We start from the raw sequence: 43366 nt of genomic DNA, 5'->3' as shown, positions 1-43366 counted from the left end.
TAAAGGTTCTCCCGAGTTGCCGTAATATATCAGTGTGTAACGTGCCATGGTCACCGACTCCGAGGAAGTTGTTATTCTCTCGCCATTTACGAGAATAACAATATTGCCTTCTACACTCCTGAGTGCATCGGCCTTCCCAACTAACGCGAAATTTCGAAGCTCAATCCCTTCAACCTAACGGCTTACGGCCCATTACCTAGCTGTCTACGCTTAAAAGCAGAGTGTTACCACCTGCCCTCCAAGACTCGCTACGAGTGAATGGCTAATTCTTTCTCGACGGGAATCCCACCCGCTATATATTACGACCTATGCTCGGTCGCTCCAGGAGTCTTCGTGCCTTCCACTCCAATCAACGTGTTAAATATCAACAATGTACTTTAACACAGCCTAATTTTTTAATATGATTTAGAATGCTGCTCAATCTTCTCTTCCATAAACCTTAATAAGTCGTCGCGGAGGTCCGGCCGTTGTAAAGCAAATTCAATCGTTGTCTCGATAAAGCCTTGCTTCTCCCCGACATCATATCTTTTCCCTTCGAATTCATAGGCAAAGACCCGCTGGATTTTGTTTAGCTTTTGAATCGCGTCGGTTAGTTGAATTTCGTTTCCGGCACCAATTTCCTGTTTTTCTAAAAACATGAAGATTTCTGGGTTCAGGATATACCGACCAATGATGGCCAGATTAGATGGAGCTGTTCCAGGATCAGGCTTTTCAATAAAGTTCTTCACCTGATAAATCCGATTCTCTGCTTCAATCGGGTCAATGATTCCGTACCGGTGGGTTTCGGTATCTGGTACTCTTTTCACCGCGAGGACAGAAGAAAATCGTTTATTGTACTCTTCCATTAACTGCGCGAGGCATGGTTTCTCCGCTTGAACGATATCGTCCCCTAAAAGTACGGCAAAGGGCTCATCTCCAATGAACTTCCGCGCACATAAAATCGCATGTCCTAACCCTTTTGGTTCCTTTTGGCGAATATAATGGATATCAATCATATTTGATATGCTTTGAATTGTCTCAAGCATCTCGTATTTCTGCTTTTCCATCAAATTGTTTTCCAGCTCGGTGGCATGGTCGAAGTGGTCTTCGATCGCACGCTTCCCTTTTCCGGTTACAATGATAATGTCTTCAATCCCTGAGGCAATTGCTTCTTCAACAATATATTGAATGGTCGGCTTATCAACGATTGGAAGCATTTCCTTTGGCATCGCCTTCGTCGCAGGCAGGAACCTTGTCCCTAAACCAGCTGCCGGTATAATCGCTTTCCTTACCTTATTCATCTTCACTTCCCCTTTGCATAAAATATAGAAAGATGTATGTACGTAGGATTAGTGTCTATTTGTTTATTTTACCAAAATCTTCATCTAAAAAGATAGCCCGTTCGTCTAGATGGATGAGCAACATCTTTGACTTAAACTTTTGTATTCATAAAAATAAAGGGTAAAGGAGGTTCGTATGGGAATTTTCGATTTTTTTCTTAGCAAATGTGAGATTTGCAATAGAAAAGTGAAGCCGCTGAGAACCTACATCAATGACCATGGTAAGGAGATAAAAGTCTGCATTCCATGTTCAGAATATGCTGAACGTAGAGCCTACAAGATCAAAAGAAAGTAGAGCTTCTAAACGCCAGCCCGTAGTTTTAATAGACTGGCCCCTCGTTATCTGCTTACTCTCTCCCCACCTGATTGTACCCCTACTAGTTTCGTGAAAAGAAACGAACAAATAAGTCCAGTTACGATCCCCATCGCATCAAAACCAACATCAAAGAGACGGCCTCCTCTTGAAAAAAAGATTTGAAGAACCTCTGTTATGATCGCCAGTAGCATACTGAATATAAATGCTTGGCTAAGTGACTGATAGGCCTTCGTACAAAGTATAACCAATACGAAGAACACCATGATATGCCCTATTTTTTGAATGACAAATCCATTCGTTAGTATAGGGATCGGATCAAAGAACTCTAATAAGTTAGGATCGGGAGTCCATTCAAAAAAACTTTTGTTGCTATTCACTAGTCCTGATGGGTTCTTCACACAGGTCATGATAAAAATTGAGATCATCCAAAAATATAGGAATAGCTTCGAGCTCATCCTCCATTCACCATCCTCATCACAAGTATGGTCCGATTTTTTATTGGTTAACCGATTTAAGTTTGTCGGTTTTTGTTGATGGTTTGTAAATTCTAAATTTTCTATTAATATGGTAAAATATAGGTAGTCTACTTAATTTAGGAGGAAAAGAGCATGCCTCTCGTACATATGAAGGAAATCTTCACTCCACTTAGATTCTTCGGAATTAAAATTTTTCGCTCAAAGGAAGGACAGTTCTTTTTTAAGTTCGGCAATAAACCGAGGAAGCGTATTTTTGGTAGAAAGAATGATTTGTCTATTTAATAGATAGGAATAGGAAGTTCCTATAATCTCGAGTAAGGCTAAATTAAACTAGCAAAAAATAGAACATAACAAAGGTGCCTCCCCAAAAATTAAGGGGCAGGCACCTTTGTTTATTTTTATTCGTCGTAACCGTTTGGATGGGCTTGATGCCAGTTCCAAGCGTCCTTAATAATTTGATGAACCGAAGTCCGCTGCGGTTTCCAGCCCAGAACTTCACCGGCTTTTGCAGAGGACGCGATGAGCCTGCTTGGGTCTCCCGCTCGGCGTTCGACCGTTTGTGAGGGAATTGGATGCCCCGTTACTTCTCTTGCAGCCTCAATGATTTCTCTTACCGAGAAGCCCTGGCTAGAGCCGAGGTTGAAAACATTGCTTTCTCCGCCCTTTTGCAAATAATCTAATGCTAGGATATGGGCATCAATGAGGTCTTCAACATGAATATAGTCCCGAATGCAGGTACCATCCTCCGTATCGTAATCATCACCAAAGATGGAAATGTACTCTCGATGACCAAGGGCAACCTGGAGAACGACTGGAATAAGATGAGTCTCCGGATTGTGATCCTCGCCAATTTCACCTGTTGACCTTGCCCCTGCTACATTAAAATAACGAAGGGAAACGAATTTAGTTCCATAGGCGCTGTCACACCATTTCATCATCTTTTCCATCGTTAACTTCGTCTCACCATAAGCATTGGTCGGGAAGGTCGCCATCTCTTCGGTAATTGGCATAACCTCCTGTTCCCCATATGTTGCAGCCGTGGAAGAAAAAACGATATTTTTAATTCCAAACTCACTCATCACATCGAGCAGCACTTGCGTTCCATAAACATTATTATCGAAATACATGATCGGGTTTGTCATTGACTCGCCCACTAAGGAACTTGCCGCAAAATGAATGACACCGTCTATCTCTTCAGTTTTAAAGACCATTTGGAGGAAGGATTTGTCGCGAATGTCCCCTTTGTAGAATTTTGCTTTTGGGTGGATTGCTTGCTCGTGACCCGTTAGCAAATTATCGACGACAACCACATCATATTGGCGATCAATCAATTGATGAACAGCATGGGAGCCAATATACCCTGCTCCTCCTAGGACTAGTATGCTCATTCTAATACCTCCGTATTGTTTTTTATTTTTACTATATAATACTCGCCCTTTAGTTAATTAATTTTACACACGAATCTATTTTCAACCTTATCCCCTGATTTGACAAGGTCATAGGAATGTATTTTTAACACTTCCCTTAATTTACTAGGTGAATAGACCTAATCATAGGTCTAAACCATTTTAATCCACTAAGAAAAACTTCCCCTACCAACAAGACCCTAGCCCTGTTTTTCTCTGTTTTAACTCCTCTTCTTCGACAACACTTAAACGTCCAGCTAAATATACTATTTAAAATATTTATAATTTTAACACCCTCATGCATTTACTAATAATCTATTGATTTTATCGATAAGCGGTCTATTTCAATCGGAAAACACGAACGTTACACTTGTACATCGTTTTTTTGTTCGATAAAATTTTAAATTGGTAATATTTATGACATAAAAAAAGTGACCTTTTTTTGTAAATTTGTGTAGAATTTTAGGAGATTAACAGATAGAATTACTATTGTAATATTAAAACTTAACAAATCTATGAGAATGCTTTGAAAACACGAACTTTTCATAGAAAAAGTGAGGGATCAGATGGGAAAATTGTTTCAGCAACATCTTTTTTAATCTTTTGATAGGCATTAAGTCACGTACATGAGAAACGTCATGCTCTTTCAGTTGGCATGTTTTATCGGAGGTTCCCCCCATAAACACCAACTAACCAAACCAGGAAATACCTAGAGGAGGAAAAGATTTGAAGATATTCAAGAAACAATGGTTTATCCTAACAATTATTTTCACAATGCTTGTTGGATATGCCGCACCAGTTGCACAGGTTGCAAGTGCTGAGGATGGTTTCATCACTGTTGAAGAAGCGATTGCTAATAACAGTGGAGTGGCAATTGTAAAGGGGTATATTGTTGGTACAACAATCTCAAAAACGAACTTTGATCTAGAAGCTCCGTTTACTACTAACACAAATATAGCCATTGCCGATAATCCAAACGAAACGGACATTTCTAAACTACTTCCAGTTCAACTTCCAACAGGGGCTGTTCGGAATGGCTTAAACTTAATGGATAACCAAGATCTTTTAGGTAAAGTAGTTTACCTTACTGGATCCCTGGAAGCATACTTTACCATCCCTGGTTTAAAAAACGTATCTGAATACAGCTTCGATGGGGTTCCTGAAAAGCCACCAATCGAAGGTTTAGAAGGACTAAAAATCAATCAAATCCAAGGCGAAGGTCATAACTCTATTTATGATCGCGAAAATGTTATAGGTATCGAAGGGATCGTAACTTATGTAGATGATGCAAGCAACTTCTATATCCAAGATCCTGAACCAGATAATAATCCTAAAACTTCTGAAGGTATTCTTGTCTACAAGAAGAACCATGGTGTCAGTGTTGGCGACCATGTAAGTGTAGACGGTCTTGTTAAAGAATGGATCATTGCTGGATATGATGACAAGTTAAAAACTGATTTGGCGACGACTGAAATCGACGCAAACAACGGAACGGTTACAGTTTTAGATAGCAACCAAGTAGTTCCGGAACCACTTGTTATTGGCAAAGACATCTTCCCTCCAACACAGGTTGTTGATAACGACCAATTCTCTGCGTTCGATCCTGAAGAAGATGCAATTGATTTCTACGAAAGCATCGAAGGTATGCTTGTAGCAGTTGAAAATCCAATTGCAGTAGGTCCACAGAAGTATGGCGAAATTCCTGTAATCACTCAAAAAGATGAAAAGAAAACTTATACAATTGCTGGTGGTCTTCCACTACAAGCAAATAATACAAACCCAGAAAGATTACACTTATTATATGATGATAGAAATTATGTTGTAAAAACAGGTGATAGTTTTAATGGAACAGTAACTGGAGTGGTATCATACACCTTCCAAAACTTCAAGATTCTTACTAAAGAACTACCTAAAAAGGTTGAAGGTGACTTCCAACCTACAGCAACTGAACTTGTTAAGGATGATTCAAAGTTAACGGTTGCGAACTACAACATGGAAAACTTTGTTGGAACAGAAACAGAAAAGAAAAATAAAATTGCAAAGTCAATTGTTGAAAAACTAAACTCTCCGGATATTATTGGACTTGTTGAGGTTCAAGACAATAATGGGACCGGCACTGGTGTAACGGCCGCAGATCAAAACTATGAAGCACTTATTGCGGCGATTAAAGCTCACGGCGGACCAACTTACGCTTGGACTGATATTGCTCCAGAAGAGAACAAAGATGGTGGTGCACCTAACGGAAATATCCGTGTTGGATTCATCTATAACATCGATCGCGTCTCTCTTGCTGAAGGTAATAAGGGCAGCGCTACAGAGGCTGTTGGCTATGAAAATGGGTCGCTAACACTTAACCCTGGCCGTATTGACCCAACAAATACTGCGTTTAACTCAAGCCGTAAACCACTTGCTGCTCAATTTGAGTTTAATGGCGAAGATGTAATCGTTATCAATAACCATTTTAACTCTAAGGGCGGCGACCAACCAATTTTCGGTAAAAACCAACCACCAGTTCTTGGTAGTGAGGCACAACGTGTTAAAATTGCCGGTATCGTCAACAATTTCGTAAAAGAAGTGCAGAATGAAAACGCTGATGCTAATGTAGTCGTTATGGGTGACCTAAATGACTTTGAATTCTCTAACCCTATTCAAACATTAAAAGGCAGCGAATTAACAAACCTTATTGAATCGGTTCCTGCTGCAGAAAGATTCACTTATAACTATCAAGGGAACTCACAAGTACTTGATCATATTCTTGTAACAAATAACCTTGCAGCTGGCGCTGAAGTAGATGTTGTACATATCAACTCTTCATTCATGGAAGCTCATGGCCGTGCGAGTGACCATGATCCAGTTATAGCTCAACTAGATCTAGGTACTAATGTGGAGAACAATTTTAATTTAACGGTTCTTCATACAAATGATACCCACGGTTCCTTAGACAATATGCCTAAGACCGTAACGGCTGTTAAAGAAGAGAGAGTTAAGGATCCAAACGCGCTTCTTCTTCACGCAGGAGATGCTTTCTCTGGAACGTTATATTTTAATGAATTCCAAGGAAAAGCTGACCTAGACTTAATGAACTTAATGGGCTTTGATGCCATGACATTTGGTAACCATGAATTTGATCTTGGTTCTTCTGCTGATGGACATGCGAAATTAGTAGAATTTATTCAAGGTGCTCAATTCCCATTTGTTAGTTCAAATGTTAATTTCTCACAAGATGATAAATTTAACGGTCTATTTAATAACCTAGTTACGAATGATGCTCAAAATGGTCAAATCTATGATGCAATTATTAAAGAAGTAAACGGTGAAAAAGTAGGGATTTTCGGTTTAACTACGGAAGAAACAGCCGATATTTCTAGCCCAGGATCGGTTGCATTTGAAAACTACCTTGAAGAGGCTGAAAAGGCTGTCGAGGCTCTAGAAGCACAAGGCGTTAATAAGATTATTGCATTAACTCACATTGGTTATGATGATAACGCCGCAATTGATAACGACTTAACTCTTGCAAAAGAGGTAGAAGGCATCGATATTATTGTTGGTGGACATAGCCATACAGCGCTAACTGAACCTACTATAGTAGCTGAAGATGCAACACCAACTGTAATTGTACAAACCGGAAGTGGAAATAGTAATCTAGGATTACTGAATGTGGAATTCGATGAAACTGGTGTAGTAGTCGCACAGGCAGGTAAATTAATCAAGATTGATAGTCAAACAGCTGACCAAGAAGCTGTAGAGATTCTAGCACCATACAAAACCAAGGTAGCTGAAATCGAGCAGCAGGAAATTGGTGTCGTAGCTGAAGTCGCTTTGGAAAACCCACGTACGAATGGAGATAATACAAAATCAAGTGTACGTAGAAATGAAACAATCCTCGGAAACTTAATTACCGATGGAATGCTTGCAAAAGCAAAATCATTCACTGGTAAAGATGTGATTATGGCCTTACAAAACGGTGGTGGAATCCGTTCAGCTATCGATGCTGGCCCAATCACTGTTGGTGAAGTAATTAAGGTTCTTCCATTTGGAAATACACTAGCAACCATGGAGTTAACAGGCGCTGAGCTTAAGGAAGCATTTGAAATCAGTGTCAGTCAATACCCAGGGGAAAATGGTGGATTCTTACATGTAGCTGGTGGAAAAGTGGAATTCGATGCTAGAAAACCAGCTGGAGAGCGTGTCGAATCTGTGAAATATCTAGATCAAAATGGTGCATATGTTGAAGTTCAAGATGATGTAACATACACGGTCGCAACAAACGCTTTCACAGCTAAAGGCGGAGACGGTTACGGTGTCTTTGCGAAAGCATATGAAGAAGGACGTGTAACAGACTTAGGTTTATCAGATTGGGAGAATTTCAGAGATCATCTAGTAAGCTTAGAAACAATCCCAACAAGCATTGAAGGTCGAATTGTTTTAGCTAACTTTGACTTAACGGTCCTTCATACAAACGATACACACGGTTCCTTAGACAATATGCCTAAGACCGTTACGGCGGTAAAAGATGAAAGAGCGAAAGATCCAAATGCCCTTCTTTTACATGCAGGAGATGCATTCTCTGGAACGTTATATTTTAATGAATTCAAAGGAAAAGCTGATTTAGACTTAATGAACTTAATGGGCTTTGATGCCATGACCTTTGGTAACCATGAATTCGATCTAGGCTCTTCTTCTGAAGGGCATGGAAAATTAGTAGAATTTATTCAAGGTGCTCAATTCCCATTTGTTAGTTCAAATGTTGATTTCTCACAAGATGATAAATTTAACGGTTTATTTAATGACCTAGTTACAAATGAAGCTCAAAATGGTCAAATTTATGACGCAATTATCAAAGAAGTAAACGGTGAAAAAGTTGGGATCTTCGGTTTAACTACAGAAGAAACTGCTTCTATCTCTAGTCCTGGTTCAATTGCGTTTGAAAACTATCTTTTAGAAGCTGAAAAGGCTGTCGAGGCTCTTGAAGCACAAGGTGTTAACAAAATTATTGCTCTAACTCATATTGGGTACGATGACAATGCAGCCATTGATAACGACCTAACTCTTGCGAAAGAAGTAGAAGGTATCGACATTATTGTTGGTGGACATAGCCATACTGCGCTAACTGAACCAACAGTAGTAGCTGTAGATGCAACGCCAACCGTTATTGTTCAAACCGGAAGTGGAAATAGCAATCTAGGCTTTCTGAACGTGGAATTCGATGAAATTGGCGTAGTAGTGGCCAATTCAGGAAAATTAATCAAGATTGGTAGTCAAATAGCTGACCAAGATGCTGTAGAGATTCTAGCACCATACAAAACGAAGGTAGTTGAAATCGAACAGCAAGAAATTGGTGTAGTAGCTGAAGTCGCATTGGAAAATCCACGTACGAATGGCGATAATACACAGTCAAGTGTACGTAGAAACGAAACTATTCTCGGAAACTTAATTACCGATGGAATGCTTGCAAAAGCAAAATCATTCACGGATAAAGATGTGATTATGGCGTTACAAAACGGCGGTGGTATCCGTTCAGCCATCGATGCTGGCCCAATCACTGTTGGTGAAGTAATTAAAGTTCTTCCATTTGGTAATACACTTGCAACGATGGAGTTAACAGGCGCTGAGCTAAAGAGAGCATTTGAAATCAGTGTCAGCCAATATCCAGGAGAAAATGGTGGATTCTTACATGTGGCTGGTGGAAAAGTGGAGTTTGATTCTACTAAACCAGCAGGCGAACGTGTCGTATCTGTGAAATATTTAGTTCAAAATGGTGCATATGTTGAAGTTCAAGATAATGTAACATACACGGTCGCAACAAACGCTTTCACAGCTAAAGGAGGAGACGGTTATGATGTCTTTGCGAAAGCATACGAAGAAGGACGTGTAACAGACTTAGGATTATCTGACTGGGAGAACTTCAGGGATCATCTAGTGAGCTTAACTACAATCCCAACACAAGTTGAAGGACGAATTGTTGATGTAAGTAAAGAACCAGGTGATAACCCTGGTGAAGAACCAGGCGAAAATCCTGGTGAGGATCCAGGCGAAAATCCTGGTGAAGAACCAGGCGAAAATCCTGGTACAAATCCTGGACAGAACCCAGGTACAAACCCTGGTGCTAATCCTGGTCAGAACCCAGGTACAAACCCTGGTGCTAATCCTGGACAAAGTCCAGATGCGAACCCTGGTAAAAATCCAAGTGTTATCGTAAAGCCTAAAACAACTGTAAATGCTACAAATAAGACAATGACTGTAAACGTAGTATTAACAGATGTTAAAAAAGCGAAGGCCAACGAGGTTGTTATTATTCAACCTAAAAATGCGAAAGAACAAGTTGAGTTAAAAGTGGAGTTAGACAAAGCTGCTTTAAATTCATTGATAGAAAAAAATAATGAATTAAAGATTGAAAAGGGAGACTCTAGCCTTATTATCCCAGTTTCAATTTTAGAACAAATCGCAGCTATTGCTGGTGATCAACCAGTGGTAATTAAGATGGTAAAACAACAGGCTGCAAATGCTCTTGGTGCGGTGTATGATTTTACCATCACAGCTGGATCAACGGTTATAAGTGACTTTAATGGACAAGAAGTAACCTTTACATTAGAGGTGAATCCTGATTTAGTTGCTGATCTGGATCCATCACTGGTTAAAGCATTTTATTACAACGAAGAAACGAAAGAATGGGAAGTTATCGAAGACAGTGTATATGACCCTGCTACCGGCTTGGTAACAGCGACAACAACTCATTTTAGTACGTATGGTGTCTTTAAAGATGATTCAAGCGAGACTAAAGGTACACCATCCGTTGCTTCTACTGGAACTAATGGTAACATCCTACCTAATACTGCTACAAATCAATTTAACCTATTAGCATTGGGCTTACTATTAGTCGCTATGGGTGCTGTAGTAATCGTTAGTAGAAGAAGAACAAATATGAATTCATAAAGAAATGAAAAAATCCCTTCTGCTTAGTTGCAGGAGGGATTTTTCCTTTTACAATAATAGAGTTATTACAGAGCTAAGTTCACTCTTTCTTTACGGTACTCTCTCACCCCTTACATACCTGCACCTTAAATTCCTGGTCTGTAGGATGTCAGTGGGATATTGTCGTAATCATCTGGGTCAAGCTCATTTACTGATCCATCTGTGACGCCGTTAATAATACCATACAGGCCAGTTTCAACTGCCTTTACCAGCTGTCCTTTTTTCTTTTGACCTAATGAATGGGATTGTCCTCTTACCTCAAATAAAATAGTTCCACTGCCGTTTAAACCAAAGCTTCCTAATGCTGTACCTGGAAGGTCAAGATTTTGGCTATACAGTGTAATGTTGTTGAACGGTGAATTATTGCCTAGAGATTGCAAGGCATTGTATGCGGCCAAGTTCAACTGCTTCGAGAAATCAAAGTTATAGGTATCTGCGTATTCAGCATATTTTTCACCTTCTGGTGTGTTTGGATCAGGTACGAAGTCTGCTGAAAGTGACATTGTTACAAGGTCATCTGTGCCTTCTACATAGTACTGCCCTTGGTGATGGATGTCGACGAAGACATCTACTTTTCCGAATTCAGCTTGTAGAGATTTGTATACATCTCTTACTGTTTGGGATTCAGGGGTGATGTACCAGCCAGGTAAGCTTGAATTGCCTGGAAAATCCCCTGCCTTTGGTACGTAATTTAAGTCTGGATTGAAGTCACGGTTGACGTCGAAGCCAGGGTTCTGTGAGTAGTCCCTTTGTTGCATATTTGGTGAAGTATAGTAATTCCAAGTTGGACCAACATCAGCTAATTGCGGGAATGCTGCCTGGACTTCTGCCCATGACATATCATTTCCACGGCGATCCAGTTCAGATGCGTCTGGGTTCATTTTAGGTAAAGCAACTAGAGTCACCTCTTCACGTATTTGCTTCGCCTCAGGGGAGTTGCTAGAACCAAGATATTGAAGAATATTTAGGATGGCTTCTGTACCGGTCTTCTCGTTTCCGTGAATTTCACTTTCGATTAGGATGACCTTATCTCCATTTCCTACCCTTGCTTGATAGATGTCTCTTCCTTGGTTGGACTCACCCACCACATCTAGAGCTACTCTCCCCTGGCTGTTATTTTCGATTTGCTTTAGGCGGTCTACCATTTGTGAATAATCGGTAAAACCTTTTACAGAATAGACTTGATTAGGATTGGTTAGATTCCCATTTGGTGAATTACTTGCCAATGTTGGAGCTGCTATACTAGCACAAAGTGCAAGGGCACTTACCCCAGCTAATAGTTTTTTCCCTTTCATAATCACTCACTCCATCTCTAAAATATGTATTTCTTTTAGTATAGGGAAATCAGTCTTTAGCTTCTTGATTATTTTTAACTATTTTAATATTCAAATTATATATGCCTGATTTACTACTTCCTATTAATCTCTTAGGACTTTTGGGTATATTTTAAAAGTAAACTATATTATTTCTGATTTGGATTGTGTGTGCGTAAATGCAATCAATTAATACTACTCTAGTAGTTGGGAACAATGGCGATTGCCTCTGTTTCTAGTTCTAAGAAAGCTTTCACCCTAGTAATCCCCGATAAAAAACATATGAACAGACATCAATCTACATTTCCCGGGAAAATCCTTCAAATAACTGGACTAAAATCCTATTCTAAAAATGTAGAGGTTTGTAGAGATTTGCTTGTAATTGTAGAAGCAAGGATTCAAAAGAGGTATAAATAACTATAAAAACATGAGAAATGATTTCTTTCTCTTTCAATAAGAATCTCCTGTTATGACTTAAATGGAACCTAATACCTAGAGTGTGCCTCATGTTATTTATGTACAGGGACATAAATTCCTTATTTATTCTGTTTATGTCAGATTTTAATAGATTGTGAGGAAATGATTTTATTGAGTCTGTTGTCTGAATATTGCATTATTTATTCAATACTAGGGAGGAGTGATCATTGTTGAAAAAGACTGTTCTTGCAATAACACTAGGAGCCTCATTGATTTTTACCGGCTCAGTAGGATTGGCTGCCCCACCAGCTGGAGGGAAAGGTGTAACGCAAAAAGCGCAAAATCAGAATACGATTCCTTATTATGTTGATGAATCAAAACTGCCGTTTGAAAGCCCAAAAGGAATAGAGACGGATCGGTATTGGGGCGTACATAAAGGGGCGGGATATCGTATTGAGGTTCCGAAGAATTGGAATGGTGAGCTAGTTTTATATGCTCATGGTTTTAGAGGGACAGGCCTTGAGTTGACAGTGAGTAATCCAAGAATAAGGGGAAATCTTTTAGAACAAGGATACGCATGGGCAGCATCAAGTTACAGTACGAATGGGTATGATGTTGCACAAGGGGTTAAAGATACTCACGCACTTGGGTCGCTTTTTAATGGGAAGGTCGGAAAACCATCTCGAACTTATATAACTGGCCATTCAATGGGTGGACATATTACAGCAGTGCTAGCGGAGCAGTACAGTAATTCCTATGATGGGGCGTTGCCTATGTGCGGGGTAACCGGGGATACTGAGTTGTTTGATTTCTTTACGGATTATAATGTTGTGGCCCAGTCTCTCTCGGGAATAGCGAAGGAGGATCAGCAAACGATTCTTGATGCTGAATACGTGGGAGGTACAGTACCTCTAATTAAAGATAAGCTCGGTTTAGACGGAAATTTAAATGACGAAGGTCAAAAATTGAAATCGGTAACAATGAACTTGACTGGCGGTCAGCGTCCATTGTTCGATACGGCCTTTGTGACCTATAAGGATTTTCTCTTTAACCAGCTACCTCCACAAGGCGATTACGGGGTTGCCGCAGGCAATGTGGTGAACACAACTGACTCAGTTTACCAGTTTGATGATGATATGAGTACTCTATCTCCTGAAGAAAAAGCACTTAATGAAGCTGTTGTCCGAGTGGTTAGTGACCCACAGACAAAGCAACAAGGATTAACTGGGGTCCCAAAGGTAAATGGGACACATAAAATCCCAATGGTCTCCCTTCATACTGTTGGTGATTTATTTGTACCATTTCATATGCAACAGATTCATGTAGAAAGAACGGAAGCAAATGGGAATGGGGATATACTTGTTACTCGCGTGATTCGGGATGTAGAGCATTGTGGATTTAACACTACCGAAGAGAGTGAAGCCTTTACTGACCTAACAAAATGGGTTGAAGAAGGAAATAAGCCTGAGGGGGATGATATTTTAAATCCGAAGGTTGTAGCTGATGAGCATTTTGGCACGGAATTTACTCGCGGTTATAGAGCCTATGATCCTGAAAAATATCATACTCATGAATAATATCTGTTAACAGAACAAGAGCCCACTTATTAAGTATGAGGGCTCTTCTTTTGCTATGAAATCACGAATGAAATGACACCAACGCATCATGAATCAAGTGTGATGCCAATACCACCGTCCTATTATCGTCATCAAGAATCGGATTTACTTCTGATATATCAAAGGAAGTGAGTTTCTTGCTTGAAACAATATAACGGATTAAAGCACGGACCAGCTTCGGGTCGAGCCCAAATGGCGAGGGTGCGCTGACTCCTGGGGCGTACGCTGAACTAACCGCATCCATACACAATGTGAGCATTATGTAATCATGTCGGGCCGCAAAGGCGCAGAGCTGCCCTTTTGCACGCTCGATGTCCGCAAGCGTCAAATCCTCCTCTAATAGATAGTGAACCCTATGTTCCTTTGCGGTTTCAAATAGTGACAGGGTATTCCCCGCCGGCTGAATTCCAGCTACGAAATAACCGCAGTTGGGGTCTTCATCTAAAATCTGCTTAAACATGGTTCCCGAAGAAGGTTGCTCGTCATAAGGTCTCATGTCAAAGTGAGCGTCTATGTTGATCATGCCTAATTTGGCATCCGGACCAATTGATTTTCTTATACCTAGATAGTGACCATAAAAGGTTTCGTGCCCCCCACCTAAAATAACTGGGGTTATGTTCGTGTTCATTAATTTGCGTATGGCTTCCCCTAGTTCTTGTTGAGCTTCCTCCATTTTTTCATCTTCACACTTTATGTTTCCTACGTCGTATAGGTTTGTTCCTTCAAGTAAATGCCACGGGAGCTTTGCCATTGCCATTTTTATTTTATCCGGAGCCTCAGCGGCCCCTACTCTGCCTTTATTTCTAAGGACACCCTCGTCACATTGAAAACCGATGAGCCCGAAGTTTTTATTTGTTTTACTCTGATCTATATTTAAATTCGGTAATTCAGCTAGACTAACCTTCTGATGATAACGAAAGCTTAAAAGATCCTTCTCCGAGTCCACTCTTCCCTGCCAATATTCTTTAGATGGTTGAATATACATGGCTCCTCCTTATGCAATTACGCATTTTAATAAAAGTATAATTCGGTTAAAGGTTTTTACCAATACCCACAATACCCAGATTTAATTTTAATCAAACGTTTGATTAAATATTTAAGCTTGCTTCCCTGTCCCTATTTTCGTCACCAAAATCGGAGTATTGTATAAACTGAAATAAAGGTGTTAAAGGAGTGGGAATAATGCTGCTTGAGTTAACCCTTTATCTTCTGATAGGATTCGCTTGCTTATTGGTTGGAAAGGCAACAACGTCAAAAGAAATTGGTCATAACATCCTCTATGTGATTTTCTGGCCGTATTTCGTTCTATTAAAATATATAGAGTATATCGACAAAGCGAAACGGAACAGTCGAAAACGCTAACATGTAAATCTATTTTGATACTAAACTAATGGGTAGGCAAAAAAAGAACACGATCTAAATTAGATGGTGTTCTTTTGGTTGGTATGAATATTTACAAAACCTGGATGGTGCCCACTAGTCTTGCATAGATGTAATTGATTTGAATATATTCAAAATTATTCCATACACTTCTCGGCGCAAAATGAAAAAAAGGAAATGAGGTTGTAATCGACCTTGTTCCCTTTTTTTTACAATATATATTAGAATCCATCATTTATTTGTGCTTCTTTTTCTTCTTTTCTGTTTTATCTCTAGCGACACTTCCAAATTCCGGCTTAGCTTTTGGCTTAGATATTGGTACTTTTTGTCTTCCCCTCGATGTTCTTTTCTTCTTCTTTTTCAAAGCTTTCATAAAAGAACCTACGGTTTGATAGAGATAGGTTTGTAATAATCTAAAGAATCCAAATGTAGTTCTATCTGATGGAATTTGAAGTTTTATTAATAAGGAAAGACCATATGCGATTAAAGCCAGGAACATTTGATTCCATATCCCTTGTGGCTTCGTGCTCCATATTTTTGTTAATTTCAAATGCTGTTTAACCCATTTAAAGAACAACTCAATTGTCCAACGGGCACGGTAGATTTCCATTACTTGTTGGTCCGTTAGGTCAAACCGATTCGTGAGAATTCGGTAGGTTCTCTCTTTTTCATCCATAAATTCAATGCAGCGAACAGGCTTTTTAGACACGTTATAGGATACTTTTGCATCAAGAGTCACGGATGGATGAGTGGGTGTGTACTTTTCTAAGATACCTAAACGAAGAGATTTGGTGATTCGAACAACATAGGATATCCCTTTTTCTTCCCAGGTTTCAAATTTTTCTCTGGAAGGATATCCACGATCCATCACATAAATGGAATTTGACTCTTCCACCAAATCATCTGAACCTTCATTGTCACTTAATTTACCTGAAGATGGTACAATTTTGTCGGGATAAACTACATCCTTTGACGCAACTACCAATCTTGTATGCATTTTAACCGCCGTATGGCTCTTTGAGATAAATGCCCAATCACATAAGTTTTTTGGTAATCTTATTTCAGTTGAATCAATAATTTTTAATACACCCAAACCATTAGGGAGCCCCGTCAACCCTCTGGTGAACAGCTGAATTTTCTTTACGACTTTAACAAAAAGATTTTGCAACCATTCAGTTGGCAGGTCGTAGATCCTGCGGCTTAACTGAGATCCGCTTATCTCCTTTACCCCAATCTCCTTACGGAGCTTTGGATGTGCCCCTAACTTTTCTTCCATGTTTTTATAAGAATCCCATTCGTCCAACTGAGCCGTTACGAAAATCTTGATTAAAGATTTAGTTGAAAGTTTTTTCCCATAATCAATTAGTGGACAATCAAAGTCCTCCAGCGGAAGTTCCGAAAGACATTGACAAATGAGCATTTCGCGTCCTATAATTTTCTTGTTCATTTTGAAACTCCTTTGTAGAAGACTTGTTTGTTTAGGGAACAAAACAAGGTCAACAACTTCTACAATAGGAGTTTTTTTCTTGTACGTAAAGACATTTTATTGAAAAAATGGAATTATTTTAAAGTCATGCAAGGCTAGTGGGCACCATCCAGCGTTTTACCATCCAGCGTTTTACAGTTCGTAGCCCATCAGTTTAGCAATAATTTTAGGGATATCTACATTATCAAGGACTCCTTCAAATTTCTCGGATCCGGCCCCGTAAGCAAACACTGGGACAAGATTGCCTGTGTGCCCCCCGGTACTACTCAAAGAACGCGTTGGGCTGTTCAAAGTACCGCCATGATAATGATTGGCAATGATGCTTCCGATTTCCCAGCCGACTTGTCTAGTTGGATAGACTTTCCCTCGTTTGTCTTTTACATTTTCGTTAAACTGCCTTATCTCATCCTCTGTAATATCAATATCGGCATAGGTTTTAAAGACATTTCGAATACTTTCAGCACTGTACTCATTTGAGCGATCTACTTTTTTTAGCTGGTTCGCCATGAACTCATGAGAGACGCCTATCTTTTTAAGCGCTTCGATATCCATTGCTTCTGTAGCTGAGATTCCCATTGTTTCATGATCAGCTAGTACGACGACCAAGGTATCGCCGTTTTCCTTTGCCCATTCGGTCGCGTACTTCACAGACTGATCAAACTCAATCGTTTCCTTCCAGACGCTTGTCAAATCAGCTGCATGTGAAGCATGGTCAATCCTGGCCCCTTCCACCATCATAAAAAAACCATTGTTCCCTTTAGAAAGGACCTCGATTCCTTTTGCAGTCATTTCCTTAAGGGTGGGCTCCTCACTCTTCACCTCGGCACGATCCACTGTGAAATTCATGTTATCTGGATGGAAGAGACCAAGTAATTTATTGCCGTTTGCCTCTGCCATCTCCGTACGGTTCGTCGCAAAGGAATAGCCTTTTTCTTTGAACTTACCGATTAAGTCGACTCCATCCTGATTCTCAGGTTTAAAATACTGACTGCCTCCGCCAAGGATAACGTCGATATCTCCTGCAAGCTGCTGTCTGGCAATTTCAGATTGGCCTTCCCAGCGGTTCGGCACACATGCGGTAAAAGCAGCTGGGGTCGCATCGGTAACTTTATTAGTCGAAATAACCCCGACTTGCCGTCCATCCTGCTTAAATTTTTTCAGGATGCTAGCCATTTCCTTTTTATCAGGCGAAACGGAAATCATTCCATTGTTGGTCTTCTCTCCCGTTGCGAGCGCCGTGCCACCAGCGGCAGAATCCGTCACCATATTATCATCCGAGTACGTATGAGCCAGCGCCACATTTGGCAGCGATTCCATAAACAAACGGCCATTCTTTCCATGCTCAAACAGGCGGGCAATTTCCATCTGGCCTAGGCCCATTCCATCCCCTACCATAAAAATGACATTTTTCGGACGATCAACGTTTTTCTGAGCGTGGTCACCATTTTTATTTTTGAAATGTTGCTCTGGCTCAGGGAATAGTGCCAGCGAGCTAGAGGAAGCATCAGCTATAGCATGATTTCCTACCCCAAAAGCCGTATATCCTGGTAAAAAAAGAATAATGGCAGCAACGATGAACATCAATTTTCGAATAAACATTAAAAGATCCTCCTTAAATATGTTCCATTTCCTATTATTTCAAGGAGGTAAACCAGAGAGTCAGGAAACTTTTTCCATCAGGAATAACTGTGTGCTGTTGAGGGTGGAATATTCTGGATGGTGCCTGGCACCATCCATTTTTTATACAATCTAAAATCGTGGATTTTACTACAGACGTGTTGGTATATCGCCACTATTAAATACTAATCGATAAACATTCCCAACAATCACTTTCTTGTCATTACCCCATCATATTTTCGTCACAAAACCTTGTGAAATTAGTCACAACTAAATTGTATGATTAAACTATAAAAGGTATCTTTCCTTAATAAATTTCGTTGGGGGTTCAACATGACTAATCTTTTTAATCCTATTAAAATTGGTCCACTTACAATAAAAAATCGTTTTATGATGGCTCCGATGGAAAATGGCCTTGCGGGAGAAGGCGGGGTAGTTAATGATCGAATCATACGTTTTTTCGAAGAAAGAGCGAGGAATGAAGTCGGGATTATCATAACTGGTTCTGTTGGGGTTTCTCCAGAAGGTAGAGGTCTACCTACCCAGCTTAGTATCTATGATGATAGATTTATTCCTGGTTTAAAAAAACTAACGAACGCGATTCACAATGCTGGGTCTCTAGCTGGAGCACAGATATACCATGCAGGCAGACAAGCTTCAGAAGCAATTACCGGTATTCAGCCTATTGCTCCTAGTGCCATTCCCTGCGCGGTGGTAGGCAATGATCCACGGGCAATGACCGTCGAGGAAATTCTTGAGATGAAGAAAACATTTGTTCAAGCTGCTCGAAGAACGGTTGAAGCAGGATTTGACATGGTTGAAGTCCATTTAGCACATGGATACCTACTGCATAGTTTTTTATCCCCACATAGCAATAAACGAACAGATGAATACGGTGGTAGCCTCGAAAATAGGATGCGTTTCCCAATCGAAGTTTTACGAGAAATTGCAGAAGTCTGCGGCAATCATACAGCTGTTACCATTCGAATCAGTGCTGACGAATACCTAGATGATGGTTTAAAATTCAATGAAGTCATAACCATCTGCCAAGAAGCCATCAAGGCTGGAGCACAGGCCATCAGTCTAACAGCTGGTAGCTACGATGCTGTTGAGTATACCATTCAACCCATGTTTATCGACCAGGGATTCTTAGTCCCTTTTAGTAAAAAGCTAAAGGAACTTGTTGATGTACCCGTTATTGTTGCCGGTAGACTGAATGACGCGAAATTAATGGAACGAATCATTGAGCAAGACGAAGCCGATATGTTAGCAATTGGCCGTGGACTAATTTCTGATGAAGAACTTGTTGTAAAAATGCACGAACAACGTTATGACGATATTCGTTATTGTGTAGCTTGCAATCAAGGCTGTATCGACAATGTCTTCCAAGGAAAAGGAATTACCTGTCTTGTTAATGCTCGCGCAGGGTTTGAAGCAGAAAGGCAGATTGAAGAAGCTATCACGAAGAAAAAGGTTGTTATCGTCGGTGCAGGGCCTGCTGGAATGGAAGCAGCCCGAGTCTCTAGACTCCGTGGACACACGGTAACACTCATTGATAAGGAGGAATCGGTTGGTGGGAAATTTAACATTCTTGCTACCCCACCGGAGAAAGATACGTTCCTTCTTTATAAAGATTATTTACACAATCAACTTACGAAACTCGGGGTTCAAATCATAAAAGAAAACATTAAGACTGTTTTCGATCTAAAAAAATATCAACCGGACAGTGTTATTATCGCGACGGGAGCTAACCAGACAACTCCATCAATTAAAGGGGCAGACCTAAATCATGTTATTTTGGCTGAAGATATTCTAAATGGCATAGAATCCGGTAACACAGTTGCCATAATCGGCGGTGGATTAGTCGGTACGGAAACGGCAAAATTCTTAGCTAATGCAGGAAAACATGTCACAATTATTGAAATGGCGGATTCGATTGGTCGTGGGGTCGGACCTACTTTTGCTGGGCACTTATTTGCCTATCTGGAAGAGCATAATGTAAATCAAATTGTTAATGCAAAAATCGTAGAGATTACACCTGAGAAGGTGATTCTTGAGAATCAGGAAGTGGTGGCCGATCAAGTCATTATTGCTGCAGGCTATGCTCCTAATAATTCTTTCATTGGAGAATTGAATCAGGAATTTAAAAATATCCAAACAATTGGTGACGTTAACCAAGCAAGAAGGATCATTGACGCGACAGAAGAAGGCTTTCTAGCGGCCTCACAAATCTGATACAAAAAACGGATGGCCCGAAGTGGTGGCTATTCGTTTTTTATTTCTCTTATCAAGGCTGTGTTAGAGTACTAGGTTAGTTTTTGATACCTTGACGGATTGTACTGAAAAGCGGAGGCGACTGCATCCTCTGAAAGGGAGTGGAGTTTCGTTCTAGGAGCCGCAGCTAGCCAGCTTATGACCCGAGGGGCTAGCGCTGGCGCTGGATACAGAAAACGAAAACAATCATCCACACTCTTTACTTTTATATGTACCTAAACAATAAAAAACCAGCTCCCGATTGGGAACTGGCTTGGTTGAAAAAACTATGTACAGCCGCATTTGCCGTAATGTTAGATAAGAAAGTTTTAAACCACCACTCCTCAAAGTGGGTGTTCGCAGAAACATTCTTGCCTGTCCTCCTTGTCATATAGACAGAGGCTTGTCAGTCCCGTTTCGATGTAAAACTCCCTATTACAGCATAAAGGTTAAAACTTAAATATGATTACGAACAACGCAGCTTATGTTTATATAATACCTAAATCATGAATGAGAATCAATGTAAAATCGTGGTAAATACCTTCGAAGCTGTTCCTATCTAACCGAAAGGCTGCAGCATCAGTACTTTGAATGCTTAAATAAAGTGAAACTTTATTTCTCCACCTTTTTTTAACTGAGCCACCTTCCAAAGATCATCTGAAGCAATTTTACCAATCGTGGCGTAACCTCCGATGGTTTGCGCATCGGCCATCAAAATAATCGGGTGGCCGCTGTTAGGGACTTGGATGGTTCCGAATTGAGTCGCTTCCGAAAGGATATCACTGCTATGAACAAAATCTAGTTTAGGTCCATCTAGAAGATACCCCATCCTGTCCCCCATTTTTAGCGTATAGGTCGTCTGAAAGAATTCCTCTAGAGCAACTTCCGTAAACATGGCCAAATGGGGACTCCGCCATACTTTCACCTGAATCTGCTGGGAATACGAAGGAACCTCTGACCGGCATAACCCTGTTTGGAACCCACCGCCACTCTCTCGCTTCGCATATAGGATCCTATCTCGCTTAAGAGGCGTCCCAAGCAACCCCTTTGGATAGACAGACCCACTTCCTAACAACAGCTCCGCCTCAAAGCCCCCTTCAGGTATCACATAAGCGATGCTACCTTCAATCGCTCGGGTAAAGCTCAATATCTGGCCTTTAAAAATAGTGAAGGTTTTCCAAGTCGGTACAGGAGCCCCGTCAAGCATTACCCCCAAATCAGCACCCGTAATAACAATTCGATGGTCGCTAAGGACTTCAAACTCTTGGCCACCTAAAAATAACTCCAACGAGGGACTATTTTCATCGTTACCGATAATGTATTGACCTAAGTGATAGGCCTTAGCATCCATCGGACCTGAAACAGGTACTCCAAAACGCTGATAGCCAAAGCGCCCTTTATCCTGAATCGACCCGTAGGTCCCTACTTTTTTTACCTTAAATAGAGGAATCATCTGTGATCCCTACCTGGAGGACTTTGACTCCTTCTTTCTCCAACGCTTCCCGGATTTGCGCAGTATGGTGAGCAACATTTTGCCCATCCCCATGGAAGCATATTGTATCTGCCTTTAAGCTAACCCAGTTCCCGGATGCTGTTTTCACCCGCTGATGAAAGACGATTTCCTTCACCTGATCGAGGATTTCCTCATACGTTCTCAACACCGCATTCGGCATAAGCCTTGAGGTTAATTTTCCCTCATCGGTATACTGTCGATCGGCAAAAGCTTCCGAAGCCGTTTTTAAGCCAAGCCTTTTCCCTGCTTCAACCAGTTCACTATTGCACAATCCAAATAAAATGGAATCCGGGGCAGCATCATGAACCGCCTTAGCTACTGCTTCAGCAATTGTTTTATCACTAGCTGCCGCATTATAGAGGGCACCGTGAGGCTTCACATGCTGAAGAGGCACGCCATGAATCTCACAAAATTGTTTTAATGCCCCAATTTGATAAACAACTGAGTTATAAACTTCCGACGGGGTCATTTTTAACTCTCTGCGGCCAAAGCCTTGAAGGTCTGGATAACCTGGATGTGCACCAACCGCGACCCCGTGTTCCTTTGCACTTTTAACCGTTGCTTGCATGACATTAAAATCCCCGGCATGAAAGCCGCAGGCAATATTAGCAGACGTAATGTTCAAGAACAACTTCTCATCTTCACCGATTGTAAACGTTCCGAAACTCTCGCCAACGTCTGCATTTAAATCGATTCTCATATAGGCACACCCTTCCTAATTTCCTCCCCCTAAAAGAATAGGGGTGCTTGGTCACAATAGACAGTAGTTAAATTGCATTTTCCAACCTAATTAGAGTAAGTCAGACATAGTAACAAACTCGCTAATCGCTTCCGGGTGTTTATCCATCTGACTCTTTATTTCAGCATACTCCTCTTTTGTAATCGGAGAAAATCCTAGCTGATCCCCTGCTTGAATAAAAAAGGGTTCTTTCCTGTCTGGACGATAAAGGTCAAGAGGCGTTTTACCAATAATATTCCATCCACCAGGACTATCCAAGGGGTAAATCCCCGTCTGGTGGCCACCGATGCCAACGGTTCCCTTTTCTACCCTGAATCTTGGGGTATGAAGCCTTGGCGTCGCCAATCTCTCATCCAATTTCCCTAAGTAAGGGAACCCCGGTAAAAATCCAATCATATAGACAGTGTAGATTGGCTGGCAATGGAGGGAGATGATGTCGTTCGCCGTCAAGTTTGTATGAGCAACAACCCTCTCGATATCTAGACTGAATTCTTCGTCATAACATACAGGAATCGTTAATTTCCGTACAGAAAGTGTGCTCTCCGTCTCCTCACTCTTCTGCCATTTGGATAATAGTCGCTCTACGATTTCTGCCATATTACTCGGTTCTTTTTTTAAATATACGGTAACCGTGTTATAGGTTGGGACGATTATCTCTAAAAGATAGAAACCATCTTGTTCAACCATATTTGAAAACTGCATTACATGAAAATACGTTTCCTGGTCCACCTGATCGCCAAATTTAAAGCGAATGCTCTTCTCACCCGTCACCATTGCTTCGGGCTGCTGTTTTCGTTGCTTACTCATTTTTTTCAACAGCCCCTATTGCTATATGTTCTTTCATTATTCCACCCCTACCAGTTTAATCCGTTGATAAAACAGGCTGTGCTTTCTTTTATGTTACATAATTTTTTAAAAATTTTAAATAAATAACCACTAAACTAATGGAGAAACACAAAACAGCCGCAAAGAGAGTGGAATACGCTAGCGGAAAAACCCTGGATGGTGCTAAGCCGCCGGCTCTTCCTACTTTGGGCACCAATGGGCCTTGTTGGTGACCTTTCTTCCTTAGACTCTTCCCACTTTGGGCACCAGCCTTGTTGGTGACCTTTCTTCCTCAGACTCTTCCCACTTTGGTCACCAATAGGCCTTATTGGTGACCTTTCTTCCTCCGGCTCTTTCCACTTTGGGCACCAATGGGCCTTGTTGGTGACCTTTCTTCCTTAGACTCTTCCCACTTTGGGCACCAATGGGCCTTGTTGGTGACCTTTCTTCCTCCGGCTCTTCCTACTTTGGGCACCAATGATTCTTGTTGGTGCCTTAACTACACCATTTCCGTTACACCATAGACTCATCTGTGAAACTTTTCCATCTATTTATTCGTAGTATTTCTTATAGATATGAGAAAGGAAGGACGGCGGTACAGATGGCAGCTAAGGGAAAAATCTCTGTTATGTTCTTACTCGCAGCGATCACGTTGGTTTTCCTGTTCCCACGCGAAGGGCTCGCGGTTGACTATTCGATTACTGATGTACGGATTGATGCTCATTTATTACCTAATGGGAACGTTGAAGTAAATGAGACTCACACGTACAACTTTGATGGCGAGTTTAACGGAATTACCAGAATGCTAGTCCCAAAGGAAGGAACGAGCATCGGAGAATTTGAGGCGGCGGAGAACGGAGAAAACTTAAGGGTTGAAAAAGAGGATGACCTCTACCTCGTTCATCGAAAAGGAGAAGATGAACAAATCACTGTTTCGTTGGGGTATACGATTGAAAATGGTGTCGATGTCTACTCCGATGTGGCTGAATTTTACTGGCCATTCTTTGACGACCGAAATGAATCGTCTTACGAAAACCTTACAGTCACCATTCTTCCTCCAGAGGAAACCACAGACGTGCTTGGCTTTGGATATGACGAAGCGTTTCAGACTGAGATGATTTTGTCTGATGGAAAGGTGGTTTTTGAACTCGGAGAGGTGCCAGCTGGAGAAAATGGGGATATTCGCGTTGCCTATGATGCTACCCTTTTCCCAAGTGCCTCACTGACAGCCAGCAAGCCAATGAGGACGGAGATTATAAAAGCTCAGCAAGACTTGCTCGACGAAGCTGCGGCACGGGTAGAAACACAACAAACTCTTTCAACGATTGCGAAAGTCGGGGTACCTATTTTAGCCATTCTACTCTTTGGGTTAATGTTACTCACCTACTTGAGGTACAAGATGAAAAAAGCGGCTGTTGAACGAGAAGCTGCCGATACCTTTTTTGTCCCTGAACAAGTAATGAGTTTGCCGGCAACAATATATTTCACAAATGGAGCTAGCCAATCAGCAGAAGCGATGGCGGCGGCGTTAATGGATTTAGTTAGGCAGGGTTATGTTAGCCAAGTCTCTAACACTCAATTTAAAATTAACTCACACAATGAGAAAGGGTTAAAACACCATGAGCGGATGCTTATCTCGTTCTTATTTTATACAGTCGGAAAAGAAGGCCAATTTAGTTTCAACGACCTTTCGGCATACATTAAAAACAAAGCCAATCACCAAACCTATCATTCTAATGAAGTAAAATGGATGCAAGCAGTCGCTAGTGAAGTGAAGGAAAAGGGCTTATATGAGAAAAATAAAGGCTATCGGTGGACGCTCGCGGTCATTAGCCTCCTTTTATTGCCAGTTATTATCCTTTTTGCTACTTATGATTTAATCGGATGGTTTCTTGCTGGTGGAGTGTTGTTTTTAACAGCTATTTTCTATGCGATCTTTTATAAACCGAAAACATGGATTGGATTAAAGATCATTCACGATTGGGGGCTGCTGAAGGAACGGTTTAAGGGCTTAACAGGGGAAGAATGGCAAGGGCTAAGCAAGGATGAACAAATGCGTGCCTATATATACGGAATTGGTATTAAGAACAAGGGGATTGTGGAGAAGAACGAGGAACTTGTGAAATCTTTTCAGACGCCATTGAAGTACCAATTTAAAAACACTGGTGCATACACCCCGGCAGATATCGCAGCGTTCACTTATTTTGGACCTCTCGCGTCCTCATCGTTCCACAACGCAAACCAAACATCACAAAGCAGTATCTCCAGCTCAACTAGCACTAGTACTGGCGGAGGCGGTGTCGGCGGTGGAGGCGGAGGATCAGGTGCCTTTTAACCCAAATTCTGGATGGTGCCTGGCACCAACTAGTTTTTCCATACAAAATTTCCATACAAAAAAGCGGGTTTCCTCTTTTAATTGAGGCACCCGCTTTCTTTATCCATTTCTCGTTTGTTTATGTTCGTTAGCGTTCTCTTTGCCAGTCAAAAATCCTCCTGTGATCCCCTGCCCATTTAATAGGCGAAGAATTTTTTCAAGTTGTTTTTCATCCGTCACCACGACAAAGTTTGGCTCGAAGAATCTTGTGTTTTTCAAATGAAGGGTCAGCTTAAAGCCATAATTGACGCGGTCATCGAGACCATATAGCTCATGCCAACGGATAATCTCCTCCACTTCATATCCCTTTATTTGATGGGTAGAATAGGTTCTTCCATTGAAGATTACCCCTTCCTGAAGAATAAACAAGCTCCCTTTATGTGGAATTATTTTAATAAGCATATAAAAGAAGTAAGCAAAGCTAAAAAAGACCGAATCCAACCAATCTGTCCACAACACCATAGCAATTAAACTAGTTAAAAATATTAGGACTGCTATCGTTCCCCATTTGACATAAAGATAGGACTTTGTTGTTTTCGTCAGTGGTTCCATCCTTTTCCATTCATGCGGAATGAGGATGCTAGCATACTCTTGTTCATTTTTTGGATATAGCGCCCGATGAGAAATTTCAGCAGCCTTCGTTAAGCTCACCTGATAGCGAATTAAATAGACAATAGCAAAGATAAAGATTCCGAGAAATAAGAGGTCCAGTATCAACTTCGCTCCTCCCCTCCATTTATTTCACAAAGTCCATTATGACACAAAATTCAGAAAGAACAAACACATCTACACAGAATAATTGGAAATATTTTGGATGGCGCCTGGCACCTAGGAGATAATTGGGTTTCAACATAAAAAACTGGATGGTGCCAGGCACCATCCAGTTTTTTTACATTTCTTCTGCTTGTTTTTTGCGTTTTCTTCTTCTTCCGGTCATCCATGCGGTTAGGTTATCGAACATGGTGTAGATGACAGGAACTAGGAAGAGCGTGAACAGCGTGGATACGCTGAGTCCGAAGATGATGGTGATCGCGAGTGGCTGTTGCATTTCGGCACCTTCACCTAATGCGAGCCCCAATGGAATCATCGCCAGCACGGTCGTTAACGTCGTCATCAAGATTGGACGCAATCTGCTTCGTCCGGCCTCAATGATGGCCTCATTCCGTTCCATGCCTCTTCCACGTAAAATATTAATATAATCCACCAACACGATGGAGTTATTTACAACAATCCCGGCTAACATAATCAGCCCAATAAACCCTGGAACACTTAGCGGAACATCAGCGATAAATAAGCCGCCAAGGACCCCAATCACCGATGTCGGCAGAGCGAACATGATGATAAATGGATACAGGAAGTTTTCAAACTGTACCGCCATAACAGCGTATACTAGGAAGATTGAGAACACTAGCGCAACTGCAAGATCAACGAACGCCTCTTGCATATCGGCCGCTTCCCCGCCAATCGTATAGCCGTACCCTTCCGGGAAGTTCATCGCTGCAAGATGAGACTCGATTTCTTCACTCACACTTCCCAAATCACGTCCAACTAATTCGCTTGTCACATTGATTTGCGGCTGCTGATTTTGTCTTTGCAGCGAGACAGGTCCTTGTGATTCCACAATTTCCGCCACTTCATCTAGTGGCATAACTGCCCCTGTTGCGGTTTGAATTTTTACATCTTTCAAATCACTGATTGTACTACGCTCATTCTCTGGATAGATGAGGGTAACATTCATTTCCTGACCTTCTTCACGGTATCTGGTCGCGGTTTGGCCCATAAACTGCATCTGCACTTGGCTCATGATTTGTTCTTGCGTAAGGCCATAGGCAGCTGCTTTCCCTTCATCAACCAAAATACTCATCTGCGGAACACCTTCGGATGCTCCACTTTCAGGATTAGACACGCCATCAATCGTTGCAATTTCCGCAACAACCTCTTCGGCTAGCTCACGTAAGACGTCATGCTCCGGTCCGTTTAATTCAATTTGAATTGGATTTCCCGTACTTAAACCGGCATCTTGTGCCCCAGCAGTAATCTCTGCACCAGCAATCAACTGCATTTTTTTATCCATATCTTGCATAATTTCTGCCGTTGATTGATCCCTTTCGGTTACCGGCACAAGCTGCAACGTATAAGAGGCTCGGTTAGAAGATCCTCCTCCCATGCCCATGCCGCCGCCACCAACGGTCACATAGCTAACTTCAACGACATCATCGTACTCTGCAATCACTTCATTTACTTGTTCAATCACTTCTAACGTGTATTCCGACTTTGTACCTGATTCGGTTTCAACAGTAATTTGCGCCTGTCCCTGATCGGCTGCTGGCATTAATTCCGCACCAATCAGTGGGATGAGCGCCAAACTTCCCGCAATACCCAGGACGGTGACGAGCACGCTCGTTTTCCGGAACCTCAACACGCGTTTTAATCCACCTGTATATTTCGTTCTCACCCAATCGAGGAACTTGTCAAACCAATAACGGCGCCCATCCTTTTCGATTGCCGAAGAAAGCAGCTTTGAAGACAGCATCGGCACTAAAGTAATTGCCACAACAAGCGAGGCAACAAGTGAGAAGGCCACTGCCAACCCAAGCGGAAGGAATAAATCAGCCGCAATTCCTTGGACAAACACCATTGGTAAAAACACAACCAATGTCGTCGTCGTTGAGGCAATAACCGCTGGCGCCAGTTCAGAGGCTCCCATCGTTGCCGATTCTACTAAGCTATACCCTCGTTTTCGATACGAGTAAATATTTTCTAAAATAACAATCGAGCTGTCGACCATCATCCCGATCCCTAACGCTAATCCACCGAGCGTCAGCACATTCAACGTTTGTCCGGTAAAATACATCAAAGCAAACGTCGAGATTAACGCAATTGGAATCGATAATCCGATAACTAACGTCGCTCGGATACTTTTTAAAAATAACAGCAGGATTAAAACGGCAATGACGCCACCAATCAAGATGTTTTGGATGACCGAGTCGATGGACATCGTGATAAATTCAGAGGTATCAATCAAGGTCGCAAGATTGATGTCAGCGGATAAGTCCCCTTCGAGTTCCTCTAAACTATCGGTGACATTTCCAGCCACTTCGACCGTATTGGCATCCGTTTGTTTCATGATGGACAACACTAACGATGGTTCACCATTAACTAGAGCTGTCGAAGTGGTATCTGAGAAGGTATCAGATACTGTCGCAACATCATTTAAAAGGATAGTTGCCCCTGTTGGAGTTTGAATAATCGTTCGACCAATATCCTCAACCGATTCAAATTCACCGGTAACCCTCAGTTGGAGATTTTGATTCCCCTTTTCAATCGTCCCGACAGAACCGGAGCGATTCGTACTATTTAGCGCTTGAACAATGGTTTGCGCGTTTACCCCGTATTGTTGCAGACTTGCAGGGTTTAGCTCGAGCTGGATTTCACGCTCTTTTGCCCCCTCAACCGTAACAGATGCAACACCCGCTTGACGTTCAAGATACGGGACAATTTGTTCGTTGGCGATTTCCGTTAAGTGGGCCGTGTCTTTCCCCGTTACCCCAATGAACATCACCGGCATCGCCTCTGGACTAAACCTTAAAATTCTCGGGTCCCCTGCTTGTTCTGGAAGCATCGGTCTGACTTGATCGATTTTTTCCCTGACATCGAGCAAAGCCTGGTCCAAATCGACGTCATTTTTAAACATCATCATCACCATCGAGGAGCCAGCTTGCGACTGGGATTGAAGCGTATCGATGCCCTCGACAGTACTAACCGCACCTTCAATACTTCGACTGATTAAGTTTTCAACATCTTCAGGAGCGGCATCTTGATAACTTGTGACGACTACGGCGATTGGTAGATCGATTTTAGGAAAAAGATCGACCGCCAAGTTTCGGACGGAAACAACCCCGAGCGCAATGATCGCAAGGACAATCATGATGACGCCGACTGGTCGTTTAACTGATGTATTTACTAACTTCAATGTCTATTCCCCTTTCACAACGTTCACCTGAACGCCGTCTGAAAGTGTAAGCTGCCCGGTGACCACGAGTTCATCGCCTTCTTGAACATCGCCTTCAATCGCAGTCTGAGCCGACTGCGTTTCAACCACGGTCACTACCTGTTGAACAGCCTTGTTGTCTTGAATCACATACACATATGTTTCGTCATTTCCTTCGATAATCGCTGCCGTTGGAACGATTAAGGCATCCTTCACCTGTTGTTCCGGCACGAATAGTTCTACAACCATTCCTGGTAAAATGGCTTTGTTTTTATTCGACACTGTTGCTTCGATTGGATATAAGCCAGTGTCGTCCGGCACCGTGCTGATGGAAGTAATCGTAGCCTCGTATTCTTCATTATGAATCGTAGCTGTCAATTTTTTATCAATAGTGAAAAGCTTACGAACATCAGCGGTAACCGCGAAGTTCAGCTTCATCATCTCCAAATCGGCGATAAGCGCAAATGGTTGTTCATTGGAGACATAATCCCCTTCTGCAGCTGTTAAATTTAAAATTTCTCCGTCTCTCGGTGCTCGAATGTTCTGTTTCCCCATAGGAGTAGCGATTTTCGCAATGATATCGTCTTCTTCGACTTGGTCACCATTCTTCACTTCGAGCGTATCTAGTTCACCTGGTGTTTGAATGAGGATCGGTGTTGTCGTATTAGCGGCCGTTCGCCCGAAGACCGAGCGCTCAATCGTCAAGTCCCCTGTTGCTGCCTCCTCAACTTCCACAGCTACGACTCGTTCTTCAATTGCTGCGTTTGTATCTTCTGAATCTCCTTCGGAACAAGCCGCAAGTGAGGAGAGGAGGAGGATGGCTGTAGCACTAAAAAGCATTTTTTTCATCTAAAAATAGCTCCTTTCAATGGTAAGGTCATTAATGGTTCGTTTGTATTGGTTATAACGACAGGAAATTATCTGTATTGGTAGTATCCTGTTAATTCAGGCGGACATGTTTGGGCACTGCTGTCGTTGGCTGGATATTTCGTTAAATAGGCTGACAGCGGTGCGTTATGCATTTCAAGTGTCTACACTCGACCGTCTAACTTGGCCAAGTCGCCCTAGTTGTCCCTATTTTTAGTATCCATTGGACTTTCAAGTTTTAAGGCAATAACTTCACATCTAAAAGTCGGGCAATTTCCTGGCATTCTTGCTCCACTTCCGCAATCGGATTAAAATGAGCAAGCAAACCTTGAATTAATACAGGCTGGCAATTCTCTTTTCCTACCTCTGCTTCTAAAAGGTCGATCACCTCGTACAGCTGATTGATTTTTTCATCAGGAAGGGCTAACCCCTGAAGTTTTTCCTTAAGTTCCAAAATTGTTTCTGGTAGACTTCGAGTCTCATCGGTTTGGCCGCGCCTCTTCTCGTAGGTATGTGGAAGTTGGTTGATGACGACAAGTGCTTCCTCCTGGCGCTCACGCATTCCTTTGACAAGGTCATCCAACCGTCTAACGAGGAACGGGCCTAGTTTTTCAATTTCAATGTCCACTTCATCGTGCAGCTTCCACTTTAAATAGGACTGAAGCAAACCCTCTAATTGTATAACTGTATCCACTAAGTTTGGTTTCATTTCTTCAGGTCCATAAATGGCTTCAATATTCTCACGCATCCAGTGGTAGCTGTCCACCTTGATCTTCTGTGTTAACTCATCCACACTACCTGCAATTGATATATTCTCTCGCAGATGCATCATAATAAAATCTTTATGATCGTAGATATACTGCATCCAGACGTTAATTTGCTTCGCAAGGCTCTCCTTTGGCGAAAGATCCACCTGCCTTACTCGCTCTATTCTTTCCTTCATTTGCGAGTAAAAATGTTGATAGGCCGTGAGCATAAATTCTTCCTTCGATTGAAAATAAACATAAAATGATCCCTTAGATACACCCGCCTCATTGGTTATCTCTTGAATCGATGTCCGGTGATAGCCTTTGCTAGCAAATAACTTCATTCCAGAATCAAATAACCTCTTCTTCTTTTCATTCATATCAACACCTGTTTCTACTACGTATTTCTTATCCAATTAGTTTCACTTTTTTGACTCAGCGGTCATCGGTGACTTACCGGTCAGTCATAACAATCCAATAAAACATTCACCTTCCCATTCTATCCAAATCAAACCCTAGATACAAGCAAGACAAAAAATTGTTGGAATTCATATAGAAGGGAAATGGTAGATAACTGGATGGTGCCTGGCACCTGGTAGGATTTGGTTAAACTAAAAAAACAGAAGCCCTAGGTTATCGTCCTGTTTTCACTACACTTATTATTTAGTATAGATTGTGGTAAATTTCCACTGTTTTAAATTCTTTCAACAAGTTTCGATCCCCTAAAACTTGGAAGGTGCCAGGCACCTTCCAGGGATTTTCCATTCATCACCTACAAACAGGGGAGGGTGATTTCAACTGTGGTTCCCTCTTGAACTTTGCTTTTATACACGATGCTGCCATGATGCTGCTTAATTATTTTATGGCAGATCATCAAGCCTAACCCTGTGCCTTTTTCTTTTAACGAGTAGAAAGGTTCACCTAAGCGAGGCTGGAGTTCCTCTGGAATACCACAGCCATGGTCTTGAACGGAAAGCAAACATTCCTTATCGCCAATTTTCCTTATTTGAATGTTGATATCTCCGCCGTCTTTCATGGCCTCTATGGCATTCTTTAAGACATTTAAAAACACTTGTTTAATTTGATTTTGCTCACAAGTGATTATGATTGGCTTTTCTTCTCCCTTAAGATGAAAGCGAACATCATTCATAAGAGCTTGGGGAGATAAGATTTGAATGGTATTTTCGACCAACTCTTGTACGTTCTTCTCAGTGAGCTGAACCGCTTGTGGTTTCCCAAGTGACAGAAGTTCACTCGTGATTCCTTCTATCCTACTTAACTCACTTAAAACTAAATCATTATATTGCGTCGACCCACCTACTACTTTATTAAGCTGGACAAACCCTTTTATCGTAGTAAGCGGATTTCTAATTTCATGCGCGACTCCCGCAGCTAACTCCCCTACAATCGAAAGCTTTTCTGATTGCAATAACAGTTCTTCCGCTTTTTTACGCTCAGAAATATCGCGACTTATGATAACAATCTGTTCAATCTCGCCATTTTCCCCTACAACAGGCTTACATCTTGATTCAAACTCAATCCAATGCCCTTCACTATGTTTCATACGGAATTCTAAGGTAGATGAATTTTTATGATTAAACATCATCTCAATGGTCTGTTTATACATGGTTACATCCTCTGGATGAATAAAACCGCATAACACGGTCTTCTCTAAGTCCGACTGTTTAAAACCGAGCACTGATTGGTGGGAAGGTGAAAAATAACTAATCGTATGGTCACTCCTCACCACCATGATCAGGTCAGACGTATTCTCAGCAATGAGCCGGTAATTTGCTTCGCTATCCCATAGAAGCTTGTACATCGCAGACAGCTGCTGATGGACCCGATAGAGCTTTCCATATGATTCTAGCAACACGCCTCCTAAAATTACCCCTAAGATGACAAACGAAACATACTGAACGTGAAAAGCAGGGTGATCTTCCAAGATATTAAAATAAAAAACAATCATCGTATACATGACAACATAAGCAACAACAATAATTGTACATTTTTTAACTAGACTAAAACGTTTTATATAAAAATGGAGAACAGAAAAACTCACCATAATCATTGTCCATCCCATAATCGCTGGATACCAATTCCCACTCTGGACCAGTCTCGCGACTAACATAATTGCTCCAGTAATGATTCCTGATACGGGTCCAAAATACGCAAATACAAGAATGGCAGGCGCGTAGCGAATATCGTAGGAATACCCAAGGTGCTGAATCGATAACATCACCAAAATGACAGAAACGATTCCCCCGTAAATTCCGACCCAAATGCGATAATACTTAATAGACTTAAACTGAATAGAACTAAGAAGAACCAAAGGCAGAATAACCAATAAGGAAAAAATAGAAAGATTAACAATATAATCAAATAAAAACATTGGACATTCCACCATTCCCGGAAAATTACTTAGCTACAATTATATTAAATCATGAACTGGTGCTGTGCACACCCAAAAACTGGATGGTGCCTGGCACCATCCAGTTTCTGGGTTAGAACCGCTCATTCTCTGTTCTGGTCTTTCTTAACCTTAGATAAATATTTTCGAACTTAGTAAAAGCCCACTGCAAGGCTACACCTTGTAATAAGATTCCGATGATTGATGTGCCTGTTAATGCCCAAATGGATATTGGACTCTCTATTACATAAGTCTGGTGACCGAAAAATAATAGGTGACTAAAGATGACATAAATAGAATCATAGTAAGTATGAATTGAACCTTCCAGCCACCTAATGACAATAGACTCAGCTACCAATAACAAGGCAAGAATCGTTATAAACACGGTTAAAGATTGGTAGGTTAGTTTCTCAATATACGGACTAATATAGTACTTAGTAATCGTTTTAAGACGGAATAAATAAATGACGCGAACGAATCGAGCCACCTGGAAAAACTGATCAAACGGAATGATGGCAATTAACAAAAAAGGGTTGCGCTTTATAAAGCTCCACTTCTCCTTAGAAGTTAATAATCTAATGAAATAATCTATTACGAACACTAACCATACAAGCCAATGAATCGTTGAATTATAGGTTTCCTCTGTCCATATGGTCACAACGGTAAGCATGACGAGAAGAAGCATCAAGCTCTCGTACACGATTTTAAACATCCTTCCCCTCACCACCTCCCAATTACTGGATGGTGCCTGGCACCCTCCAGCTTCGCTCAAAATTGGTACACTTAAATAGTATGAAGGAATGATCTGTGAATTCCAATACTAAAACGAGGCTTCAGTACATCCTTTGTTTTTAGCTGTGATTCTATAGAAGAAAAAAACAGCAACCCCCTTAACTTCTATATTCGAAGTGTAGAGGATCGCTGCTTTTATAATCCATATTATGGATGGTGCCTGGCACCAGACTATTCTACTTTAAAAGTGGCGTCGCCGATACCTAGGCTGGTTTCTAGGTTTATGATAACATCAGTGCCATCTTCATATGCTTGGTTAACGTAAATCCCATCCCCTTTGGAAATTAAGTCATTAAAACTGGCATTTCCTATACCTTTTGAGGAATCAATTTTCACTCCTACTTCAGATGGGAGGATGATTGTTGATTTCCCAACTCCCATACTTAAAGTCGCATCAAAGCTCTCTTTCCAATCTCCGCCAAGGTCAATTGTGACATCACCTACACCAGCGTTTACTTCTAAATTCATAAGCTCTAAACCTTTTAGGTCCAGGGAAGTTTCAGATGCTCCTGAATTTACTTTTAAATCCACCGGAATGTCATCACTTAAGTTAAGATTCCAATGATTCTTTGTCTCTCCAAAGTTAATTTTATCTAACAGTCCATCTCCCTGTTCAATCACGGCCGTCCCTTTATTTCCTTTAAGTTTATACGAAACGTCCGGCTTCAACTTATCGTTTTTATAGTCAATCGTGCCTTCAACCCATTCCTTTGTCCCGTCACTAACGTTCAATTGACCAGCACCGATCTTTAATTCAAGTTCTAGTTCTTTTGCCTTGTCTTTTTCAATAAGAATCCCACCACTATCTCCAGTTCCATTGACAAACAACCCACAGCCTGATAACAACAAACTCACGCCCACTACCCCAGCTAAAAAGCTCTTTTTCATCTTCATTTCCTCCCTGTTTCTTTATCTTAATTCCATTTTATAGAAACTCACTAAGGTGGAAAAACGGCTCTAGTTTTAATTGTTCATCAGACCTGAGGCTTACAAGAAAGTCATACGTCCTTAAGTCTATTTTACTACTTAGATAAGGAAGAAAAAACCAATTACTCTTTTAAAAAAAGATATAATTTAACCGATCCTAGGAAGAATATACGTTCTAAAAGCCCGAGGCAAATAATCGGGAATTCTCCATACCAATAGACAGATTCCAACATACCCCTGCCACCTATAAAATAACCCTTTAAAAATAACGCTTATAATCGCTTTCAAAACTATTGACTCACTCAAAATAAATGTGGTATCATGATTAATTTGTGTAAAATCAATTTATGTGTTAAGATTATCAAGGTAATTAAACCGGAGGTGGATGAATGTTTCAAATTGGTGATCATATTGTTTATCCGATGCACGGAGCAGGTGTAATAGCGGCCATTGAGGAAAAGGAAATCCAAGGAATAATTAAGCAGTATTATGTCATCATGATGCCAAACCAGATGCAAGTCATGATTCCTGTAGACAAAATGATCAATTCCAACATTCGCTCCATCGTTGATAGTATGGCATTAGAAGAGGTATTTGGCGTTTTTCAACAGGAAGAACTCGACCCTTCATTAACTTGGAAACAACGATATACATCGAATATGGAAAAAGTAAAATCAGGGAGCATGCTTGAAGGAGCCGAAGTTGTTCGTGATTTAACAATTCGGAATTCTGAAAAGAAGCTAAATTCAAGCGAAAGACAAATGCTGACAAATGCGAAAAAGTTGCTCATTAGTGAACTTGGGTTGGTAAAAGGAATTAGCGAAACCCAAGCTAGCGACTTGCTCGATGAAAGAATGTTCCTAGGCGCAAAGACTTCGTAAAAAATAAATATAAACGTCAGTAACCAAATCATCAAAACCCCTCGCCTTCTAAGGAGTTTTGATGATTTTTTGATTCATCCAGTAAGCGCTTTCTAACCTATGCTGACAGAATTAGTCTTTTATTCCCATTGCACATTTTTGGAATTCCTGTTATATTTAGATAGAATTATTTTTGTTTGTTCGAAAGATTGTTGAGCGAATCTGCTTTCTGTCTCTAATAAGCAAGGATAGTAATACAAAGTGTGCTTGGCACACGAGGAGGATACACAAAATGGAACAAGGTAAAGTTAAATGGTTTAATGCAGAAAAAGGATTCGGATTCATCGAACGCGAAGCTGGAGACGACGTATTCGTTCACTTCTCAGCAATCCAAGGCGAAGGTTTCAAATCTTTAGACGAAGGTCAAGACGTGACTTTTGAAGTTGAACAAGGTCAACGTGGACCACAAGCTTCTAACGTACGTAAAGCGTAAATTTAACGAATCAAACGATAGATAGATAAAAGACCCTCTTGTAGGGTCTTTTTTTCATGCTCTTTTCTCAAACTTTGTTAGGGTGGATTGAGTTTCGTTATACTTTGTTTTTCCTTTTAAAAATATAGCTCCGTTATAGGGCTTCGTTGATTTTACTAACCGTTGATTGGAGCGGAAGGCGCTTGACTCCTGCGGGAGCAGCGGGACAGGTGAGACCCCACAGGAGCGCAGCGACGAGGAGGCTCACCGCCCGCCCCGCGGAAAGCAAGCGCCTGGAGCGCAAATCAACAACCTTGTTTAACAGAACCAAAAATAAAAAACCCTGCTCATTGAAATGAGCAGGGAACATGAATCAATAAAGAAAACGGTAGACAAAGTATACCATAGCATTCAATAAAACCCTAATTTATTTGAGAAATTTTGGATGGTGCCAGCCACCGCCCAATTTTTCCCACAGACGAGATTAATTTCCTTCCTATCGCTAACCCCTCATCAGAAACTGAAATCTGGCCAATTATTCACCCTTGCGAGCTCGATGTGCCGATTATACGATTGATCTTTAACAAAAACCTTAACACCAGCTTCATCACTCAATGTTTCCAGCACTTCGGGTTTATCATCAAAATAAAAATCTAGCTTTAACTCACGAATGATATCCACTTTCTCAGAATCCTTCATCCCATAAAAAAAGTGATGATCCTGAACCGGAAATCCTCTCTCAAGTAACCATTTCTTCGTGCGCTCGCCATGTTCTTTCGGCCTTGAGGTAATATAATAGATTTCATGCCCCTGGTTAACTAATTCATTCAGCATGTCCACTGCACCCGGATAAGCCGGACAGGAGGTATAATAGATCTCCTCTAAGGAGCGGTTCCACATCTCTTTCCCCTCTTCATCCGTTAACCCAAAGGGCTCATGGATTTCCACTCGTTTAAGCTCCCGAAAAGCTTCCAACCCCACACTTTGTTTTAACTTCTGATTATAAAGATGAAAGGCATGCTCCCTCAAATTAATCAATGTATCATCAATATCAAAACCAAATCTCAAATCCAAACACCTTCCTTAAGCTGGATGGTGCCAGGCACCATCCAGGAAACTGGAAATTCAACAACTTATTTATCACACGATGTGTCCTGACTTTTCTCTTTTGGTCTCTAGGTAGCGTTCGTTGTACTCTGATACGTCTCCCCATAACGGTGTTCTACCTGAGACGGATAAACCTGCTTCCCTTAGGGCTTCTAGCTTTTTCGGGTTGTTGGTGATCAATGTAACTGGCTTCGCTCGCAACGCCTTCAATACCTCGATCGCTTCTCGATAATCCCTTGAATCATCAGCAAAGCCGAGCGCGTGGTTAGCTTCAACAGTATCATAGCCATTTTCTTGAAGAATATAAGCCATCGCTTTACTGAACAAGCCAATCCCACGTCCTTCATGGTTGGCCAAATAAAATAATGCACCGCATCCATGCTCAACCATCATTTTCATCGATTGTTTCAGCTGAAAACCACAATCACAACGCTTGCTGCCAAAAATATCCCCCGTATGGCAAATCGAGTGCATGCGAATTAGGGCATTCTCTTCATATTCAAAATCACCATAGACAAGGACACTCGACTGTTGTAAATCGGCCAACTGCGCAGAGGATAATCGATCAATAACTACTTGAAAGTCCTCTACTACATCCTCTGACTGGACCCAGCTATACCATTTAAATTCGACTGTTTCCCCGTCCAAGTTGACAGGTAACTTTATTGGTCCAACTAGATAAATGGCTTCCTCTCCTGTTTTAATCAGTTGAATTTTATCTTCTAAAACAGAAAGAACCTTTGACTTCATTTTTAACTCTTCCACCGTACTCCTCCCATCCGAAAACCATTCATCCTCTGCCAACGCTAATTAATACAGCGTTGGTACAGCGAAGTTTTTTCTATATGTTTCTTCTTTTACTCGTTGGATCTCTTGTAATTTTTCTACTGCACCACGGCGTAACAGCTCAAATTTTTTCAATTGACCAGCACTTGTGTCCCCTAGCCTTAATGCATCGACAAGGACATCACTCAACACCTCAGCGTCAACTAAAGCTGCATTGATGCCAAAAGCACCCGTAGGGCTCATCGTATGCGCAGCATCCCCCATAATCACAAGCCCGTCCTTTACCCATGTTTCACATGCAGAGCTATGAACTTTTAATAAAATAAAATCATTCCACGACCGAATATACCGTTGAACACTTCCAGCCAATTCAGGAAACGCATCACTTACCTGTTGAATGAATGGCATAAACGCCTGCTTTTTCAATACTGGAAACGAATCTTCCGGAATGTTCCACCCAATTTGCACAAACCCACCAGCCTGAGTAAAGACGGCGAGCTGCTTATCGCCCACTAGCGCCTGGCGAATGGTTGGCTCCCAGCCTTTTGGGCTTGGAATCTTCGCCCACAATAAATCGTACCCGTGTGGAAAAATGGAAAAAGGAAGCTGGGCCAATTTACGCAGTGTCGAAAATCGGCCATCGGCACCAATCACTACCGAACTTTTAATCACCACTTCCTGTTCTCCACTTTTCGCTCTTACCCCTGTCACTGAGTCGGTTTCATCGGTAAGGACCTCTGTCAACCGTGTCCCCATAAGCAAATGATAATGTGGGAACCTTTTAGCTTCACGGATGAATACATTTAGTAAATTCCGCTGTGGAACATGAATCCCAACGTGTTTTTCCCCTTTGCCGGGCCTCACTCTTTTTACTACTTCGCCATCTTGCCAATATTCCACTGACTTCATCATCAGCAGACCTTCTTGCTCGACCTTGTCATAAAGATTTAAAGCCCGTAAGACCGCTTCTCCCTCGTGATTCAGATGTTCGCCACGAAATTCCTTATTTATTGCCTCATGTCGTTCAATCACAATCGTGGACAGATTGTTTTTAGCCAATAAATAACCTAACAGGGCACCCCCAGGTCCGGCCCCAACAATACAAACATCTGCTTCAAGCTTCATGTTAAAACCACCTAAATCTAACTTTTAGTAGTAACAATCTCCAATGTCTTTCAACTTTCCAACATCCGTCACCTTTTGGATGGTTACACTTCTTGCTTATCGTTCTTTATTTTTAAAATTACAGATTTAAAAAATGTTGCGCTTCAAGGAGATCTTCACGAACACACTTCGCTACTCCTATATCCTTAACTCAATTCGATTCCCTGATGGGTCTTTTGTAAACAAGCTACCTTGTACCTCTGATATGGCTGCACCTATACCAGTTAAACGAGATATTGCCTCTTGACGAGCTCCTTCATTAGGAAATACAACCTGATAAGAGCTCATTCCAACACTGTTTTCCTCAGGAGCTGGAGCCCCGACACCGTTCCAAGTGTTCAGGCCAATATGATGGTGGTATCCACCTGTTGAGAGAAACAGCGCCTGACCTCCGTAACGACAGACAATTTCAAACCCTAGACCTTGGCAATAAAATTCCTCTGTTTTTTTAAACTCTGCCACATGCAAATGGATATGCCCCATAATTGTACCAGCAGGAAGGCCGCTCCATGGTTTTCCATCATCTTCTTTTAGAATATCCTCGACATTCATTGGCTCAGTCGCCATCACGACTTCCTTGCCCTCCCACTTCCAGGTCGAGGCTGGGCGATCGGTATAGATTTCGATGCCATTGCCGTCAGGGTCAGCCAAATAAAGCGCCTCACTCACAAGATGATCCGACCCACCTTGGAGTGGATACTTCATATTAATCATGTAAAGAATGACTTTCGCCAAATCCGCTCGACTTGGGAGCAACAAAGCATAATGATATAAACCAGTTCGGCGTGGTTGCTTTGGACGGACTACACTTGGCTGTTCAATCGTGACCAAGGGTGTTTTTCCATCAGCAGTTAACACCGCCTTTTCTTCGGTCTTTTCTAAAACCTTCAAACCAATAATACTTTGATAAAACTCAAGTGAACGCTGTAAATCCGCAACATTCAGATTCACTTCAGACACAAATGTGTTCGGCTTTTCATGAAAGTTCATATTAATAGCCTCCAAATTTATAGTTAGGTTGGTTTCATTTTTTAAAAGTTAGTTACTTATAGTAAGTAATTATATTTTTGTTATTAACTTGTGTCAAGTTCTTAAATATTGTATTGTAATTATATTGTTATCCGTAAGAAAATGCATATAAATAGAGATAGAGGTGATGTGGAATGGATCCTGCAATCATTTGCCCACGATTTGAAAAAGCGATGAGTTTGATGAGCCAGCGCTGGACAGGGTTAGTCATTTATCAACTCCTCACCGGTCCCAAAAGGTTCTGCACGTTGGAATCCTCCATGGGCATCAGCGGAAGAGTCCTGTCAGAGCGGTTAAAAGACTTAGAGAACCAAGGCATCGTCAAGCGCGATGTTTACCCTGAAACACCCGTACGAATCGAGTATTCCCTAACCGACAAAGGGGCAGCCTTACAGCCCATCATGAAAGAAATAGAAACATGGTCCCAAACCTGGCTCGAACCAGAACCCAATCAATAAAGCCGGTTGTCCCAAACGACAACCGGCCTTTGTTATTCCCAGAAAACTGGATGGTGCCTGGCACCAACCAATTAATTACTAGTTATTCTTACTACTTTCCCTGCTCGGATTGACTCGTAACACGCATCAATGACTTTCATGTTTTCCACCGCGGATGCTCCAGAATAGAGCGGCTCTTTCCCATCTAGTATCGCCTGTGAAAAATGTTCAACCTCTATGCAATATATGTCGCCATGTATTCTTTCTTCACGAGTAACATCGCCACTTTGAACGATAACCGAGCCCATACCACCAATTACATCGGGTCGGAACGCATACGGAACTTTGATGGAACCTTTTGTCCCCACCACCTCATACTCATTGCGATGGGTCATGTCGAAGCTACAGTCAATGATGGCTCGAACACCATTTTCTAACTTAAATTGAACGTATGTAGATAAATCTACTCCTGACATCGGATCAAGTTCCGCCACCGCCTGCACTTCTAACGGTTCTGTGTGTAAAATAGCCCGTAACGCATGAATGGAATAGCATCCCAAATCATACAAGGCTCCCCCTCCTAACTCCTTGTCCATTCGAATATCGCCATCACGATTTTCAAGATAAAAGGAGTGGCTAGATTTAAATAACTTCACTTCCCCTATTTCTCCAGATGCAATGATTTCGCGAACACGTTCATGCTGAGGATGAAACTGATACATGAACGCCTCCATGAATGCAACCCCTTGCTCCTGGCACACCCGGACCATTTCTACCGCTTCGTCTGCTGTGAGCGAAATAGGTTTTTCACATAGAACATGCTTCCCCTTTTTCGCTGCCTTTTCAACCCATTCTTTATGTAATCCATTTGGAAGAGGAAGATAGACGGCATCAATTTCCGGATCATCCAGTAAAGCATCATAACTCTCATAAGCTTTCGGGATTTCCAATTCCTCCGCAACTTCATGCACTTTGATGCCTCTACTAGCAATCGCTGTCATTTCAGCATTCTCCGCACGCCTAATCGCTGGAATCACTTGTGTTCTAGCAATATTGGCCGTGCTTAATACACCCCACCTGATCTTTCCCATTCTAAAATCCTCCTAGTATGATTTCTTCTAAAACTATACTAAGTACTCAAGGCGGAACATCCTCTCATACCATAAACTTCTAACCTTCAACCTCATGAATACCTGTTCGGATATTATTCTAAACTTCTCTAGCACCTCTTTCAATACGCCGAAGCGATTAAGCACCTAAAATACCAAACCTCACGGTAGTAAAAGGCGGCAGCTCAATCCAAAACCGTTTTTCCCTTATTAACTAAAATAGGCACACACCACCTAAGGGCATGCACCTCATTCGCTACCTCAAAATTGGATGGTGCCAGGCACCATCCAGTTTTTTACCAGCCAAACCCAGCTTCTTTCACAAGCAGTTCCACGAGTCTAGCAGCAGGTAAATCTCTAGCAAGTTCATGCCGCTGACCTGCCCATAGGGACATAAATTCAGGCCTTTTGGCATCAACAGCTGCTTTTCGGATTTCTTTTGTCATATGGTGAAGATGAGGATAAGCGGCTGGCGCAACCGAATCATGCTCAAGGATAAAGGCGTTTGTGAGGCCCCTCGCTCGTCTCCCAGTGAAAGCCCTTGTTACAGTGGTTGAGTCAAATTGAGGGTCCACCAATGCTTTTTTGTAAACCTCGTTCGCCCCACTCTCATGGCAACTTAAAAAGGCTGTCCCTAACTGGACGGC

At 41.6% G+C, this 43366-nt stretch carries 32 protein-coding genes and 1 other RNA gene (1 of these 33 only partly in view); 9 read left to right on the top strand and 24 right to left on the bottom strand.

Features of this window, described 5'->3' with window-relative positions; all coding sequences use genetic code 11:
* Nucleotides 1–395: 395 nt before the first annotated feature.
* Together galU and BMX30_RS16615 are read right to left on the bottom strand one after the other, a co-directional pair.
* Entirely contained in the window at nucleotides 396–1280 is an 885-nt protein-coding gene (gene galU / locus BMX30_RS16620) for a UTP--glucose-1-phosphate uridylyltransferase GalU (protein ID WP_090748260.1), read from the bottom strand.
* Between the two features lie 378 nt (nucleotides 1281–1658).
* A complete protein-coding gene (locus BMX30_RS16615; RefSeq protein ID WP_090748257.1) occupies nucleotides 1659–2090 on the bottom strand; it encodes a VanZ family protein in 432 nt (143 codons plus the stop codon).
* A 153-nt stretch (nucleotides 2091–2243) separates the two neighbouring features.
* On the opposite strand from BMX30_RS16615, the gene BMX30_RS23615 reads away from it, so the two are divergent.
* Nucleotides 2244–2393, top strand: coding sequence for a hypothetical protein (locus BMX30_RS23615; protein ID WP_170843918.1), 150 nt, complete (start codon nucleotides 2244–2246; stop codon nucleotides 2391–2393).
* Between the two features lie 116 nt (nucleotides 2394–2509).
* Here BMX30_RS23615 and galE read toward each other — a convergent pair whose 3' ends face one another.
* Nucleotides 2510–3499 (bottom strand): UDP-glucose 4-epimerase GalE, encoded by a 990-nt coding sequence (galE, locus tag BMX30_RS16610; protein ID WP_090748254.1) that lies wholly within the window; start codon nucleotides 3497–3499, stop codon nucleotides 2510–2512.
* A 744-nt stretch (nucleotides 3500–4243) separates the two neighbouring features.
* Between galE and BMX30_RS16605 the strand changes: the two genes are divergently transcribed.
* Entirely contained in the window at nucleotides 4244–10450 is a 6207-nt protein-coding gene (locus tag BMX30_RS16605) for a 5'-nucleotidase C-terminal domain-containing protein (RefSeq protein WP_139195405.1), read from the top strand.
* Between the two features lie 125 nt (nucleotides 10451–10575).
* On the opposite strand, the gene BMX30_RS16600 is transcribed toward BMX30_RS16605, so the two are convergent.
* Nucleotides 10576–11784, bottom strand: a complete 1209-nt coding sequence (locus BMX30_RS16600) for a M14 family zinc carboxypeptidase (protein WP_090748251.1) — start codon at nucleotides 11782–11784, stop codon at nucleotides 10576–10578.
* A 665-nt stretch (nucleotides 11785–12449) separates the two neighbouring features.
* On the opposite strand from BMX30_RS16600, the gene BMX30_RS16595 reads away from it, so the two are divergent.
* Nucleotides 12450–13796: an alpha/beta hydrolase family protein gene (locus BMX30_RS16595; RefSeq protein ID WP_139195404.1), complete on the top strand. Its 1347-nt coding sequence runs from the start codon at nucleotides 12450–12452 to the stop codon at nucleotides 13794–13796.
* Nucleotides 13797–13857: 61 nt separating this feature from the next.
* Here BMX30_RS16595 and hutG read toward each other — a convergent pair whose 3' ends face one another.
* Complete coding sequence (gene hutG, locus BMX30_RS16590) at nucleotides 13858–14820, bottom strand: formimidoylglutamase (RefSeq protein WP_090748245.1); 963 nt, start codon at nucleotides 14818–14820, stop codon at nucleotides 13858–13860.
* A 197-nt stretch (nucleotides 14821–15017) separates the two neighbouring features.
* On the opposite strand from hutG, the gene BMX30_RS16585 reads away from it, so the two are divergent.
* Nucleotides 15018–15197: a hypothetical protein gene (locus BMX30_RS16585; protein WP_090748242.1), complete on the top strand. Its 180-nt coding sequence runs from the start codon at nucleotides 15018–15020 to the stop codon at nucleotides 15195–15197.
* A gap of 253 nt (nucleotides 15198–15450) precedes the next feature.
* Here BMX30_RS16585 and BMX30_RS16580 read toward each other — a convergent pair whose 3' ends face one another.
* Nucleotides 15451–16662, bottom strand: coding sequence for an IS4 family transposase (locus tag BMX30_RS16580; protein ID WP_090748239.1), 1212 nt, complete (start codon nucleotides 16660–16662; stop codon nucleotides 15451–15453).
* Nucleotides 16663–16833: 171 nt separating this feature from the next.
* Nucleotides 16834–18300: an alkaline phosphatase gene (locus tag BMX30_RS16575; protein WP_244532634.1), complete on the bottom strand. Its 1467-nt coding sequence runs from the start codon at nucleotides 18298–18300 to the stop codon at nucleotides 16834–16836.
* A gap of 351 nt (nucleotides 18301–18651) precedes the next feature.
* On the opposite strand from BMX30_RS16575, the gene BMX30_RS16570 reads away from it, so the two are divergent.
* Entirely contained in the window at nucleotides 18652–20553 is a 1902-nt protein-coding gene (locus tag BMX30_RS16570) for an NAD(P)/FAD-dependent oxidoreductase (protein ID WP_090748236.1), read from the top strand.
* A gap of 308 nt (nucleotides 20554–20861) precedes the next feature.
* On the opposite strand, the gene ssrS is transcribed toward BMX30_RS16570, so the two are convergent.
* From ssrS to pxpB, 4 genes are all read right to left on the bottom strand, one after another.
* Nucleotides 20862–21058: non-coding RNA, 6S RNA (gene ssrS / locus BMX30_RS16565), on the bottom strand.
* Between the two features lie 108 nt (nucleotides 21059–21166).
* On the bottom strand, nucleotides 21167–22024 hold the full coding sequence (locus tag BMX30_RS16560; protein ID WP_090748233.1) for a 5-oxoprolinase subunit C family protein: 858 nt from the start codon (nucleotides 22022–22024) through the stop codon (nucleotides 21167–21169).
* The gene (locus tag BMX30_RS16555) at nucleotides 22008–22784 is read right to left on the bottom strand and encodes a LamB/YcsF family protein (protein ID WP_090748230.1); all 777 of its coding nucleotides are present in this window, start codon (nucleotides 22782–22784) and stop codon (nucleotides 22008–22010) included. The genes BMX30_RS16560 and BMX30_RS16555 overlap by 17 nt, the downstream gene beginning before the upstream one ends.
* Nucleotides 22785–22874: 90 nt before the next feature.
* Nucleotides 22875–23630: a 5-oxoprolinase subunit PxpB gene (gene pxpB, locus BMX30_RS16550; protein ID WP_090748227.1), complete on the bottom strand. Its 756-nt coding sequence runs from the start codon at nucleotides 23628–23630 to the stop codon at nucleotides 22875–22877.
* A gap of 619 nt (nucleotides 23631–24249) precedes the next feature.
* Here pxpB and BMX30_RS16545 point away from each other — a divergent pair.
* Nucleotides 24250–25983 (top strand): DUF2207 domain-containing protein, encoded by a 1734-nt coding sequence (locus BMX30_RS16545; RefSeq protein WP_090748223.1) that lies wholly within the window; start codon nucleotides 24250–24252, stop codon nucleotides 25981–25983.
* Between the two features lie 99 nt (nucleotides 25984–26082).
* Here BMX30_RS16545 and BMX30_RS16540 read toward each other — a convergent pair whose 3' ends face one another.
* The 7 genes from BMX30_RS16540 to BMX30_RS16510 form a co-directional block, all read right to left on the bottom strand.
* Nucleotides 26083–26739, bottom strand: coding sequence for a hypothetical protein (locus tag BMX30_RS16540; protein ID WP_211482083.1), 657 nt, complete (start codon nucleotides 26737–26739; stop codon nucleotides 26083–26085).
* 172 nt (nucleotides 26740–26911) lie between these two features.
* A complete protein-coding gene (locus BMX30_RS16535) occupies nucleotides 26912–29995 on the bottom strand; it encodes an efflux RND transporter permease subunit (RefSeq protein ID WP_090748220.1) in 3084 nt (1027 codons plus the stop codon).
* Between the two features lie 3 nt (nucleotides 29996–29998).
* Nucleotides 29999–30862 carry an efflux RND transporter periplasmic adaptor subunit gene (locus tag BMX30_RS16530; protein WP_090748217.1) on the bottom strand — a complete coding sequence of 288 codons (864 nt, stop codon included), beginning with the start codon at nucleotides 30860–30862 and terminating at the stop codon, nucleotides 29999–30001.
* Nucleotides 30863–31118: 256 nt separating this feature from the next.
* A complete protein-coding gene (locus tag BMX30_RS16525) occupies nucleotides 31119–32042 on the bottom strand; it encodes a TetR/AcrR family transcriptional regulator (protein WP_090748214.1) in 924 nt (307 codons plus the stop codon).
* Nucleotides 32043–32398: 356 nt separating this feature from the next.
* On the bottom strand, nucleotides 32399–34018 hold the full coding sequence (locus tag BMX30_RS16520; RefSeq protein WP_090748211.1) for an ATP-binding protein: 1620 nt from the start codon (nucleotides 34016–34018) through the stop codon (nucleotides 32399–32401).
* Nucleotides 34019–34130: 112 nt separating this feature from the next.
* The gene (locus tag BMX30_RS16515) at nucleotides 34131–34748 is read right to left on the bottom strand and encodes a transporter (protein WP_090748208.1); all 618 of its coding nucleotides are present in this window, start codon (nucleotides 34746–34748) and stop codon (nucleotides 34131–34133) included.
* Between the two features lie 251 nt (nucleotides 34749–34999).
* On the bottom strand, nucleotides 35000–35716 hold the full coding sequence (locus tag BMX30_RS16510; RefSeq protein ID WP_090748205.1) for a toast rack family protein: 717 nt from the start codon (nucleotides 35714–35716) through the stop codon (nucleotides 35000–35002).
* A 428-nt stretch (nucleotides 35717–36144) separates the two neighbouring features.
* Between BMX30_RS16510 and BMX30_RS16505 the strand changes: the two genes are divergently transcribed.
* Together BMX30_RS16505 and BMX30_RS16500 are read left to right on the top strand one after the other, a co-directional pair.
* Entirely contained in the window at nucleotides 36145–36636 is a 492-nt protein-coding gene (locus BMX30_RS16505; protein WP_090748202.1) for a CarD family transcriptional regulator, read from the top strand.
* Between the two features lie 271 nt (nucleotides 36637–36907).
* Entirely contained in the window at nucleotides 36908–37108 is a 201-nt protein-coding gene (locus BMX30_RS16500) for a cold-shock protein (RefSeq protein ID WP_090748198.1), read from the top strand.
* Nucleotides 37109–37600: 492 nt separating this feature from the next.
* Here the strand turns inward: BMX30_RS16500 and BMX30_RS16495 are convergent, their stop codons facing one another.
* The 4 genes from BMX30_RS16495 to BMX30_RS16480 all read right to left on the bottom strand — a co-directional run bounded on the left by BMX30_RS16495 (nucleotide 37601) and on the right by BMX30_RS16480 (nucleotide 41134).
* A complete protein-coding gene (locus BMX30_RS16495) occupies nucleotides 37601–38155 on the bottom strand; it encodes a 5' nucleotidase, NT5C type (protein ID WP_090748289.1) in 555 nt (184 codons plus the stop codon).
* Between the two features lie 72 nt (nucleotides 38156–38227).
* Nucleotides 38228–38944 (bottom strand): GTP cyclohydrolase II, encoded by a 717-nt coding sequence (locus tag BMX30_RS16490; RefSeq protein WP_425283774.1) that lies wholly within the window; start codon nucleotides 38942–38944, stop codon nucleotides 38228–38230.
* Between the two features lie 60 nt (nucleotides 38945–39004).
* Entirely contained in the window at nucleotides 39005–40105 is a 1101-nt protein-coding gene (locus BMX30_RS16485; RefSeq protein WP_090748192.1) for an FAD-dependent monooxygenase, read from the bottom strand.
* Nucleotides 40106–40282: 177 nt separating this feature from the next.
* Nucleotides 40283–41134, bottom strand: coding sequence for a VOC family protein (locus BMX30_RS16480; protein WP_090748189.1), 852 nt, complete (start codon nucleotides 41132–41134; stop codon nucleotides 40283–40285).
* A 173-nt stretch (nucleotides 41135–41307) separates the two neighbouring features.
* On the opposite strand from BMX30_RS16480, the gene BMX30_RS16475 reads away from it, so the two are divergent.
* Nucleotides 41308–41631, top strand: coding sequence for a winged helix-turn-helix transcriptional regulator (locus BMX30_RS16475; RefSeq protein ID WP_090748187.1), 324 nt, complete (start codon nucleotides 41308–41310; stop codon nucleotides 41629–41631).
* Between the two features lie 71 nt (nucleotides 41632–41702).
* On the opposite strand, the gene BMX30_RS16470 is transcribed toward BMX30_RS16475, so the two are convergent.
* On the bottom strand, nucleotides 41703–42701 hold the full coding sequence (locus BMX30_RS16470; protein WP_090748183.1) for a Gfo/Idh/MocA family protein: 999 nt from the start codon (nucleotides 42699–42701) through the stop codon (nucleotides 41703–41705).
* 314 nt (nucleotides 42702–43015) lie between these two features.
* Nucleotides 43016–43366, bottom strand: partial view of an NAD(P)H-dependent flavin oxidoreductase gene (locus tag BMX30_RS16465; RefSeq protein ID WP_211482082.1) — the 3' portion only. It continues 678 nt past the right edge of the window; 351 of the gene's 1029 nt are visible here — the last part of the coding sequence; its start codon lies off the right edge, out of view — the gene reads right to left on this strand; it ends in the stop codon at nucleotides 43016–43018.

The organism is Mesobacillus persicus (genome assembly GCF_900109925.1).
GTDB lineage: Bacteria > Bacillota > Bacilli > Bacillales > Cytobacillaceae > Mesobacillus_B > Mesobacillus_B persicus.
Note: the sequence above shows the minus strand (reverse complement) of the source record. Positions and strands in the feature narration are given on the sequence as shown.

Excerpts from the sequence above, each read along its gene's own strand:
- galU (WP_090748260.1), bottom strand. The coding sequence starts at position 1,280 with ATGAATAAGGTAAGGAAAGCGATTATACCGGCAGCTGGTTTAGGGACA.
- BMX30_RS16615 (WP_090748257.1), bottom strand. The coding sequence starts at position 2,090 with ATGAGCTCGAAGCTATTCCTATATTTTTGGATGATCTCAATTTTTATC.
- BMX30_RS23615 (WP_170843918.1), top strand. The coding sequence starts at position 2,244 with ATGCCTCTCGTACATATGAAGGAAATCTTCACTCCACTTAGATTCTTC.
- galE (WP_090748254.1), bottom strand. The coding sequence starts at position 3,499 with ATGAGCATACTAGTCCTAGGAGGAGCAGGGTATATTGGCTCCCATGCT.
- BMX30_RS16600 (WP_090748251.1), bottom strand. The coding sequence starts at position 11,784 with ATGAAAGGGAAAAAACTATTAGCTGGGGTAAGTGCCCTTGCACTTTGT.
- hutG (WP_090748245.1), bottom strand. The coding sequence starts at position 14,820 with ATGTATATTCAACCATCTAAAGAATATTGGCAGGGAAGAGTGGACTCG.
- BMX30_RS16585 (WP_090748242.1), top strand. The coding sequence starts at position 15,018 with ATGCTGCTTGAGTTAACCCTTTATCTTCTGATAGGATTCGCTTGCTTA.
- BMX30_RS16580 (WP_090748239.1), bottom strand. The coding sequence starts at position 16,662 with ATGAACAAGAAAATTATAGGACGCGAAATGCTCATTTGTCAATGTCTT.
- BMX30_RS16575 (WP_244532634.1), bottom strand. The coding sequence starts at position 18,300 with ATGTTTATTCGAAAATTGATGTTCATCGTTGCTGCCATTATTCTTTTT.
- BMX30_RS16570 (WP_090748236.1), top strand. The coding sequence starts at position 18,652 with ATGACTAATCTTTTTAATCCTATTAAAATTGGTCCACTTACAATAAAA.
- BMX30_RS16560 (WP_090748233.1), bottom strand. The coding sequence starts at position 22,024 with ATGATTCCTCTATTTAAGGTAAAAAAAGTAGGGACCTACGGGTCGATT.
- BMX30_RS16555 (WP_090748230.1), bottom strand. The coding sequence starts at position 22,784 with ATGAGAATCGATTTAAATGCAGACGTTGGCGAGAGTTTCGGAACGTTT.
- pxpB (WP_090748227.1), bottom strand. The coding sequence starts at position 23,630 with ATGAGTAAGCAACGAAAACAGCAGCCCGAAGCAATGGTGACGGGTGAG.
- BMX30_RS16545 (WP_090748223.1), top strand. The coding sequence starts at position 24,250 with ATGGCAGCTAAGGGAAAAATCTCTGTTATGTTCTTACTCGCAGCGATC.
- BMX30_RS16530 (WP_090748217.1), bottom strand. The coding sequence starts at position 30,862 with ATGAAAAAAATGCTTTTTAGTGCTACAGCCATCCTCCTCCTCTCCTCA.
- BMX30_RS16520 (WP_090748211.1), bottom strand. The coding sequence starts at position 34,018 with ATGTTTTTATTTGATTATATTGTTAATCTTTCTATTTTTTCCTTATTG.
- BMX30_RS16515 (WP_090748208.1), bottom strand. The coding sequence starts at position 34,748 with ATGTTTAAAATCGTGTACGAGAGCTTGATGCTTCTTCTCGTCATGCTT.
- BMX30_RS16510 (WP_090748205.1), bottom strand. The coding sequence starts at position 35,716 with ATGAAAAAGAGCTTTTTAGCTGGGGTAGTGGGCGTGAGTTTGTTGTTA.
- BMX30_RS16505 (WP_090748202.1), top strand. The coding sequence starts at position 36,145 with ATGTTTCAAATTGGTGATCATATTGTTTATCCGATGCACGGAGCAGGT.
- BMX30_RS16500 (WP_090748198.1), top strand. The coding sequence starts at position 36,908 with ATGGAACAAGGTAAAGTTAAATGGTTTAATGCAGAAAAAGGATTCGGA.
- BMX30_RS16490 (WP_425283774.1), bottom strand. The coding sequence starts at position 38,944 with ATGAAGTCAAAGGTTCTTTCTGTTTTAGAAGATAAAATTCAACTGATT.
- BMX30_RS16485 (WP_090748192.1), bottom strand. The coding sequence starts at position 40,105 with ATGAAGCTTGAAGCAGATGTTTGTATTGTTGGGGCCGGACCTGGGGGT.
- BMX30_RS16480 (WP_090748189.1), bottom strand. The coding sequence starts at position 41,134 with ATGAACTTTCATGAAAAGCCGAACACATTTGTGTCTGAAGTGAATCTG.
- BMX30_RS16475 (WP_090748187.1), top strand. The coding sequence starts at position 41,308 with ATGGATCCTGCAATCATTTGCCCACGATTTGAAAAAGCGATGAGTTTG.
- BMX30_RS16470 (WP_090748183.1), bottom strand. The coding sequence starts at position 42,701 with ATGGGAAAGATCAGGTGGGGTGTATTAAGCACGGCCAATATTGCTAGA.